Below are 57266 nucleotides of genomic sequence, written 5' to 3' on the forward strand. Positions count from 1 at the left end.
GCCGGTGCCCAAGGTCGTCATCGCCGATACGGCTTAGCATGTGCACGCGGTAGTCGGCTGGCAGCATCTGACGCACATGCACAGCGGTATTGACGGGGGCACCGCCCAACACGGCCTGATGCTCGAAAACATCGAAGAGCGCCTCGCCAACCGTCAGAACAACGCATGGATCTGGGTTATGGTCCATGCATTGAACTTAACACCAAGGACCTGGAACACAAGCAGACCATGTACAGCAGCAACGGCTTTATCCGCTCGGACATCGGTGACGTCGACGTCGTTTACCACGATGGGGTTTTCCACCTGTTCCACCTGGTGCTGCCCAACCACGACGTCATCGCCCACGCCATCAGCAGCGACGGCATGCAGTGGCGGCGGGTTCCCAATGCTATGTTCGTCGGCGACCCGGGCTGCTGGGACGACGACATGCTCTGGACCATGCACGTCACAAAAGACCCGGCCTCGGAAGAAGGCTGGCGGATGCTCTACACGGGCCTCCAGCGCAAAGAAGCCGGCCGCGTCCAGCGCATCGGCGCTGCCAAGTCGGACGACCTGATGAACTGGCAGCGCGTCGATTGCGAAACCCACGAGCCCCGACCCGGCAAGAACGAATACCCGCTGGCCGCACCCGGCAAATGGTACGAGTCGAGCCCGGACGAGGGCCGACAATGGGTCAGCTTCCGCGACCCGTTCCTGTTCGAACACGAAGGCCAGCGACGACTGCTCTTCTCCGCCCGCACCAACCAGGGACCGCTCATCCGACGAGGCTGCGTCGGACAGGCTCGCGAAGTCGCTCCCGATGTCTTCGAGTTCGGCCCGCCCCTCTACCAGCCCGGCCTCTATGACGACGTCGAAGTCCCGGGGCTCTACAAAGTCGGAGACCGATTCTTCCTGCTCGGCTCGATCCGCGAAGACGTGAAAGTCCACTACTGGTACGCCGACACGCCAAACGGTCCCTTCGAGAACTATGCCGACAACGTGCTGCTGCCCAAGGGCAACTACGCAGCCCGCTGCTGCCACGACGGCCGCGGCTGGCTGATCTTCAATTTCTTCTCGATCGGCAGTCCCGACGACGGCCGGAAGAACTTCCTACCACCCCCCAAACGTCTGGACGTCAACCCACAGGGACGCCTGTGTCTGCGCTCCTACGAACACTTCGACAACCTCGAAGTCAAACCCGCCGAGCCCACCGATCCGGGGCAGTACCGCCGGCTGTTCGGCAATACCTATGGCCGCGTCGAGCTGATCGAAGGTGGCGTCCAGCTGTCCTGCCAAAGCGGCTACGAAGCCTTCGTCGTCAAATCAACCCACCGCGACTTCCGCCTGCGCTGCCGCATCCAGCTCGACGGCGCCGGCAAGTGCGGTCTGGTCCTCCGTATCGACGAGGAAGCCAACGGCTACTTCCTCAGTCTCGATCTGTTCAAAGGCGTCGCCCAGATCCGCGCTTGGGGAGCCAGCGCGCTCGCGCAGGGTGAATCGGCCTTCGAGTATCGCCAGCTCCAGGCCGGCTACTTCGTCCCCAGCCCAGGCGAGCCCGCCGAACTGGAGGTCATCGCCTACGGCCAATACCTCGAGTGCTCACTCAATGGCTACGTCCTCCTGACACTCGTCGACGAACGCTACGCCGAAGGCGCTGTGGGTTTCTACGCAGAAAGCGCCTCGCTCCGCGTCCAGGAGATGCGCATCGCGGAACTCCACGAGCCAGAATCCGAACTGTTCTAAGGCCGCCTGAGCCTCCACAGCCAGGGCTGCGAGGCTTGGGGATACCGCTAAAATAGAGCTATGCGGAAGACACAAAGAAGTATCGCTATGGCGATGTTGGTCACGTTCTCGGTGGTTTCCAGCGGCTGTATCGCAGCCGGAGCCCTGACAGCGGCGTCCATCGCCTCCATCGCTGGCGCCTCTCTGACAGCCGCCGACAAGGGCTTTGCCTACTGGCGCGGAAGCAAACTCCACTACATCGACGAATCCGACATCACCACGATGCGCTGGGCCGTCGAGAACACCTTCGAGCGACTCGACCTCGGCGTCAAAAAGACCAAACACCGCCCCGAGGAAGAAACCTACTACTGGGTGGTCGTCGACCAGGAAGGCGATGAGATCGCCGAGATCACGCTGACGCCCATCACCTCGCGGATGATACGCGTCACCTTGGATGTCGGCTTCTTTGGCGACAAACCCTCAGCACGGCTCGTGGCCGATCGGATTCACCTCAACAAACAGCAGGCGTCGACGGATATGCCCGGCGGCGTCGTTTCAGGAGGCAACGGATGATGCGCGGCTCAAACCAGCTCCTGGCCTGTCTCCTGGGCGCCCTGATCGCCTTCGCAACAGGCTGTGGTTCGGGTGAATCGTCCGACAGCGCTGCGCCCGAAGGCAAGCAGCGACTCGTCTTCATCGCCAATCAGGAACACAACAGCCGCGACCCCCAGCGGATCACCTGGACCCAGGACATACGCCTGGCCGACTGCCTCTTCGAGCCCCTGGTGGTCGCCGACTACGTCAGCATGCAACTGAACCCCGGCACCGCCGAACGCTGGGAAGTCAGCGAAGACGGGCTCACCTACACGTTCCACATCCGCGAGAACGCCCGCTGGAGCAACGGCGATCCGGTCACCTCTCACGACTTTACCTACGCCTGGCAGCGAGCCATGCTCCCCGACTTCGCCGCCGGGTACGCCCAGTTGATGTTCGTCATCCGAGGCGCCGCCGACTTCTTCGATTACCGCTCCGCCCAGATCGCCGATTACATCCAACGCGATACCGAAGGCCAGATCGTGCCTTCGGCCGAAGAACTCTGGGCAGACGCCCAAACGCACTTCGAGCAGACCGTCGGCATCGAGACCCCCGACGACCGCACGCTCGTGGTCCACCTGGCCAAACCAACGCCCTACTTCCTCGACCTCGCCGCCTTTGCCACCTTCATGCCCGTACACCGCGAAAGCGTCGCGGCCGAAACCCGCATCGTCGAAGCCACCGGCCAGCTGACCATGGACACCGGCTACTGGTCGGACCCCGACCGACTGATCGTCAACGGCCCTTACGTGCTGGAGGAATCCGTCTTCCGCCAGCGAAACGACCTGCGGCCCAACCCGATGTACTGGGACGCCGGCTCCGTGCGCAACAGCGGCATCCGCGAACGCATCATCACCGACCCGAGCGCGGCCTTGCTCACCTACCAGACCGGCGAGGTGCACTACTGGCCCCGCGTCCCAACCGGCTCGCGGATCGCCGCAGACCTCGCTGCCAAGCCAGACCGAGGCGACGTCCACGCGCAACCGATGGCCGGCACCTTCTTCCTGAATCTCAACTGCCAGCCCCAGCTCTGGGATGGCCGCGAGAACCCGCTGGCCGATGAGCGCGTCCGACAAGCCCTCTCCATGGCGATCGATCGGAGCCTCATCGTCCGCAACGTCACGCAGATGGGAGAACCCGTCGCCTCCACATTCATCCCGCCCGGCGTTGTCGCCGGCTACAACCCGCCCGCCGAAGCCGGCTTCGGCTTCGACCCGCAGGCAGCCGCCGCCCTGCTCGCAGAAGCCGGCTATCCAAACGGTCAGGGCCTCACCGGCCTGGAGATCCTCTACCGCACAGACTCTGGCGAGGACGGCATCGCTCAGGTCATCCGCCGCATGTGGGAAGACCACCTGGGCCTGTCCGTCCGCCTCACCGGACTCGAAAACCGCGTCGTCGTCGAGCGGGTCGTTAACCGCGAGTTCACCATCGCCCGCGGCTCCTGGTATGGGGATTACCCCGACCCGACAACCTGGCTCGACCGCCTGCGCAAGCCCGTCGGCAAGTCCGGCAACAACGCCAGCGGCTGGGATCACCCCCCCTTCGATGCCCTCATGAACCGCGCCGCGCTGGAATTGGACCCCACAGCCCGGCTCGCCCTCCTCCGAGACGCCGAGGCCATGATGATCGAGGCCCAGCCGATCCTCGTGCTCTTCCACTATGTCAGCCTGAATCTCTACGATCCGGGACGGCTGGACGGCATCCAAAACAACCCCTGGTTCCGCGAAAGGCTCCACCTTGTCGCTGTCAACCCCTGATCGCGAGTTTTTCGCAATCTTGAGTGGCACACACCGCTTCCATCAGTACTTTGTAGATACGACCATTTGTAAGGTCATGGGCTTCGGGGATTTGGGAGATCCTCTTGCTTAACCCACCGCGCCTGGTTGGCCCGCTACTCAGCCTCTGTCTGGCAGCCACGGCGGGTGCGGTGAGCATCCGTCACGACCAGTCCGAGGTGGGCTACGCAGCCCTCGCCAACGATACAGCCTTCGATCCGGTCGGCCAGATGTACGGCTTCGTCGCCGGCCAGGGCACGCTCGCCTGCTCCGGCACGCTGATCAACAACCAGTGGGTGCTGACCGCCGCACACTGCATCGATGGCGTCGATTTCGAGGGGGGCGGGCTCCACCAGCTCCGCATGGTCATCGATGGACAACTCCGCTACGTCAAGCAGTGGATCCCCCATCCCGGCTGGGCAGACACCGAAGGCGATTTCGTCGGCGGCTTCGATATCGGCCTCATGCAGCTCTCGACTCCGCTCGAAGATGTCACCCCAGCGACCCTCCTCGAAGAACGCACCCAACCTGGAGAACAAGCCGTCTTTGTCGGCTTCGGCGTGCCCGGCAACGGCATCGAAGGAGCATTCTCAGCCGGCGAACTGGGCACCAAGCGGGCGGCCACAAACGCCCTCGACGCTCTGGGAGCCGAAGGCTTTCCCTTCCCGCCCGGACACATCCTCGTCAACGGCTGGTCCGCCAACATCGTCGCCGCCGACTTCGACGAACCCGGCAACACGGACGCTTCCAGCACCGGCGACACCAACCCCCTGCCACTCGAAGGCGCCGTGACCGGCGGCGACTCAGGCGGCGGCCTGTTCGTCGAACGCAATGGCACCTACCAGTTGGCCGGCGTCACCTCCTTCTCCGCCAGCTTCGACGGCGAGCCGGACGGCAGCTACAGCGACCTCTCGGGCTTCACCCGCATCTGGCCGCACCTCGACTGGATCGGCTACACGATCTTCACCGAAACCGAAGCACTCGGCGATTACACGCTCGATGGTCTCATCGACGCCAACGACATCGACTTCCTCTACGAGGACTTTCGCGACCCCTTCCTCGACCGCAAAGGCATCGGCACAATCGCCAATATCGACGCCGTACGAGGAACCATCGGCGACCCACGCTACGACCTCACCGGCGACAACCAGGCCAACCTCATGGATATCGTCGAACTGGTCACCAACATCCTCGCCACCGATTTCGGCGACGCCGACCTGGATGGCGACGTCGACCTCATCGACCTCTCAACACTCGCCGACAACTTCGGCACCGACGATGCCGGCTGGGCTGGCGGAGATTTTGACGGCTCCGGCTTCGTCGATCTGGCCGACCTCTCGCTGCTCGCACAACGATTCGGCAGCGGCTCGTTGCTCGCCATCCCCGAACCAGCCTCGCTGGTCATAGCAACCACCCCGCTCCTCCTGCAACGCCGACAAACCCGGCATAACGAATGAACCACCGCCTGGACGGTCAGGCCAGATGTCGCTCGGCAGGACCCGTGTAGATCTGCCGCGGGCGGTAGATCTTGCTGTCGCGGTCCCGGACTTCCTTCCAGTGAGCAATCCAGCCGGGCATACGGCCGATCGCAAACATTACGGTGAACATGTTCACCGGAATACCGATCGCACGCATGATGATGCCGGAATAGAAATCAACATTCGGGTACAGATTCCGCGAGACAAAATAGTTGTCGGCCAGCGCCGTTTCTTCGAGCTTGCGCGCCAGGTCGAGCAGCGGGTCATTAATACCCAGCTTGTTCAATACCTTGTCCGCAGAGGCCTTGAGAATCTTAGCGCGGGGATCGAAGTTCTTGTACACCGGGTGCCCGAATCCGAACAACCGGTATTCTTTCCGCTTCACCCCTTCGATGAACGCTTCGACGTTCGTCTTGGAAGCATGGATCTCCTGAAGCTGGTTCATGATCGCGACGTTCGCGCCACCATGAAGCGGGCCCCACAAAGCACACACACCCGCAGCACAACTGGCGAACAGATTCGCTTGAGAGGAACCAACAAGCCTGACCGTCGAAGTCGAGCAGTTCTGCTCGTGATCGGCGTGAAGGATGAAAATCAGATTGAGTGCGTCCACCACCTCCTGCTCAGGCACGTGGGGCTTCTTCGGCACCGAGAACATCATGTGCAGGAAGTTCGCGCAGTAGCTGAGCTTCGGGTCCGGGTACATGATCGGATGCCCGATCGAGGTCTTGTAAGCCGCCGCCGCCATGGTCCGCACCTTGGACAGAAGCTTCGCCGAGGTCAGCTCAAAACTCTTCTCATCGTGCTCCGCTGTCACCTCCGCCTGATAGCAGGACACCGTGTTGATCATCGCCGACAACACCGCCATCGGATGCGCGTTCGATGGGAAGCCGTCGAAAGACTGACGCATGCCCTCGTGCAGCATCTGGTGCTCGGTCAGCAGTCCCCGAAAGCGTGCCAGTCTCTCAGGGCTGGGCACCTCGCCCTCGATCAGCAGCAAGGAGGTCTCCACAAAACTCAGCTTCTCAGCGATCTCCTCGATCGGATAGCCGCGGTACCGCAGAACCCCCTTCTCGGGATTGATGAAGGTGATGTTCGACTCGCAGGCTCCCGTGTTGCGATAGCCCTCATCCAGCGTGATCGCCCCCGTTTGCGAACGCAGCCTGGTGGTGTCGATCCCGACCTCGCCCTCGGTGCCGATGGTCACCGGTGCGTTGTAGGTCTTCCCGCCCACTTCGATGTGTGCGGTCTGCTGAGCGTCGGTCTGCGTCGTCATGGTCTTCCTCTTTGAGCCCCTGAATCCCGTCGTGCTTCGTATGGAACAGTGTACGGGGGCAATCTGACGGCTGCCAGATTCCAACAACACCCGCCCCGTCAGGGTTTGCACATCAGGACATGCTCGATCCCCGCCTCCATGAACACAGCCCCCTCTCGCCGCCACCCGAGACCGGCATACCAGCCCTCGAGTTGAACCTGCGCGTGCAGCGTGGCCGGCTGCCCCGCTAGCCGCCGATCAATCTCGCTCATCAGCCGACGGCCAAGACCCCGGCCGCGCTGGGCCCCGGCAACACACACCCGGCAGACCTTGGCAGGTCGCTCTGACGTGCCCGGCAGTACCCGTGCCGTCGCCATGCAGTGGTCACCCTCATAGATCAGATGGAAGACCGCAGCGGGGTCGTAATCATCGACTTCGGGTTCAGCGGTGATCCGCTGCTCAACCACAAAGACCTCACACCGCAGCCGATAGGCATCGTGCAGTTCGCGAGGTGTCAACGCCTCAAACGGCTTCACGATCGAACGCAGAGTCATATAGGTGGCTCCGCGATGGCTCTAGCTTCTGTTGAAGGTCAGCCCCGCGGCTGCCACCCCGACTTGAAGCTCTCGATGGCCGAGCTGAACTCCTCGCCCAGACCCTTCTTGAACGTGTTCTCCTCGACCAGACGGTCGCGAAGCGCCTTGCCCGGGCCCATAAAGTGCCGGACCAGGTCTTCCGCAAAATGCGGGACCTGCTCGTTGGTCAGATCGTCGAGGAAGCCCTTCGAGCCGGCAAAGATCTGGATGACCTGATCGATGACATCGATGGGCTGGTACTGCGGCTGCTTCAGCAGCTCCACCATCCGCGCCCCGCGATCCAGCTGCCGCTGGGTCGCCTTGTCGAGATCCGTGCCGAGTTGCGCAAACGCCTCAAGCTCACGGTACGACGCAAGGTCCAGACGCAGCGAACCCGCCACTTCCTTCATAGCCTTGATCTGAGCGTTACCACCCACACGAGACACGGAGATACCCACGTTCACCGCCGGCCGAACACCCGCGAAAAACAGCTCCGGCTCCAGGTAGATCTGACCATCGGTGATCGAGATCACGTTGGTCGGGATGTACGCCGAAACGTCGCCCTCCTGCGTCTCGATGATCGGCAGCGCCGTCAGCGAACCGCCGCCATTCTCATCGCTGAGCTTGGTCGCACGCTCCAGCAGCCGAGAGTGGAGATAGAACACGTCACCCGGATAAGCCTCACGACCAGGCGGGCGCCGCAGCAGCAGCGACAGCTGCCGGTAGGCATTCGCCTGCTTCGAAAGGTCGTCGTACACGCACAAAGCGTGCTCGCCCTTCCACATGAAGTACTCGCCCATCGCACAACCGGTATACGGCGCGATGTACTGCATCGGAGCCGGGTCAGACGCCGCCGCCGAAACCACCACGGAGTATTCAAGAGCACCGTTCTCACGAAGGGCATCAACGACTGCGGCCACCGTCGACTCCTTCTGCCCCACCGCCACATACACGCAGTAAACCGGCCCGTCTTTCGCGCCTTCCTGATGGGTCGACTTCTGATTGATGATGGCGTCGACCGCCACCGCCGTCTTGCCGGTCTTGCGGTCGCCGATGATCAGCTCACGCTGGCCACGACCCACGGGAATCATCGCATCCACCGCCTTGACACCGAACTGCATCGGCTGCGTCACGGGCTGACGGGCGGCAATGCCCGGCGCGATGATGTCGACCTTCCGCATCTCGACGTTCTGAAGCGGACCCTTGCCATCGATCGGCTCACCCAGACCATTGACCACACGCCCCAGCAGACCCGGGCCAACCGGCACGGAGAGCAGTTCACCGGTCGAACGAACCGTCATCCCCTCCTTGATCTTCAGGTAGTCCCCGAAGATGACCGCACCGACAATGTCCTGCTCAAGGTTGAGGGCCTGCCCCCGAACCGAGGTGCCGTCACCAAGGTCGAACTCGAGCATCTCCGCGGCCTGAACCTGCGAGAGGCCGTAGATACGGGCGATCCCGTCGCCGACTTCCACAACCTGCCCAACCTGTGAGACCTCAAGCTCGGTGGCGTAACGCTCGACTTCCTGCTTGATAACGCTGGTGATCTCGTCGGTATTGATCTTCATCTCTTGATTGCTTTCCTGGTGGCTCTACACCTACGCGGTCTGACGCGCCTGAACGCGTCCGGCATCCATCATCCGGTGTGACATTTTTCGTAGTCGGGTCGCAACGCTCGCATCGATCTGCTGATCGCCGATCCGCGTCACCATCCCCCCAATCAGCGAAGGATCCACCTTCGTGGTCAAAGCGATCTGCTTGCCAAGCGCCTCGCCCAACTTCTGCTCAAGCAACTGACGGGACTGGTCATCCGGCTCGACAGCCAGCGTCACAGTCACATCTTCAATTCCCATGCTCGCCCGGTACTGCTGACTCAGCGAAGCGATCACACCCCGCAGATCCGAAAGCCGATCCTTCCGGTTCAGCACCTGGATGAACCGGTAAACCAGATCGTGCACGTGAGGCTTGAGCACACGCTCAATCACACCCGCTCGCTCCGGTGCTCCCAACGCATGACCATCCAGAAGCCTGCCAAGACCCTCACGATCGGCCAGCAGCCCTTGCAGCGACTGCATCTGCTCGACCACGCCCGCGGCTTCCCCCGCGGCCTCGGCCATCTCCAGAAGAGACTGCGCATAGACCCGGGCTACGGCGTCGATTGTTACGTCGGTGGTCTGTGCCACGTACAAGTCTCTCCAAACCCACGGCGGCAAGGCCGTGCGTCATGCTTCAGTTACGCTGCGCCTGATCCTTGAGCCGGGTCAACGACTCATCGATGAGCTGACGCTGATCATCAGCGGAAATCTCACGCTGAAGGATCTTGCCCGCCACCTGAGTGGCAAGCTCCGCGGTCCGATCATAGATCTCGGCTACAGCCTGCTCTTTCGCCGAACGGATGTCCGCCTCGGCACGGGCCTTCACCTGCGCCAGTTCGGCATCGGCAGAAGCCTTAATCTCTGCGGCAGCCCGCTGAGCTTCCGACCGGCTCTCATCGATGATCCGCTGAGCCTCACGGTTGGCCTCGGCCAGTTGCTGCTTCAGCTCGTCGGCCTTGAGCGCCGCTTCCTTCGCCGCGCTCTCGGCACTCAGAAGATCATCACGCATCTTCTGCTCACGAGCCTTCAGCCCGTTGAGCACCTGCGGCCAGACCACCTTGTAAAGGAAGGTAAACAGCAGCAGGAAGACGATCAGGTTCCAGACCGCTGAACCAGTATCGACGTTCAACAGAAAAGGCGTCTCGCCCTTCGCGTCGTCCGACTCACTGGCGGCCTGAACAACCGAAGGCATCCACATAATGGAAGCCGTAGCCGCCAGCCCCAGGCCGATGATCCGGTTCGCAACAGCGTTCATAAGGACTCCGTCAGATCGATCGCTTCAGGATCAAACAAAGGACAGAACGAGGGTGAGCACCAGCGCGATGACCGTCACACCTTCGATCAGAGCGGCCGAAACAATCATGTTGGTGAAAATGTCACCCTTGGCCTCAGGCTGACGAGCAATCGACTCGACCGCACTGCCACCAATCCGACCAATACCGATCGCCGCACCGATGATCGCGAGGCCCATGCCAATGGCCTGCCCCATGGTCGAAAGGCCACTTCCGGCTTCCTGAGCCAGCATAAGAATCTGTTCCAGCATCTTCGAATCGCTCCTTTGTCTACGGACGGCCCCGAGTTTCCAGATCGGCGGCCTTCAGGGTTTGAGTGCTTAAGGGGTCAGTGCCTGGGTCGCCGCCCGGGTCTCACTCCGCGAGAGCTCGTGCTCATGTTCGAGCGGGTCCTCGTGGTGATCGTGATCCGTGACTGCGGTCATGGCAATAAACAAGGTCGTCAGGTAAGTGAAGATGAACGCCTGCAGGAACGCGATGAAGAGCTCCAGCAGCGACAGCGCAAAATTCAGGAACACCACCCCGATCCCGACGCCGTACCCCACCGTCGCGTCGTAATCCTGAGCGAAAATAAAAATCATCCCGACCAGCGCCGCCAGCACGAGGTGCCCGGCCAACATCGTCCCGAACAAACGAACGGCCAGCACGACACTCTTGATGAGCAGACCGAGCCACTCGAGGAAGAACAGCGGGATACCCACGATCAGCATCTTCGGGTCGTTCCAGCCGAGCGGGTTGAAGTGAGCCAGAAAATGCTTGAGGCCCGTCTCACGGATCCCGATGTACAAAATCGCGATGAACGAACAGAGCGCCAGCGGGGCGTTCAGCGACAGGTTGCTCGTCGCCGTACCACCAAACTTGCCCCAGAAGTAAGGGTCCTCGGCACCCACCAGCAAAGCCACCGACTTGGCGAAGTACCCAATCGGAACCATCCCCAGCACATTGCAGGTCAGGATGAAGAAAAACACCGTCCAGATGTACGGGATGTACTTCTCGGTCAGATGCTTGAGATTCGGCCGCGCCACATTCTCAAGAATGAACTCGCACATCGTCTCGAACAACTGCGTGATCGAGCCCTTCGTCACGTAGCTCTCGGCATCAGTCCCGCTCCGACGCATCCGCCCGGCGAACCAGTAGGCCACCAGAGCCACCAGCACGGCCGCAAACGTGCCCATCAGCAGGTGGTTGGTGATCGTGAAACCACCGATCTCAAAAATGTCCTTCGGCAGAACACTCTCAAGTGGATTGGATGCCGCAAGCAGCGTCGTAACCATCATCGCCGTCGCAATCTCCGTGGAGTGGATCACCGCTCGCTGGGAACGGGCCGAGTAAGGTACAACAAGTACGCCTCGGCTGCCATCAGCACCAGATAGGCCGCCAAGGCCGTGAGAATCAGCGGCAAACGCGGCAAAGCCGTCACCTCGAGAATCACCGCCACCCCCGTCACCGAAACCAGCAGACGAACGGTCGTCGCGAGTATCGGGGCCATCATCGGCACGCCCGACCCCGGTTTCACACGGTCCGGCAAAGCAATCAGCACCCAGGCCAGAGCCGCCGCAACCCCACAAACCACCCACCCGCTCAGCAGGCTAGGCAGCCAGCCGGGCTGTCCCGCCAGATAACCAATCAGAGCCGACACCCCCGCCCCCAGCGTCGTCGTCAGCGACAGATAGAAAACCCCATGCTCGAGCCCAACAGCCAGCGGGGGCGGAGCCGAAGCGCTGCCAGACTCGCTTGCTTGTTCTGAAGGGGGCTGTGTCATGACCGGTCCTGCTCGCTTCGACGGTTGTCCCGCTGCACCCTGACGACGAGCTTGGTCAGGCTCAGCCCGCCGGAAATCACACCAATCGCCACACCCGCCAGCAAGCCCCAGGGCGTCGTGCCCCAGGCGTGATCAACATACAAACCAATAACAATCGGAACGACCACGCCTCCGGCCAGTTCCATGCCGAAGGCCGCGTAACGCGTGGCTGCAGACCCAGAGCCCGTAGAAAGGGGCATCGCCGGGCTCCTGAAAGCCGTTTAGCCGAGAGCAGCAGCGCCGCTGATGATCTCGGTCAGCTCGGTCGTGATCTGCGTCTGCCGGGCGCGGTTGTACATCCGCTTCAGGCTCTTGCCCATCTTCCCAGCAGCATCCGTCGCCGACTTCATCGCCACCATACGCGCCAGCTGCTCGCTCACCACCGCCTCGTTCAGCCGCTGGAACAACGCCGTGCGCACCGTCACCGGCAGCAACTCGGCAAGCAGCTCCTCCGGGTCGGGCGAATACTCGTAGATCGCCGATGGCCCCGCCGCCGCATCCGCAGCCGCTTCCTCACCCGCATCGACACTTGTGATCGGCAGCAACTGCGAGATCTGAGGCGTCTGCCGCGACATCGTCTCAAAACGCATCGACGCCACCAGAATCCGGTCAAACGCCCCCGCCTCGTAACGCTCCATGTAGTCGTTGGCCAGCGCTTCCACCGTCAGATACTCAGGCGTATCCCCGATCTGATCGTGAAATGACGCCACATCGATCTGGTTGAACTTGCAGTAAGCCTGACCCTTCTTCCCGATCAGCTCCACCTCGATCGGCTTGGTCGCCGCCCGCAGGTACTGCTGGGCCGTCCGCAGAACGTTGGCGTTATATCCGCCGCAAAGCCCACGGTTGGAAGTCACGATCAGAAGCAGCTCACGACCGGCCGGAGCACTCGGCTCAGCCAGCAGCGGATGCGTAATCTCCCCCGACGTCGCCACACTCGCGGCCAGCTGGCCAACCATGGCCTCGATCCGCTGGGTGTACGCCTTGGCCTCGGTCGCACGACGCTGCATCGCCTGGAAGCGCGCCGTCGCGATCATCTGCATCGTCTTGGTGATCCGCTGGATGTTGCGGACCGCCTTCATACGCGATTTGAGTTCTCTGCTGTTTGCCATGGGCTGGGGAGGATAGCAGGCCAGCGAGCAACGGCCAAAGCCGAACCGACAGGCCGGCGGCCAACATCAACCCGATCCGGGACCTCAGCGACCCCGACGACGAAGGCGCGAACCGAGCCGAGCCACCGGCTTGCCCTTGGGCACAACCCCGCCCGGGAACATCACCGCCAGCTGCTCAGGACTCAGCGCATTCGGATCAACCGGCCCACGATCCGCCTTCTCAGGCGTCCGATTGGCCTGATCCCGCTCCGCCTGAACACCCGCAGGAATCGGCCCCGGCTTGAAGCCCTCGTAGCTGATCGGCTCAATCAACGCCCCCGACAGCTTCTCGATGTCCGTCAGGCGCTGACCCTCTTCAGGCGTCACAAAGCTCCACGCCCGACCCCGCCGACCGGCCCGCGCCGTCCGCCCGATCCGGTGAATATACACCTCGGGGTCCTCAGGCAGGTCATAATTCACCACATCCGTGATGTGATCGATATCCAACCCCCGAGCCGCCAGGTCCGACGCGATCAGCACATCCACCTGCTTCTGCCGAAGCGAATTCATCACCTTGGTCCGCTTCGACTGATGCAGATCCCCATGAATCTCCCGTACCGCCACCCCCTTCTCACGCAGATACTGCGTGACCTTGTGCACCGTCGCCTTGGTCTTGCAGAAAACCACCGTCGTTTCCGGTTTTTCCTGCCGGATCATGTAAAGCAGCAGCGTCCGCTTGTCCCACGGCTCCACCGAGAAGTACTTCTGGTCGACCATGCTCACGGTCAGCGAACTGCCGACCGTCACGATCTTCTCAGCGTCCTCCTTCATGAACCGCCGGCCAAGCCGCTCAATGTCCTCGCTGATCGTCGCCGAAACAAAAATCGTCTGACGCTCATCAGGGCACTGCTTCAGGATCTGCCGGATGTCATCACGAAAGCCGATGTCCAGCATCCGATCGACCTCATCCAGCACCGCAAACCGGATCCGGTCAAAACGCAGCTGCCGCCGGCCATGCAGGTCCATGATCCGCCCGGGCGTCCCCACGATGATGTGACCCCCAGCCTCCATCGACTGCTGCTGCTTACGCATCGACTCCCCGCCGATGATGCAGGACACCTTGATCGGCGTGTCCTCCGCCAGCTTCTCGATCTCACCCGCCACCTGCACCGCCAGCTCCCGCGTCGGCGCCAGCACCAGCGCCTGCATCGGAATCTCAGGATCAGCCTTCTCGATCACAGGCAACGCAAACGCAGCCGTCTTCCCGCTGCCCGTCTTCGCCTGACCCATCACGTCCTTGCCCTTGAGAATGGGCGGGATCAGCTGCGCCTGGATCAACGTCGGATGCTCAAAACCCTTACGGCTGAGCGCAGCCAGGATCTCGTCACTGAGACCGAGGTCCGCAAAACGTACCGATTCATCAAACAAATCACTCATAAGTATCTGACTACACCAGAGTTGCTGCCAATGGGAAGGCTGCAACGGGGAGCACGCCTCTGCGAACATCGTAGCGGTTTCACCCGCCGTGGTACAAGAAGGCCGTGCCCGACGACCCTCACCAGCCAACACCCGACCCCCCAACGCTCGCTCCCACCCAGAGCCGGATCCAGGTCGATCGCGCCGCCCTCCGCGCCAACCTCAAGGCCTTCCGCGACCGGCTGGCCCCCAACGGCCGCATCGCCGCCGTCGTCAAGAAAGACGCCTACGGACTCGGCATCGACCAGGTCGTCCCCACGCTGCTCGACCAAGGCGTCGAAGCCCTCGCCGTCTACTCGGCCGACGAAGCCGAAGCCCTCCTGACCACAGCCCCCGACATCCCCATCATCACCCTCGGACCCATCGACCGCCTGCCAGCCGACTCGGCGCTCCGCCACGCCGCCCAACAAGGACGCCTCGAACCAACCCTCCACACACTCGAACAACTGTCCGATCTGGAGCAGGCCGCCAAAGCCGTCGGCCGCAAACTCCGCGTCCACATCTACCTCGACACCGGCATGAGCCGATCCGGCTTCGACGCCCAGGGGTTCAAAACCGCCGTCACCCGGGTCCTCGCCAGCCTCTCGGTCGGACTCGCCGGACTCCACACCCACCTCGCCACCGCCGATGGCGACCCATCTTTCGCGCGGCAACAACTCGATGCCTACCTCCGTGCCTGCGACCACCTCGCCGCCACCACCCCCCTGCCTGAGACCACCCTGCGCCACGTCGCCAATTCTTACGCCAGCCTCCGCGACACCGCCTACCACCTCGACATGATCCGCCCCGGCCTCGGCCTCTGCGGCTGCGGGTACGACGACCTCATCGACCAACCCCGCCTCACCACCACCGACCCGCTCACCCCCGTCGTCCGCTGGCTCACACCCATCCACCACGTCGCCACCTACCCCGCCAACACCCCCGTCGGCTACGGCTCCACCTGGACCACCCCCTCCCCCCGCACACTCGCCGTCGTCCCCATCGGCTACGGCGACGGCTACCCCGTCGCCCTCTCCAACAAAGCCTCCATGCGCGTCCGCCTGCCCGACGGCCAACACCTCGACGCCCCCGTCCGCGGCCGCGTCAACATGGACCAGGTCGTCATCGACATCACCGACTTCACCGGCAATCCCAAACACCTGCTTGGTGCCACCGTCGAAGCCATCTCCGCCGACAAAAACGCCCCCAACACCGTACCCCGCTTGGCCAAACTCGCCGGCACCCACAGCTACGAGATCCTCTGCCGCCTCTCACCAGTCATCCCCCGACTCGCCATCAACTAACCAGCCACCGGCTCGGTGTAGTGCCTCAGAAAAGCCGCGATTCGCTTATCAATACTCGGCCAGATCCGACGGCTGATCATGAAGTGATTCGCCCACGGCACCCGCAGCGTCTCCACATGCCCATGCTTCTTCAGCCCGACAAGCTTCTGGCTGTGATACGCCGCCGGCAGCGCGCTATCCAACCCACCCTCAATCATCAGAAGCGGCGCACAAAGATCCCCAATCACCTTCGATGGATCCGCAGACGCCAACTCGAAACCAACCTCCTCCGCCACCTGTTCAAAAGCCGCCCGCGCCACCTCCGCACCGATCGCCGGGATCCGCCGACGAAACGTCTCGATCGCCATCGGCAGATCCGCATAAGGCGCAATCGTCACCACCGCCACCACCCGCGGGTCACGCACCGCATGACGAATCGAAACCGCACCCCCCATCGAAAAACCCCACAAGCAGTACCGATCCCCAAGCCAACCCCGCCGCTCCGCCTCCGCCACCACCACGCTCACATCATCCGTCTCCACCGCCCCGATCGTCGAGGCCGCCCGCGTCGACCGGCCATGCCCCCTCTGATCCAACAGCAGCACGTCATGCCCCTGCCGCGCCATCGCCCGCGCATGCGGCAGGTGCATCTCCTTCAATTCCATCCACCCATGCAGCAACAACACCGGCGGCCGCTTGGGAACACCCTCAACCGCCGGCACCCGCATCAGCTGCGTCTTCACCCCATCCGCAAGTTCCACCACAGCCACCTCCGCCCCACGACGACGCGCGAACCAGTGCGCAGGCGTGCTGAACAACTGCCTTCCCGGATAGGACGGCCCATAAATCGCCATGCGCGCAACCTGACGCACAAAAAACAAAGCCGTCGGATTCACACGCTCTCGCGACATCGCCCTAGCTTAGGCCGATTGCCCCCCCAAGCCTCACACCCGCCGCTCCAGCAACTCCAGCGCCGCATGCACGTAAGCCGGATTCCCCTCCTCCTTCAACCGCAGCGGAACCACCATCGCCGTCAGCGCCCGATACGCCTCCGCCCACTCCGACCACTGCTCATCCACCTCAAAACCCTTGCTCCGCAGCTCCTTCGCCAGCTGATTGCACAGCTTCCTCCCACCCAGATGATCGGGAGCAGCCCAGTACAGATGCTCAAAGTAGATCGCATCCCGCAACCAGTGACCCGGATGCACCCTCGCGTAATCAAACAGCAACGCCGGCCCCTCCGGCGCCGGCTGCCTCGTCATCGCATTGCCCAGATGAAGATCGCCATGACACCACCCCGCCGCCGGCCGCTCCGCCCAGGTCGCCCCCCACGTCTCAACCTGCTTCCGTGAAGCCTTCAACGCAGCCTTCCACCGATCCGCCTCGGGAATCGCCCCATCCCTGACCTTCTTCCGAGCCCGCTCCAGCAGATCAAGCCAGTCACGCTCCGGCTCAACCTGCGACGCCGCTACCTCGATGTCATAAGTCGCCACATAAAAACGCGCCGCCGATTCAATCAGCAGATCAAACTCCGCCCCACCCCACGAACTCCCCAGCGGCCCGTGCTCCAGCCGCTCCATAATGACCCACGCCAGGTCGTAACCACCCACCATGTCACCGTCGGCATACAAACGCGGCGCAATATCGCTGTACCGCTGCAGCCGACGCATCCACAACCGCTCACGAGGCGGCACCGGCAGCTTCACCACCACCGGCACGGGATCACAGTCAGGCTCCACCCAATTCGCATAACCCGTGAGAGCACCGCCCCGCTGCCAGTCAGTCCGGAACCACGCAAGATCCCGCAGCCGATGCTCACACTGATCGATAAGTCGCTGACCAAGCTCAGAACCCAGGGGCCGCCAGTCCATCCCGCTCACGCCAGCCGGGTTCTGCGCCGCTTCTGCGGCCAGACGCGCCTGCTCGTTGTCCGAGGCATCCGGCGACTCAGTCATCAACCGCCACCCTAAGCCCACCCCCACGCTCTCGCAAGACCCCACTGCAGGAAGTCCAGCACCCGGCCGTGTACGATCGCATCAACCGAAGCTAACCCCCCCAGGACCCCACCATGCGCGACCCCCGCCTCACCAAACTCGCCGAAGTCATGGTCCATTACTCGACAGAGGTCCAGCCAGGCCAGATCGTCCGCATATCAGGCGATCCCGTCGGCCTCCCGCTCATCGAAGCCATCTACGAGCAATGCCTCAAAGCCGGCGCCCACCCCTACGTCAAACTCGCACCCGGTTCCATAGACGACCTCTTCTTCGCCCACGCCTCCGAAGTACAGCTCGGCTACGTCAGCCCGCTCGCCCTCCACGAAATCGAAACCATCGACGTCTCCATCGGCCTCTGGGCCGACACCAACACACGCTCCAAGAGCCGCGTCGATCCCAAACGCCTCGGCAAAGCCTCCTCCGCACGCAAACCCGTCTTCGAAAAGTTCCTCACCCGCGCCGCCGCCCACGACAAACCCGCGGACTACCCAGGCGTCAAGCCCCTCCGCTGGGTCGGCACCCAGTACCCCACGCTCGCCTCCGCCCAGGACGCCGAGATGTCCCTCACCGAATACGAAGACTTCGTCTTCTCCGCCGGCCACCTCGACGCCCCCAGCCCCGCCGAAGTCTGGAAGCAGATCAAGACCCGCCAGCAAAAACTCGCCGACTACCTCACCGGCAAGAAACACCTCCACTTCCAGGCCGCCAACGGCACCGACCTCCACGTCGATGTCGATGGCATGACCTGGGTCAACTGCTGCGGCGAATCCAACTTCCCCGACGGCGAGGTTTTCACCGGACCCAACCTCAAAGCCGCAGACGGCGGCGTCAACGGCGTCGTCCGCTACTCCTTCCCCGCCGTCTACAACGGCCGAGCCTGCGAAGGCGTCGAACTCACCTTCGAGCGCGGCCGCGTCGTCAAAGCCACCGCCGATAAAGGCGAGGCCTACCTCCTCGCCATGCTCGACCAGGACGACGGCGCCCGTAACCTCGGCGAAATCGCCATCGGCACCAACTACTCGATCACCGAGTTCTCCCGAAACACTCTCTTCGACGAGAAAATCGGCGGCACCTTCCACGCCGCCGTCGGCGAGGGCTACCCCGAAACCGGCAACACCAACAAATCCGGCCTCCACTGGGACATGGTCTGCGACCTCCGCTCACCCGAAAACGGTGGCGTCGAATCCGCAGGCGGCACCATCACCGTCGACGGCGAAGTCATCTCCAAAGACGGCCGCTTCGTCTTCGACGGCTGGCCCGCACCGAACTGAATCAAAATTGCCCAGAGTCACAACCCGGAACGATTGATTTGCAACCTGTAAAACCTTGTGGCTAAATATCTAAGCAAACAATCATCGCATGGGAGAGACCTCAGTGTTCAATCAGCAGACCCTCGCAGTCACCGCAGCCGCCGCACTGGCCGCCACCACGAGCCTCCACGCAGCCACGCTGCTCGGCCCCACCCCCTACCTCTCCTTTGCGGACAGCCCCTTCAATGGATCAGGCCTCCAGATCTTCCTCGAAGACTTCGAAGACCAGCTCTTCAACGCACCCGGCGTCACCGCGGTCAGCAACGCAGGCGGAACCCTCGCCGTCGACGGCGGAACCATCAACACCGACTCCGTCGACGGCGATGACGGCGTGATCGACGGCTTCGGTCGCGACGGCTTCGCACTCTCTGAAGCCAGCAACAACATCGGCACCGACAACCTCGGATACACCTTCACTTTCGATGCAGCCGCACTCGGCGGCCTGCCCACCCACGCCGGCATCGTCTGGACCGACGGCAGCCAAAGCGCCTCCACCCAAGTCGAGTTCTTTGGCCCCGGCGACGTCTCACTAGGCGTCATCGGCCCCATCAAGATCAGCGACAACTCCTTCGCCGGCGGAACCGCCGAAGACCACTTCTTCGGAGCCATCAACGCAGCCGGCATCGAGAGCTTCACCATCCGCTCACCCGGCGGGTTCAACAACCTCACCGTCGACCACCTGCAATATAACATCGTCCCCGAACCAGCAGCCCTCGCTGTACTGACCCTCGCAGGCCTGCCGCTAATCAGACGCCGCTAAAGCAGTAGAGAACTAGCCCTTCCCCTGCAGCTTCGCCAGGATGCTCACATCCTCAAGCGTCGTCATGTCCTGCGTGATCTCCTTGCCCGCCGCAATGTCACGCAGCAACCGACGCATGATCTTGCCCGACCGTGTCTTCGGCAGCGCATCCGTAAACCGCACCAGATCAGGCTTCGAGATCGGACCCAACTCCTTCGCCACGTGATCCCGGATCTCCTTGATCAGATCCTCAGACCCGTCCACACCACTCCGAAGCGTCACAAAGCTCGCAATCCCGGTGCCCTTGATCTCGTGCGGGAAACCCACCACCGCCGCCTCCGCCACCGCCGGATGCGACACCAGCGCCGACTCCACCTCCATCGTCCCGAGGTTGTGTCCCGCCACGACGATCACGTCGTCGATCCGGCCCATGATCCAGAAGTTGCCATCCTCATCCTTCCGCGCACCATCACCCGCCGTATAAAACCCCTCCACCTTGGTCCAGTAGGTGTCGATGAACCGCTGCCGATCACCATAGATGCCGCGAAGCATCGACGGCCACGGCTTCCGGATCACCAGAATCCCGCCGGCATTCGTCGGCATCTCCTCACCCTCCGAGTTCACCACCGCCGCATCGATCCCGAAGAACGGCCGCGTACACGAACCCGGTACCGTCGTCGTCGCGCCCGGCATAGGCGTCAGCATGTGACCACCGGTCTCCGTCTGCCACCACGTATCCACGATCGGACACTTCTCCGCGCCCACCACGTCGCGGTACCACATCCACGCCTCGGGGTTGATCGGCTCGCCCACCGTGCCCAACACCTTCAGCGATGACAGATCGTGCTTGTCCACATGCTCCCGGCCCCACTTCATGAAGGCACGGATCGCCGTCGGCGCCGTGTAGAACTTCGTCACCTTGTGACGCTCGATGATGTCCCAGAAACGATCCTTGTCCGGCGCATCCGGAGCCCCCTCGTACATCAGCGTCGGCACACGGTTCGGCAGCAGCCCGTAGATGATGTACGAGTGCCCGGTGATCCAACCAATGTCAGCCGTGCACCAGTAGACATCAGGCGACTCGGCCTCCGCCGTGGCCGGCTTCAGATCAAACGTCGTCCGCGCCGTCGCCGCCGTGTAAACCATGTAACCGCCGGTCGTGTGCATGATCCCCTTCGGCTTGCCGGTCGAACCCGACGTGTACAGGATGAACAGCAGGTCCTCCGCATCCATCTCCTCCGCAGGGCACACCGCATCAGCCTCTTTCTCGAGGTCATGCCACCAGTGATCCCGACCATCCACCATCGTCACGTCGTTCTTGCAACGCTCAAGCACAACAACCTTCTCGACCAGGTCCGTCATCGTCAGCGCTTCATCGACGTTGGCCTTGAGCGGAACCGGCTTGCCCCTCCGCCAGCCGCCATCGGCCGTCACGATGATCTTCGACTTCCCATCCTCCACACGATCACGGATCGCCGAAGCACTGAAACCACCAAAGATGATCGAGTGCGGAGCACCGATCCGCGCGCAGGCCAGCATCGCGATCGCCAGCTCGGGCACCATGGGCATGTAAAGCGTCACCACATCGCCCTTCTTCACGCCCAGATTCTTCAGCACATTCGCGAAACGGCTCACTTCCCCCAGCAGCTGCTTATAGGTGATCTGACGAATCTCCGGCTCGCCACCAGGCGTCGGCTCGCCCTCCCAGATGATCGCCGTCCGATCGCCCAGCCCCGCCTCAACCTGCCGATCGATGCAGTTGTAGCTCACGTTCGTCTTGGCACCCACAAACCACTTGGCGTCAGGAAGATCCCACTCCAGCACCCGATCCCACTTCTCAAACCAGTGAAGATCAGCCGCCTCCTCAGCCCAGAATTTTTCAGGATTCTCAACCGACGCCTTGTGCTGAGCCTCGTAGTCCTCAAGGCTCTTGACATGCGCCTGCGACGCAAACGCCGCAGGGGGCGGAAACTTCCGCTCCTCGTGCATGACCGATTCCATGGATTCCGCTTCGCCCGACGAGCCCGTCTGAGCCATCACAACGCTCCTCAATGATCAGCGTGTTCAAATCCGATCCGTCTGAAACAACCGCCCAACAGGATAACGCACCGCCGGGCCAAACAGGCAGCAGGTTAAAAATCCCGAAGAAAGCTGGCAAACCACGCAACTGGATGCTCAGACCACCGCAACGCCATCCCCGACTTCGCTCGGGTCTCGCAGCAACTCAGTCGATTCATGAATAAAACGAGCGAGCAACGCCGCACGGCTGCTCACATCGAACAAACGATAAAGCCGCTTCACATAATTGTGCACCGTATGCGGGCTGATCCCCAGACGCTCCGCAACCCGCTTCTCCGAATCCCCCTCCAACAGATAACGAAGGGTCTGACGCTGACGCTTGGTCAGCTGCGCCACCAGCCGGGGATCCACCCGCTGAACCTTCGGCTCCTCCCACTGAGACTCCGGATCAAAAATCGGCAGACAACCCAACGCGGCCTCCAGCAGCAGCCGATCCGCATCGGCAAACGCGCGCCGACCCACAGACCGACCCACACGAATCAGCACACGCGCACGATCACGCCCACGATGAAGGCCATAAAGCACCGACTCCATCGACCCGGGATACTCGGTCAGCCCGAGGTGCTCAAGAATCGCATGCTGCTCAGCCACCACCACGCGCCCCAGCATCCCCTCCAGCACCTCAACCGCGCGCTCATCAGCGAACTCATGCACCATCGAGCCCGGATGGCCGGGGTGAGCCGAGTCATCAGCCTGACCATTACCCCAGGCGGCCAGCACCCGCTCCTCGTCGTAATCATCGACGATGTGGCGACAACGATCCTTGATGACATACCCGCTCGTATGGGTCGTCGATTCGATCCACAAAGCCGAAATCCAGTCGGCATGCAGACACGCACAAAGCCCCGACAACGCCCTGTCCACGACCGGCCCCCCGGTCGCCATCAACTGACCCACCTCCACACAAACCTGTCCGAAAGTACGCCACATAAGCCCGAGACCTCTCCGAGATCCGCTCGAATGACCCGACAAACACGCTGTTTTGCGGATAGGCAAGGCTACTCGGATCAGCTCGAGATGTCGCTAACCTGTTGCGGGCAGTAGGCTTGCCCGCTTTAGGCGGGTTCGAAGAAGCCCGCCTGACCGGGTTGACCCCGGGGCCCGGGACGGCTCCAATGCCGGAAATCGGCCCGAAAACCCGCTCTTTGAACCCTCAAAGTTGACCCTTTATGACTGATTCCGTCCAAAAAAGCCCGGAAAACGCCGCCAAACCGCAGTATCAGCGGGTGCTCCTGAAGCTCTCCGGGGAGTCGCTGTGCAAGCCCGGGGCCTCCGGGATCGACCCCGAGGAGCTGTCGCTGATCGGCTCGGAGATCGTCAAGGCCGCCAAAGTCGGCACTCAGCTGGCCGTGGTGGTCGGGGGCGGAAACATGATCCGCGGGGCCTCGCTGGCGACCGAGGGCCAGATCGATCAGGCCACCGCCGACCAGATGGGCATGCTCGGGACCGTCATCAACGCCCTGGCCCTCAAGGAGGCTCTTGAACGGCTCGGGCAGCCGGCTCGTGTGCTGAGTGCCATCAATCTTTCGTCCGTCGCAGAGACCTTCATCCGTGCGCGCGCGATCCGGCACCTCGAAAAAGGCCGGGTGGTCATTTTCGCGGCGGGGACGGGCAACCCGTTTTTCACGACCGACTCGGCGGCGGCGCTGCGGGCCGCGGAGATCGGGGCCGACCTCGTGCTCAAGGCCACCAAGGTCGATGGCGTCTACGACAAGGACCCGGTCAAGCACGCCGACGCCAAACGGTACGAGAAGCTGACGTTCGATCAGGCGATCGACGAGCGGCTGGCCGTGATGGACCTGGCTGCGTTCACGATGTGCCAGCAGAACAGCATCCCGATCACGGTGTTCGACATGAAGACCCCGGGCAACATCGCCGCGGTGGTCTCGGGCGAGAGCCGGGGGACGCTGGTGACGCCCTGAGCTGCGACGATGGATGGCTCCGGATCCGCCGGGAGCACGCTAGACTGGGCGGCTCGCCCGGATGTTTGAAAGGATGTTCCGATGGACCTCGATGAAATCCAGATGCACGCCGAAGAGACGATGGATAAATCGCTCGATTACATGCGCAACGAGCTGAAGGGGGTCCGCACCGGCCGGGCGTCGACCGGGCTGGTCGAGTTCGTGAAGGTTCAGGTCTACGGATCGGAGACCGATCTGCGGAGCGTGGCGCTGATCAGCACACCCGAGCCGACGCAGATCCTGGTCAAGCCGTACGACGGCTCGACCGTTCAGGAGATCGCCAAGGGCATCGGTGCGGCCGGGCTGGGGCTGAACCCGGTGGTGGACGGCAAGCAGATCCGGATCACGATCCCGCCGCTGTCGGGCGACCGGCGCAAGCAGCTGGCGGCCTCGGTGAAACAGATGGGCGAGCAGGCCAAGGTCGCGATGCGCAACGCCCGGCGGGACGCCAACAAGCACATCGATCAGCTCGCCAAAGACAAGACCCAGCACATCAGCGAAGACGAGATCGAGAGCGCCAAGGAGGACATCCAGGCCCTGCTCAAGAAGCACGAGACGACGGTCGAGGAAGAAATCGCCAAGAAGACCAAAGAAGTCCAGGAAGTCTGACCCCCCCCACCCCCCACTCCCCCAGCCCCCCGCAACCCCCCTTCCCGATCCCGGCGTTCCCTCTGCCTATTCGCCACCGCGATCAGCCCGCTGGTTTCCCGCCAGATGGCCTCCTGATTCTCCAGATTCACGGGTGAGATGAGGCCGTGCTCCGGGGGGTGATCGACCCTACGATGTGGGCATGATCCGCTCGAATCCGCAACTTGGTGATGAACTGAAGATGGACGCTGTGATCGCCGGCGAGCACCGGCTGTCGCGGGAGGACGCCCTGCGGCTGTATCACGAGGCGTCGCTTCATGATCTGGGGCAGTGGGCCAGTGCGGTCTGCGATCGGATCCACGGGCCGATGACTCAGCCGGACGGCTCGCGCGGGCTGCGGACGTATGTGATCGATCGGAACATCAACTACACAAATGTGTGCTCGGCTCATTGCACGTTCTGCGCGTTCCGCAGAGATGAGGGGGACGAGGACAGCTATATCCTGACGACGGAGCAGCTTCACGAGAAGATTCGGGAGCTGGTGGACATCGGCGGGACGCAGATCCTGATGCAGGGTGGGATGCACCCCGGGCTGAATCTGGCCTGGTACGAGGAGCTGCTGCACGGGATCAAGGCGGAGTTTCCGCAGGTGCATGTGCACGGGTTTTCGCCGCCTGAGGTGGTGGAGTTCGTGGCGGTGCTGGAGCTGGAGGGCTATCCGACCACCGATCCGAAGAAGAGCCATGAGTTGTCGGATGAGGTCTGGCAGGCCAAGTTGGAAGCGGTGCTGCGTCGTCTAATGGACGCGGGTCTGGACTCGCTGCCGGGTGGGGGCGGGGAGATCTTTGCGCCGCATGTTCGTCGGCGGATCGGGTTGGGCAAGGCGACGGATACGCAGTGGCTAGATGTGATGTCGTGTGCTCATCGGCTGGGGATGAAGACCTCGGCGACGATGATGTTCGGGCACATCGAGGGCGTGGCGGATCGGATCGATCACATGGCTCGGGTGCGGGAGCGTCAGGACCTGGCGCTGGCGGGGAACTGGCCGGGGCATTACTTGAGTTTCATCGCGTGGCCGTTCCAGCGGGAGAACACGCCCCTGGGTCGGGTGCCGGATTACGACCGGGAGGCGGGCGAGCCGTTCCCGGGGGACGTGCTGGCCGATCTGGTTTACAGCGGGGAGCTCGACCCGAACGACAAGAAGGCGTGCGACGCGGCGGTACCTGAGGCGGGGAAGGTGGTGCGGATGGCGGGGGCTTCGGAGTACCTGCGTATGCAGGCGATCAGCCGGTTGTTCCTGGACAACATCCATTCGATCGGGTCGTCGTGGGTGACGATGGGGCCCAAGATCGGGCAGCTTGCTTTGTATTACGGGGCGAACGACATGGGCTCGGTGATGATGGAGGAGAACGTGGTGTCGGCGGCGGGCACGACGTATTGCCTGACGGAGCCTTACCTGTGCCATCTGATCCGGACGGCGGGGTTCACGCCGGCGCAGCGTGACAACACATATCGGATCCTCAAGACGCATCCGGGTGAAGATGGGCAGGCACCGGACCAGCTGGTGACGGACTGGTCGACGCAGCGTGAATCGAAGCTGCATGTGGAGTCGGAGGGATCGCCTCAGCCGGCGAGCCCGCAGACGCCTGTGACGCTGACGATCGGGGATGTCTGAGAACTGTCGGGCCTAGCGGCTTTCGATCAAGCTGGGCAGAAAATGCTGGCCAGTTCGAGCGGAATGGCTAGATTGGGTGTCTGAGGGATTTCTTCCAGGAGGTATGAAAGATGTCGAAGGCGTTGACGACCCAGTTTGCTCTGTTTGCTGCGTTGGCTTTGAGTTCGTCAGCGATGGCGTTGGAGGTGCCCAAGGAGGGCTCGTTTATCGTGCTGCTGGGTAATCAGGGCGGTTCCGAGCCTTGGGGCGCTGAACTCATCTTGAATGTGGAGGATGCGGTCGCGGCGAGCGTGACGCTGCCGGACGGGTCGCTGGTCCCGCTGACGGCTGAGGGGGATGGTGAGTTTTTTGCGGAGTCTGATCCTGAGGCGCTGCTTGCTGATCTGCTCGATGGGACGGGTGTGCCGGGCAGTGACACGTGGTCGATCAGCGTGGTTTATCCGGGGTCGGTGACGGGGACCTACAGCTTTCAGGCGCAGCTACAGTCGTCGGTGATGGCTTCGGACCTGCCGGATCCCGGGTTGATCCTGAGCCCGCCTGATGGGGCGTTTCTCACGGAGGGACCGGCGTCGCTGATCTGGAACGAGCCGGCGGATGCGGCGTTGGCCGATCTGGTGCTTGCCCGGGTGGAGGGCTTTGTTCCGGATGCCGGGTTTGCGGATGTGCTGGACGCGAACACGTTGGATGGCTCGCTGGTGCTGAACCCCGGTTCGAATCTGGAGAGTGTGGCGATCCCGGGTCCGCTGGCTCCCGGGTTCTATGACGCGGCGGTGGAGTACATCCGTTTTCTGGATCCGGTGGACATCGGGTTGTCGGCGATCAGCAACCTGAGCGGTCCGGCGGTTGATTGGGTGCTGCCGCCTGAGGCGAGCGGGGTGGCGTGGCCGGCGGGCGCGCCGCTGGTGGCGGGGATTGGGTCTGCGGAGCATCAGTTCGAGATTTTGGAGGTGATCCTGCTGGGTGACTTCGATGATTCCGGCGATCTGACTTCTGCCGATCTGGAAATGCTATATGACGCGGTGCGGTTCGGGACGTTTGACAACGCGTTTGATCTGGATGGCAGTTCGTTTTTTGATGCGGGGGATATCGCGTTCTGGCTAAACCTGTTCGGCACGACGCCGGGCGATGCGAACCTGGATCTGAATGTGGACCTGATCGATCTGTCGACGCTGGCCACGAACTTTGGCGGTGCGGCGACGGCGTATGCGCAGGCGGACTTCAACGCGGATGGGGTGGTCGATCTGATTGATCTGTCGACGCTGGCGACGAACTTCGGGTTTTCGGGGAGTGTGCCGGAGCCGGCTAGCGGGTTGGTGTTGCTCGGGGCCGGAGCCTTGCTGCGGCGGCGAGGGTGAGGAGGGGCAGCGCAGCGGGCTCGGGGACGAGCGGGCTGCTGTTGTCGAAACCGAAGTGGGTGGCGAGGATGGAGAGGTCGATGAGGTCGACGGTGCCGGAGCCGTCGAAGTCGCCTTGGGCGTAGTCTCCGGGGCCGCCAAAGTGGGTGGCGAGGTTGCTGAGGTCGATGAGGTCGATGCGGCGGTCGAGGTTGGTGTCGCCAGGCTGGGTCCATTTGACCCAGTTCAGCCAGAGGTTGAGGTCGTCTGCGTCGACGGTGCCGGAGTCGTCGAGGTCTGCGGATTCGTCGCCGGTGCCGAATCGAGCTGTGATGTAGGCGAGGTCGGCGTGGTCAAGGGTGTCGGATTGGTCGAAGTCACCAGGTAGGTAGCTGAGGTCGTAGACAGACACGCCCTCCGCATTGCTGATGATCAAATCATTCACCCGAAAATCCATGTCACCGATACCTAGTACAGGGAGCCATGCCAGCAGCTAGCCGTCTTCGCGATCAAAGAGGTATATTCCTACTGGCCCGAGTAAGGTAGGGGTACGATACCCAGGCACAGCAAACTGCGACCGGGGGTCGTAGAGGGTACTACCCATCACAGCTACATATTTTTCACCTATAGCTACTGAGCGGCCATAATAACCTGTCGTTGACGTGCCGGACATCTGGTGTATATCATCGGGGAAAGGATATAAATCAGCTATTAAATCACCATTATCGTTATCAAAAAGATATGCACGGCCGAATTCTGAAGCCACCGAACGATTGCCGTTTATGGCAACACGCGACCCTAGGTACAGATCTTCGTTGGAGTACTGCGTTGCAGGTTGCCACTTAAATTGTCTTTCCATAGTAGTTATATCGTACAAATAGACAGATCCTCTACTAGTGAAGTGTCTATCTTGATTTAAATCGATACCTGCTACAAGCATCTGATTACCGTCTATATCAAGACCCCATCCAAATCTCTGCTCAGCGGGGACTAACTCACCGGCACAGCCACGGCACTGCTTTGGGACGAGCTCGGACGGCCTAACTATCTGTGACGGCGCATCATTCTCAAGATTAATTATATGCAATACACCGGATTCCTCCTCGTGGTCTGAACCGACTACTAAGAGGTTACCGTCTATACTTATATGTTCACCAATCGCACTGTAGAATTTATTGCTGAACGCTTGGCTGCCTGTATTTATCCAGCTGCCATTAGCTACATCAAACCCATAGAAAAATACTTCTTGATGTGCCGAAATCGCAACTCCACTTTCTCCTATCGCGACCTGCTGCCCGTAGCGTGAAGTAGATTCACCAGTTGGCGGCATAAAAATTTGAAGCACTTCAGCTGTTTGATAATTGAATAATATTGCCAGTTGTGGTGTAGGAGCATCGGGGTTATAAGCGTCAGAGCCACCTACTAGTAGGTAATCTCCGTACCAATCGAGGCTATAGCCGTATCCAGATTGAACTGCCACTGCTTCGGGTGGCAGAAACTGCTTTACAGGAGAAAGCCAATCAGCATCTGCAACTCCAGAGCCCAACACACATATCCCCCAAAATGCACAAATCGCAGAGCCTGCACGCATGAGACCGCTCCTCCGGACCGTGGCGGTCCAGAAGATAGGTTACTCCGATATGTGGTTGACTCCAAGGGAGAGTTGCGGTTTGGTGGGTTTATTCGCGGATTTCGACGGTGCTGTCGCCGCTGGCGAGCATGAAGTAGAGGAGTTCGATGTCTTCGTCGCGGAGGCGGACGCAGCCCATGGAGGCCTGGGAGCCGATGGAGTCGGGTTCGATGGTGCCGTGGATGCCATAGCCGCGTTGGCCGGCGGTCTGGGCGTCCATGCCTTCGAGGGCGATCCAGTAGTTGCCGATGGGGTTGGCGGGGTCGTCGCGGCTGTAGTACTCGCCGGTTCGGGGGTTGCGCCAGTCGGGGTTGATGACTTTGCGGCCGGGCTCGACGAGCCACATGCCGTCGGGGGTGGAGTCGTTTTCGCCGAGGCCGACGGGGAAGGAGATGACGTGGACGGGTTCGCCCTGGGGGTCGCGGCCGAAGACGTCCATAACGTACTGGCTGCGGACGACGCGGACGTGGAGGGGTCCGCGGAGGACTTTGAGGTATTGGCCGGCGCGGATGCGGTTGGCTTCGATGCCGTTGATGCGTTCGATGAGCTGGTAGGGGATGTCGTAGCGGGGGCCGATGCGCGAGAGGAAGTCGCCCGGCTGGATGCGGTAGCGTTCGGCGAGGTCGTCGCCTGGTGTGACGCGGTCGGTGAAGACGAGTTCGGCGTTGATGTCGGCGAGTTGTCCGCGGAGGACGTCGGCGATGGGCTTGGCGGGGACTTCTTCGGTGTAGAGCGCTCGGCTGAGTACGCGGCGGGCTTCGAGGAGGTTGTTGGCTTCCATCAGCTCGGCGGCCTGGGCGATGGCGGGCTCGGTCTGGGGGTCGATCTGGGGCTGCCAGGGGGCGGAGGCTTCGGGGACGGAGGCAATGAGGGGCTCGCCGTCGGTGGCGACGAGCGTGGTGATCTGGGTGTTCGACGACGGGGCGGGCGGTTCGGTTGGCTCGGGCTCAGGGATGACGACGGGTCGTCCGTCGAGGCGGAGGGTGTTAACCGGGGGTGAGGGCGGGGTGGTTTGGGTGGTGGTATCGGGTGTGGCGGAGGCGTCGGCCTGTTGGGGGGTGTCGTCGGTGCCGAATCCGGTGAGGGCGTAGATGAGGATGCCGACAACGGCGAGGAGGAGGATCAGGACGAGCCAGGAGCGTTTGGCCCCGCGGCGTCGGCGGCCGGAGACGCGGTAGAGCCTGTCCATCCCCGGGCGTGGTGATTGTGATCCCAAAACCATGGTGCGACCTCCATGCTCGCTGACCGGGGTGTTTCCGGGTTAGCGGTGTTCCTTGCCCGCTATTCCTGATTCGGCGAATTGGGGCTTCCTACGCCATCCGCCGGGTGGTCTGTCTCTGACAGCGTAGCACCCTGATCGGGGTTTTCGGAGAGGTTTTGGGCTTGTCGGTCGGCGATCCAGGCGAGAAATCGGCTGATGCGCTGCTCGTGGCCGCGTTGGGTGGGGGTGTAGTAGGTTTTGTCGACGCCGAGGTATTGCTGAGCGACGTGGCCGTCGGGGTCGTTGTGGGCGTACCGATAACCAACCCCCCTGCCGAGCTGTTTGGCGACGGCGTAGTGGCCGTCTTTGAGGTGTTTGGGGACGGGCTGGGTGCGTTGGTGTTTGGCGTCGGACATGGCGGACCAGATGGCGACGGCGGAGGCGTTGGATTTGGGGGCGGTGGCCATGTAGATGGCGGCCTGTCCGAGGGTGAGCTGGCACTCGGGCATGCCGATGCGGTGGGTGATGTCGTAGGCGGCGGCGGCGACCTGGATGGCCTGGGGGTCGGCGTTGCCGATGTCTTCGGAGGCGAGGATGGCGATGCGTCGAGCGATGAACATGGGGTCTTCGCCGGCGGTGAGCATGCGTGCGAGCCAGTAGATGGCGGCGTCGGGGTCGGAGCCGCGCATGGCTTTGATGAAGGCGGAGATGGTGTCGTAGTGCTCGTCGCCGGTGCCGTCGTAGACGACGGCTTTCTGCTGGATGGATTGTTCGGCGAGGGCGAGGTCGATGACGAGGGGTTGGCCGTTGGGTTCGGGCTTTTCGCTGAGGACGGCGACTTCGAGGGCGGTGAGGGCTCGGCGGCCGTCGCCATCGCTGGCCATGGCCCAGTGTTCGACGGCTTCGGGTGTGAGTTCGATGGGGAGTTGGCCGAAGCCGCGGTCGGTGTCTTGGAGGGCTCGGGTGAGGAGGGTTTGGATCTCGGCTTCGTCGAGGGGCTGGAACTCGAACACGTGGGAGCGGCTGACGAGGGGTGCGTTGACGGCGAAGAAGGGGTTTTCGGTGGTGGCGCCGATGAGGGTGATGATGCCTGACTCGACGTCGCCTAGGAGGACGTCCTGCTGGGCGCGGTTGAAGCGGTGGATCTCGTCGAGGAAGAGGATGGTGCGCTGTTCGTGGAGTTCGAGGTGGCTGCGGGCGCGGTCGAGGATTTCGCGGACCTGTTTGACGCCGATGGTCGTGGCGTTGGCCTGCTCGAAGCGGCGGGCGGTGTGGGCGGCGAGGAGGGTGGCGAGGCTGGTCTTGCCGGTGCCGGGCGGGCCGCAGAAGAGGGCGGAGGCGAGGCGGTCGGCTTCGAGGAGGCGTCGGAGGAGTTTGCCCGGTCCGAGGAAGTGCTGCTGTCCGACGAACTCGTCGAGGTTTCGGGGGCGCATGCGGGCTGCGAGGGGTTGGGCGGCCTGGCGTCTTCTAGCGCGTCTATCTGACCAGAGATCGTTAGGCATACTCGTATCCGGAGCGATCTTCACTCAAAACCTTCAAATCATTCGAGAGTTAGCCTGCGACCGGGTTAACCGGACGAGTTGGCCGTTTTATCCAAAGTTGCCGTCATCCACTGCATCGCTCGTAACTGAGGACCGATTCGTGTGCTGTCGAACGGTTCGTTCTCAGTTTACGCACAGGGACAGGCAATGCTCAGCATGATGAAACGGCTCAGTCTCAGCTTCAAGATCATCGCGGCGGCGACGGCGATCATGGTCAGCATTCTGGCGATCAACTACCTGCTCATTGTGATGAGCTACCGTGATGCGGCGGAGGATGCCCTGGTTGAGAAGGCGGCGGCTTTCACGGCGGCGGCGGATGCGGCGAAGAATCATGCCTCGCTGCTGTCTGACCAGGAGGTTTTCAACCGTGAAGAGCTTTCGGCAGAGTTGCAGCGTGATCTCGCATCGGGCGGGGACTATTCAGAATCACGGGCGTTCAACACGATTCCAGTGGTTGCCGGGTGGAAGGCGGCGCAGGAGGCTGCTGCCAAGGAGGACATCGAGTTCCATGTGAAGGCTTTTAATGCGAGGAACTCTAGCAATGAGCCTTCGGCGGGTAGTTTTGAGCACGAGCTTCTGGCTGATCTGACCGAGGGTTATGTATCGGTGGATCAGCGGACGATTCATCGGATCGATGAGGCGACCAACACGCTGCACTACCTGCGGGCGATCGAGCTGACGCAGGACTGCATGAGTTGCCATGGCGATCCGGCGACGTCGAGGACGGGGGATGGGAAGGACCCGCTGGGTTTTGCCATGGAGGACTGGCAGGTCGGCGACATGCATGGTGCTTATCACGTGGTGATGCCGCTGGAGCCGGTGGAGGCGAATGTGAACGCCTTTGTGGGGAGGGGGCTTCTGTTTACGGTTCCGTTGCTTGTGGGTGCATGTCTTGCGCTGGCTTTGCTGCTGCGATACACCTTTGCCAGGCCGGTCCTGGGTCTGGTTGAGCGCTTGGAAGACATTGCGGAGGGTGATGGCGATCTGACCAAGCGTGTGGATGAGAACCGTGGCGACGAGCTTGGCAGGCTTGGCAAGTCCTTCAACAAGTTCGTTCAGAAGATTCACGATCTGGTTGCCTCGGTGCAGGGTGCTTCTCAGGAGGTTGCGGCGGCATCGACGGAGATCGCGGCTTCATCGGAGGAGATCTCGCAGGGACTGCTCGGTCAGCAGAAGCAGGTGACGCAGATTTCGGCGGCGGCGGAGCAGATGTCGGTTTCCGTGGCGGCGGTGGCCGATCATGCGTCGGACGGTCTCGCCAAGGTTCAGCAGGCCGACACCAATGCATCGGAGGGTGTCTCGGTGGTTGAGCAGACCATTGAGGACATGCGTGAGATCGCAGAAGCGGTGAAATCGGCGGGAAGTTGTATTGAGGATCTTGGCAGACGGAGCGAGCAGATTGGTGAGATTGTGGAGGTCATCAATGACATTGCTGATCAGACCAATCTGCTGGCACTGAACGCGGCCATCGAGGCGGCTCGAGCCGGCGAGCATGGCCGAGGTTTTGCGGTGGTGGCTGACGAGGTTCGAAAACTTGCTGACAGGACCACCAAGGCGACCGAAGAGATTGCGCAGTCGATCGACGCCATTCAACAGGGCACTGGTGAGGCTGTGGAGCGGATGCAGACGGGCAGCCAGCGGGTTGACCAGGGGGTTGAGAGGGCGAGCACCGCGGGCAGGAGTCTGACGGCCATTGCCTCCGGCTCGCGGGAGGTGGAGCAGATCGTGTCATCGATTGCGACTTCGAGCAAGGAACAGGCCTCGGCGTCCCAGAGTGTGACGGAGTCGATCAGTTGTATGACGGCCGTGATCTCTGAGTCTGCTGAGGGCTCGAAGCAGGCTGCGGAGGCCGTGACGCTTCTCTCTATGAAGGCTGAGCAGCTGAATGCTCTGATTGAGCGTTTCAAGCTGGCGGCTCAGGACCGGCGTCACAATGAGGGTCCGGTGCCCAAGCACATTCAGGACCAGCGTCTGGACATTGTGGGCCCGAGTGAGGCCTTGCATCAACGGGTGGCTCATGAGTAGCCATTGAGGCAACTGAGGACCTTGTGTGCGGGGCGTTACGCGCGTCGAAGAACGTTCGTAACGTTCCAGGCGTGCAAGCATCCAAACAAGTCAGCACGTTGCAGATGTGCCAGACCTGCTCCGGAGGCAAGGAAACCGGTATTTTGCCGGTTGCCGGTGAATACGGGTTAGCTTATCGCACGATCTTCCTCCCTGATTGGCCGCCTCTTTGGCGGTCCTCCGAGTCTCTCAGGGAGTCCCATCGATGCTTCAATGGTTTCGTGATCTCAAGCTGAGCGTTCGCATTCTCGCGATGACCGTGGCCATTTTGTTGACCGTGGTTGCGGTGAACTACGCGTTGGTCGCGGTGAAGTACCAGGCTTCGGCTCAGCAGGCGATGGTTGAGAAGGCGGCTGCCTTTACGGCGGTGGCGGATGCGGCGAAGAATCACACGTCGGTGATGGCGGCGGAGGGGGCGTTCGATCGTGAGGCGTTGCGGGCCGAGTTGGAAGCGGACATCGCGGCGGGCAAGTCGTACACGGAGACCAAGGTGTTCAACACGATTCCGGTGGTGGCGGGGTGGAAGGCGGCTGAGGAGGCTGCGAGCAAGGAGGGGATCGAGTTCCGGGTGACGGCTTTCGAGGCGCGGAATCCTGAGAACCAGCCGGACCCCGGTACGTTTGAGTACGAGATCTTTGCGGATCTGGAGAGCGGGTTTGCGGCGGAGGGGCAGGAGGCGATCTATCGCATCGATGAGGCGACGAATCAGTTGCACTACCTGCGTGCGATCAGGCTGACGCGGGACTGTATGACTTGTCACGGCGACCCGGCGACGTCGAAGACGGGGGATGGGAAGGTCCCGCTTGGGTTTACGATGGAGAACTGGAAGGTCGGCGACATGCATGGTGCCTTCCATGTGGTGATGCCGATGGCGCCGGTGGATGAGCAGGTGGCCGGGTTTATTGGGTCCGGTATGCTGTTCACAGTTCCGATGGCGATTGGGGCGGCGCTCCTGATCTACTTTGTGCTGCGGTACAGCCTGGCACTGCCGATCGCGGGTCTGGTGCGGGGTTTCACGCGGATCGCTGATGGTGATCTGACCCAGCGGGTAGATGTGCGATCGAAGGATGAGATCGGGGTGTTGGGGAGCACGTTCAATGCGTTTGCGGAACGGCTGCAGGAGCTGATCGGCAACGTACGTCGTGCGAGCACGGAGGTGGCGGCGAGTGCGACGGAGATCGCGGCTTCGTCCGATGAGATCGCGGTGGGTGTGAAGGATCAATCGAGTCAGGTGGAGCGGATCAGCGCGGCTGTGGAGGAGGTGTCGGCGAGTGCGACGGAGGTCGCTGAGAAGTCGGTGGATGCGGCTCGTAACGCTGAAGCGTCGGGCAGTGCGGCGGCCAAGGGCGGGGAGGTGGTGGATCAGAGTATCGAGCAGATGATTCAGATCTCCGAGGCGGTAAGCACGTCGGCCAGGAGTGTTGCGTCGCTGGGTGAGCGGAGTCAGCAGATCGGTGAGGTGGTGAATGTGATCAATGACATCGCGGACCAGACCAACCTGCTCGCGCTGAATGCGGCGATCGAGGCGGCCCGTGCGGGTGAGCACGGTCGCGGGTTCGCGGTGGTGGCTGATGAGGTTCGCAAGCTCGCGGATCGGACCACGAAGGCGACGGAGGAGATCGCGCAGTCGATCGCGGCGATCCAGAGCGAGACCGGTGAGGCGGTTGCCCGGATGAATCAGGGCACCGAGCAGGTGGAGGCCGGGAGCCAGACGGTCAGTCAGGCGGGCGACAGCCTGCGGACGATCGTGTCGTCGGCGAAGGAGGTGGCGATGATGATCCAGTCGATCGCGGCGGCGGCGGAGCAGCAGTCTTCGGCGAGCCGTGAGGTGAGTCAGAACATCGATGGGATCGCGGCGGTGTGCCAGCAGACCAGCGAGGGCACGAGCCAGCCGGCGGAGGCGGCGACCCAGCTTTCGACCCGTTCCGAGCAGCTTCTGGAGCTTGTGAGCCGGTTCAAGATTGAATAGGGGGTTGGTGGGAGCCCTACTTCGGTCATGGACTGAGCTACACTAGCGTGATGCCTGCCTTGATCTGCGAGTGGGACATCCGGGGTCTGAATTGTCTGGTCGTCGGTGCCGGTGCGACCGGGCTGCGCCGGGCCCGGACGCTGATCGAGCACGGGGCGGCTGTGACGCTGATTGCCCCGGAGGCTGGGGCTACGGACATCCCGACGGGGTGTGTGTTCCATCGGCGGCAGGCGAGCCCGACGGACCTGCCGAACCGGCAACTGCTGGTGCTGGCGACGAACGACCCCGGGTTCAATCAGCGTCTGGCCGAGCGGGCGAGGCAGCTGGGTATTCCGACGAATCGGGCGGACGACGCGGATGCCGGGGACCTGCGGTTTCTGGCGACGCGGAGCCGAGGTCCGGTGACGCTGGCTGTGAGCACGGGGGGTGCTTCGGCGTCTGCGGCGACGGTGCTGGCGGAGCAGGCGGTGTCGTCGATCGAGGATCACTGGATCGGGCTGCTGAGTGAGGCGGCGAGGCGGCGAGAGATGATTCAGAAGGAGTTACCTGCGGGGCCGGGTCGGCAGGCTTTGCTGCGGTCCCTGGTGGATGATGCGGCGCAGGCGGCGGCTCAGGAGGGGTTGGCGGCTCTGGCAGCTCATCACGATCGGTTGATCGAGCGGGCGTTTGAGGCTCATCGTGGGGAGGGTGCATCGTGAGTGAGGTGTTGATGACGCCTGGTCTGATTGGGTTGACGCTTCTGGCGCTCGTGACGTGGGCGGTGGAGTTGCGTCACTACTTCCGGCCGGTTGAGCGGACGCCGAGTCGGTTGTTCGGGTGGTTGACGGTGGTGCTGATCGGGCTGTTGGTGCTGATGCGCTGGCTCGATGCGGAGGGATGGCAGCCGCTTCACAGTCATCTGGATGGCTTGTTGTTGATCGGCTTGATGCTGGGTGCGTCGCAGTTGTATCTGCGATCGAAGCCGCGGCTGGGTCGGATCGGGCTGGTGATCTGGCCGGTGCTGGCGTTTCTGCTGGCGTGGGCGTTGTGTGCTTCGGCGTGGACGTATCGGCCGTTCAAGTTGGACTCGCTGGAGCATGTCTGGCGTGTGGTTCACCTGGGTGGGGTGTATGCGGGGACGCTTTTCGCGGTGCTGGCGGCGATTTTTGGTGGGTTGTATCTGTTCGTGTATCGGGCGGTGAAGCGTCACGATCTGGCGAGTCCGCAGCCGGGACTGCCGAGTCTGGAGTGGACGGAGTCGGCGGTGATTCGGTTTACGACGCTTGGCTTTGTGACGCTGACAATCGGTTTGATTTCGGGTGTTGTGGTGGTGGCTGATACGCCTGGCCGGCTGGGTTCGGAGTGGTGGTTGTCGCCTAAGGTGGTCTTGGCGACGGCTTCGTGGCTGGCTTTTGCGCTGGCGATGAACGTACGGACTTTGAGTCTGTTTCGCGGGCCGAGGGCGGCGTGGCTGGCGATCACGGGGCTGGTGTTGCTGCTGGGCGTGCATGGACTGGTGACGTCGTGGCCGGATCCGAAACCCGTTGAAGAGACGGTCGTGCCAGTGGAGCAGTCGCGGGAGGCTCGGCCATGAGCCTTGGCGTGCTGACGCTTGATTACCGTCAGGCCGGTGTGGATCGGCGGGAGGGGATTGCGCGGCGGATCGCGCGGACGGAGTCGCCACTGACTGAAATTCGGGCGGCCGGGGGCTTGCAGGAGTGTGCGCTGATCTCGACCTGCAACCGGGTGGAGGTGTATGGGGTGGGTCATGGCCGTTTTGATGCTGAGGCGGTTGCGCGGTGGCTTGAGCCCGATCGCGAGCCTGAGGGCTGGCAGCGGCTTGAGGGGCGTGAGGCGATTGCTCATCTGATGCGGGTGGCTTCGGGGATCGAGTCGATGGTGCTGGGTGAGCCTCAGATTCTGGGTCAGGTTCGTTGTGCTTATCACGACGCGAGGGAGGCGGGGACGGCGGGGACGATTCTGCATGCGGCGTTTCAGCGGGCGCTGGCTGTCGGCAAGATGGCGAGGCAGTCGACGGGGATTGGGGAGGGGCGTGTGTCGGTGGCGAGCATTGCGGTGGCTCATGTGCGTGGGGTGTTCGACCATCTGGCGGGGAAGACGATCCTGAGCGTGGGTGCTGGGCATATGTGCAAGGCGATGCTGCGGAGTCTGGAGACGGATCGGCCGGCGCGGGTGCTGATTACGAATCGGTCGGCCGAGCGGGCGCGGCTGCTGGCTGAGTCGCTGGGGCCGACGGCGGAGGCGTGGCCATGGGATCGGATTGACGAGGCGTTGTCGGCTGCGGATGTGGTGTTGTGCGGGACGGGTTCGAGTGAGCCGGTGCTTGATCCCGAGCGGTGCAAGGCGGCGATGCAGAAGCGGCGGCAGCGTCCACAGGTGATTGTGGATGTGGCGGTGCCGCGAGACGTGGACCCTGCGGTTGCGGATCTGCCGAACGTGTTTCTGGCGAATGTGGATCAGCTTCAGACGGCGGCGGCGAAGACGCTTGGGCAGCGTGCGGACAGTGTGTCGGATTGCGAGAAGCTGATTGCGAGCGAGGCGGATGCGCTGCTGCAGACCCTGGCTCGGCAGGAGGCTGGGCAGGTGATTCGGCGGCTGCGTCAGCGGATTCACAAGCTGGCGCAGGCCGAGCTTGATCGGACGCGGCAGCGGATTCAGGCGAGTCTCAACAGCCATGCGGACGATGCGGAGACGATTCTTGAGGAGCACACGAGGCGGCTGCTGAACAAGATCCTGCACCTGCCGGTTTCGCGGTTGGGAACGTCGGATCGTGTGAATCTGCTGAGTCAGATCGAGATGCTGGAGGATGCGTTTCAGTTGGACGAGGGCGATGCGGCGAGAGGCTCTGTGCCTGGGGAGGGCGCGGGGGTGTCGGAGCCCGAGGGGTCGTTGTCGTTAGAGTCCACGGCTGAGCGGCGGGCTCGTTAGAGTGCGTGGGTGTCCGGCGTGACTTCCCCCAATCAGGCAACAGGTACGAAGCCCGCGACGGCTGTGGCGGCGCTATTGGGGACCACGGCCCTGTCGGCCTGGATTGCGACGCAGCAGAACCTGCTGCCTGTGGATGTGCTGGCGTCGATCCAGCATCTGCTGGTGTTGCTGACGAGTGGGTTCTGGGTGGTGCTGATCTGGATCGCTGGTTATGGGCTGGGTGTGGAGGGGGCGCGGGCGCTCGATCCAGATCGGAAAGGTCATCCGGATGCTTTGACAGCGTCGGTGGTGGGGGTTGGTGCGATCTTTCTCGGGCACTGGGTCAACAGCATCACGATCGGGATGGCGGGCTGGGTGGTGTGGCTGCTGGTTGGCCCGCTGGTGCTGCTGGGCTGCTGGCATATCTACCGGGCGAGGCCCTGGGAGACCGGTGTTGAGCTTCGTGGGCCGATGTGGTCGGTGGCACTTGTGGGTTTACCGCTTGGTGTCTTGTTGACGGCGGCGGCGTGCCCGCCCGGGTCGGTGTGGCGGATTGAGGCGTTTGGTTACGACGTGTTGTCGTATCACCTTCAGTTGCCACGAGAGTGGGCCGAGGCGAGCAGCCTGGAGGGGTTCGAGCACAACGTTTACAGCTTCTTCCCAAGTCTCATCGAGGCGGGGTACAGCCTGCTGTATGTGCTGGCCGGTCGCGACACGATCGCGATGATCGAGACGAGCCAGCTGCTTCATGCTTCGTTCACGGTCGCGGCGGCGCTGGCGGTCGGGCGGATGGCGAGGCGTCGTTCTGCTGTGACTGGTTGGGTGGTGGCGGCGGCTTTTCTGGCGATGCCGTGGTCGCTGATCACGGGGTCGATGGCGTACAACGAGATGGCTGTGCTGGCTTTTGCGGCGGTGGCGTTGGATCGCGTGACTCGGGAGAGGGCGTTGTCGCTGGAGGACGCGGTGCTGATTGGCTTCTTGCTGGGGCTGGCGACGGCGAGCAAGCTGACGGCGGGTCCGATGCTTGCTGTTCCGATCGTGGCGATTGCTTTATGCAAGGTGTGGTCTGGGGGCGGGAAGCAACCCGTGCGTCAAACGCTGCGGGTGGCGGTGGCTATCACGTTGGCGGGGACGGTGGTGCTGACGCCTTATTTGGCGCGCAACGGATTACAGACGGGTAATCCTGTGTTTCCGTTTGCGGCGTCGGTGTTGGGGTCTGGGCACTGGACGGGGGAGGAGATCGATCGGTGGGATCGGGCCCATCTGGACGGTTCGACGGATGAGTCGATTCTTGTCGCGTTTGATCGTCAGTGGCTGCGGAACACGGGGTATGGCGCGGTTGGTGGGCGGCCGGTGGCGATCGAGACGCGGAACATCGCGCGTTTCACCCACGAGGGCGGGTTTCCGTTGCTGTGGCCGGTGACGCTGGCTGGGGTGGTTCTCGGTTTGCGAGCCAGATCGACACGGCCGCTGGCGTTTGCGCTGGTCGCGATGCTTGGCTGGCAGATTTTCTTCTGGGTAACGAAGACTCATCTGCAGAGTCGGTTTCTGATTCCGACGTTGCTGCCAGGGTTGCTGTTGGCGGGGCTGGCGGTTGAGGCGTTGGTTGGATGGCTTGGGAGCAGGCGGTGGCTGGCGGCGGGGGTGCTGAGTGTGTGGGTGCTGGTGCTGGCAGGGATCGGGTTTGGTGCGTTTTGGCGGCAGACGTTGCCGATTCGGGTAGAGGGGCAGGCGCAGGCGGTGCCGGCGCCGCCGGTGCTGTTGGTGGGGTCGCTGGCAAGTGCCGGTTTTACCGAGCATCCGATCAACAACCTGCCGCCTGAGAGCAGGACGTATCTGATCGCGGACAACTCGAGGCTGCTGTATCTGAGTCGTCCGTTTGTTTATAACTCGGCGTTTGATCGATCTCGGCTGGGGGATTGGATTCGTGAGGCTGATGGGGTATTGGCGGGGACGCATGAGCGGTTGCGGGCTGAGGGGATCACGCATCTGTGGGTGCACTGGGGCGAGCTTGATCGGCTGCACAGCACCTATGGTTTTGATGGTGATGTGACCGCGTCGTTTCTTCGGCGGCTGACTTCGGGTTGGCCGGTGGTGGAGGATCTGGGGGTGGCTACGCTTTACCGGGTCCCTTCGATTGAGACATCCAACGAATGAAGTCAACCATGAAGACGAACTTTGGCAGCCATCTTTCCATAGCGGGCGGGATGCATCTGGCGGCTGAGCAGGCGCGTGAGCTTGGCATGTCGTGCGTGCAGGTTTTCACGAAGAATCAGCGGCAATGGAAGACCAAGCCGCTGACGGATGAGACGATCGAGGCGTGGAAGCAGGCGGTGGCGGACGCCGGGCTGACAAGCACGGTGAGTCATGACAGCTACCTGATCAACCTGGCTTCGAACAAAGAGGAGACGGTCGAGAAATCGATCGGGCTGCTGATTCAGGAGATCGAGAACTGTGATGCGCTGGGTATTCCACATCTCGTGATGCATCCGGGGGCGCACCTGGGGGATGGGGAGGAGGTTGGTCTGCAGCGGATCGCGGACGGGCTTGATCGTGTGCATCGGCAGCTGCCCGATGCGGAGACGGTGACCTGTCTGGAAGTGACCGCGGGCCAGGGCACGAACCTCGGGTACAAGCTTGAGCATCTGGCGGAGATCATCGACCGGGTTGAGGAGGCCGAGCGTCTGGCGGTTTGTCTGGATACGGCGCATCTGATCGCAGCGGGTTACGACCTGACTTCGGGGGAGGGCATGCGATCAGTGATCGATGAGATCGAGCGGGTGCTGACGCTGGCTCGGGTGAAGGTGATCCACGTGAATGATTCCAAGGTAGAGCGTGGGAAGCGGGTGGATCGGCATGAGCACATTGCGCATGGGCATGTGTCGCCGGAGGCGTTTGGCGTGCTGCTGGCCGATCCGGTGCTGGGCGGGCTGCCGATGATTCTGGAAACGCCTAAGGCCGAGGCGGAGGATGGGCGGCCCTGGGATCTGCACAACATGGAGACCCTCGCGCGGCTGCGTGACGAGGCGCTGAAGGGGCCAAAAAAAGTTTGACGGCCGGGGGAGTGGATGGCAGGCTTTAGACAGGTCCAGAGGGCATCGGACCTTTGCGAAAGGAGTGGCTCGACAAGCAGACGTTTTGACATTGTGATCAGGCCGTGCGTGCAGCCACTTATGATTCCGCTATCGTTCCATACGATCCATTTTGTACGCCCGGCCCTTTTTTATGCGCTGATTCAGCGATCACGGAAACGCAGCCACCATGGTCGATGCCCAACCCAGTCCTGACGACACGCCGTCACTGACCGTTCTCGATCACCCGATTGCTGATGATGCGATCAGGCAGCTGCGTGACCACCGGACCGAGCCGCCGACGTTTAGGGAGGCGATGCATCGGCTGACGATGCTGCTGGCTGTCGAGGCGCTGCGTGGAGCGCCGAGGCGGATGATGTCTGTGCAGACCCCGCTGGAAGTGACCGAGGCGAGCACGCTTGAGCGTCGTGTTCTGATTGCTCCGATCCTGCGTGCGGGTCTTGGGATGGTGGATCCGATTCTGCGATTGACGCCTGATGCGGTGGTGGGTTGTCTGGGTTTTTACCGGGATGAGCAGTCGCTGGAGGCGGTTCCGTATTACGAGAAGCTGCCGACGGCTCAGGACGACTGGCTGACGCTGGTGGTGGATCCGATGCTGGCGACGGGCGGGACGGCGGTGGCGGCTTTGGATCTGCTGGTGAGTCAGGGCTTCACGCATCTGCATCTGCTGAGTGCGATCGCGGCACCGGAGGGCGTGGCGACAGTGCATGCGAGCCACCCGGGGGTTCCGATTTTTACAGGGTCTCTTGATCGGCAGCTCAACGATCAGGGTTACATCCTGCCGGGTCTGGGGGACGCGGGCGATCGTCAGCTCGGGACGCTGTGAATCTGTCTCGGTTGTGGCTGTTGAAGCAAAAACAAAAAAAAGAAGAAGCGAAGACGGCGTAGAGAATGCGGGGGTCGTCCAGACCGATGCTCGAACCCCAGATGCAAAGGGGGAGCGTCGCCGGATCATCCGGGCCTTCCGCTCGGAGGCGGCCTGGCCGTCGCGCCCGATCCTGCCCCCATGGGGTTCTTAAGGGTTCGAGGCATGTGGGTCTGAAACGAGTTCGACCCCAGCAATCTCCAAGTCGTCTTCACTTGTGCGTGCATTATATCGCCCAACGGGCGTGCGCCGCCTGAATATCACAGAAAGAAAACAGAACGCGGCGGCGCGTGGTGACAATCCTCAGGGTCTTCCCCTCTTGACACGGGCGTCCTGAGCGATCTGCAGGTTATCCCGGAGGTGCTCGATCTTCAGTGATCCGAGAGTGAGTGAGTCGACGGCTGGGTGCTGCAGGATGAATCGGATGGCTGAGGCCGGGTCGAGACGTCCTGAGGCCAGTCCTTTTTTAATGAGGACGCCGAGGCCGCGATCGTGGGCCTGCTGGATGACGTCACTCATGGATGGGTCGTCGGCGTGGTACTCGACCATTAGCACGTCTGCCCAATCCATCGCGCGTTCGAAGCCTTCGATGGTTTTTCCGGAGAGGCCGACGGCGTGCACGTCGCCACGCTGCTTCAGGTCGTCGAGTGCTTTGGGTGCGCCTGATGATTCGAGGATCTCACGGTCGCGGCCGTCGGAGTGGATGAGGACGAGGTCGAGCCGGTCTGTCTTGAGGCGTTGGAGGCTGCGCTCGACGGAGGCGGTGACGGCATTGTATGAAAAGTCGTAAGTGGATTGGCCGGCTTCGAAATTCTCGCCGACCTTGGTCGAGAGTATGAACTCGTCGCGGCGGTGCTGGAGCGCGCGGCCGATGCGTTCTTCGCTGAGGCCATAGGCGGGCGCGGTGTCGATGTGGTTGATGCCCAGGTCGAGCACGCTGCTTAAGAGTGTGGCGGAGGCTTCTTCGGTTGGGAGGGCGTAGCCGTGCTGGTATTTGATGCTCTGGTTGCGGCCGATCTTGAAGGCGCCGAAGCCGACGGGTGTGACTTCGAGCCCGGTGCTGCCAAGCGGTCTGCGTGTTAGAGCCGGGTCCATGGCACGTCCTCATCCCAGGGGGCGCAAGCGACGTCAGGTCGTTGCCAGTCGGCCAGCGCAGAGGCCAGTTCGGCCTGCATGTCGGCGGAGCGTTGTTTGTCGTTGTCGGTTGGATCGATGGCTTCGAGCACCATCGCGGCGAGGTAGGGGGCGAGGACCAGTTTCGTGGGGAAGGCGGTGAGGACGTTGCCGTCGCGGCGGAGGGTGGATGAATCGGGCTTGCGGCCGAAGCGGTTGGAGGCTTCTGCGCGGTCGACGCGGTAGGCGCTCCATGTGATATCCGACAGGTCGATGCCGGGGAGGACGGCTTCGATCTCGCGTTTGCCGTGTGTGAGGAGCTGGTTGATATCCATGTCGACGCCGTCTTCCGAGACCTGCCCGCCAACCTGCCAGACGGTCTGGCCGTCGCGGGCCTTGCCGGAGGTGATGGTGGCCCGTGTGTGGGCGCCGTCGACGCAGTGGCCGTAGAGGTCGGGGAGATCGCCACGCATCATGAGCATGTGGAGCGGGCGTTTCTGGGTGACCTCGTTGGCGAGGCCCATGGCCTGGCGGAGGCTGGCGTTGCCACGGCCGGCGGTCAGCAGGATGTGGCGGGGCTGGATGGCTAAATGATGTCCTGCCGGGTCGGTGAGTTCGACGCGCGTGATGTGCTCGCCATCCATCGCGACTTGCGGTAGCCCTTTGGCGCGGATGATGGCGCCGGCGTGCGGCTGGCTGAGGTTGGCGACCATCGAGACCGGATCGATGACCCATTCGTCAACGCGGAAGACTTCGCCAGGGCACTGCGAGAGGACTCGGGGGCGTTCGCCCGGGGCGAGCTTGATTGGTTTGGTTGCGAGTCCGGCGCGGGCACCGACCATGCCGGCGATCGAACTGAGGGCGCTGGTTCGCCAGAGGTAACAGTGCTCGGTGAGGACGGTTGTCTGCGCGAGCGAGGGCTGTGCTTCGGCGCGGAGCGATCGGTGCCAGAGGGCGGGCGCGTCGCGGTGTGCTCGTGCGGAGTCGTTCATCGCGCCGGAGAGGGTGTATTTGATGCCGCCGTGGAGGATGCCCTGGGCGCTGACGGTCTGGCCTTCGCCGAGCCGGTTTGATTCGACGAGCAGGGCAGCGACCCCGTGATCGCGGAGGGTGGCCAGCGTCCAGAGACCTGCCACCCCCCCGCCGAAGATGAGGACATCGACAGGCAGTGTTTCAGCCATGTGCCAGCCGCCGATTCACTCGCTGTCCCGCTCTCGGACGGGGACGGATGGGATGACGATGGACATGCCGGCGCGGATGGCGTTGGGGTCGGAGCCGATGGACCCGCGATTGGCGTTGAAGATGGTGCGCCACTGCGAGGCGGTGCCGTAGTAGCGGACGGAGATGGAGGAGAGGCTTTCGCCTGGACGGATGACGTGGCGCTGCACGGGTTCGGGTGCCCGGAGGCCTTCTTCGTCTTCGGTGAGGATCGGTTCGCCGTCTTCGTCGAGCTCGGGCAGGAGGATGGCTTGTCCGATGGGCAGGCGGATCGGGTCGACGGTGGGATTGGCTCTGGCGATGAGTACCCAGTGCCGGCTCTCGCCGTAGACGCGTTCGGAGATCGTGGAGAAGGTATCGCCTTCCTGGACGGTGTAGGTGCGTGGTCCGGGTTCGGCGGCCTGTTCCCGCAGGCGGAGGACGCGAGTGGGTTCGCGGTCGGGGTTGGTGGCGGCGCGTTGGGCTGGCGTGGCTTGGTCGGGACCGTTGGTGGCGGTTTCAGAGGCGGGTTCGGTATCGGTCGGGGAGGCGTCTTCGGTAGTGGCCGACTCCTCGGCGGGGTCCGTGGTGACGGGGGTGATGATGAGCGGACGGGAGGAGCGTTCGGCTGGATCCGGGCGGTCTTCGGTTTGCTCGCCGCCGGCCTGCGACTCGACGGGGATGAGAGGCCCGCGTCTGGGTGGCGGGGTTGTAGCGGTTGCGGGCTGGGTCTCGTTGGGCGCTGGTTTCAGGCTGGTGTCATTTGTCAGGCTCAGTTGCTGATCGGGGGCTGTTTCGGCCGTATCGACAGGCACCATCAATCGATAGCCGATCGCGACGGTGCAGAGGAGCACCGCGAGGACAACGAGGAGGTAATAAGGGGCTTTCATGATGCTTAGAACCCTTCAGGCAAGCCTCCCACTAGTGTACGCCAAGCGGTGCGTGGTCGTGGCTGTCGGGCGCATCAATTTTCATGATCCAACCCATCGTCGTGACTGGCCTTAGAATGCTTGACACCCGATTCAGGGCCAGCTAACGTCGCGCTCGATACAAGACTGGCCTATCCAGGAGAGCGGTCGATGACCACCAAGGACTCGAGACTCGTCATCAGCGAGCAGAACGACATCACCAAGATCGAGTTCCTCGACCGGAACATTCTCGAGGAGGCGAACATTCAGCAGATTGGCGAGGAGATCTCGCTGCTGATCGAGAAGTCGACCAACCCGAAGATTCTGATCAGCTTTGAGCGGGTTGAGCATCTTTCCTCGGCAGCCCTTGGCACGCTGATCACGATCAACAACAAGATCCGGAAGAAGGCCGGTCAGCTGCGGCTGGCGAATATCGATCCGCAGATCTACGAGGTGTTTGTGATTACCAAGCTGAACAAGCTGTTCCAGATCCACGACAGCACTGACAAAGCGATCGCCAGCTTCAAGTAAGCCGTTGTCCACGGAGGCCGGGCTACGATGCGTGGTGAGGTCGAGCCCATGTCCGATCAGATCAAAATTCCCAGTCGGCTGTCTGAGGTTGCCGGTGTCCAGGACCGGATTCTCAGCGCGGCAGGGCCGTTTCATTACTCGGAGAAGGCTCTTTTTGCCCTGAAGCTCTGTCTCGATGAGGCGGTGACGAATGCCATTCGGCATGGGAATGGGTCGGACCCGAGTAAGCAGGTGACGATCGATTACGCCATCAGCGAGGAGCAGATCCGGGTGACGATCTGCGATGAGGGGCCGGGATTCGACCCGGGCGGTGTCCCGGACCCAACGCTTGACGAGAACCTGGAGCGGCCGTGTGGTCGGGGTGTGATGCTGATGGCGGCCTACATGACTGAGGTGACCTACAACGATCGGGGCAACTGCGTGACTCTGGTCAAATCCAAAGACTGCACCCTGCCCAGCCGGAACGACTAGTGCTGGCTCGATTGCCCCCCTGCGGTACACTGTTCATATGACCCAGTCCGTTCCAGACCCACCCGCTCTGAAGGCCGAAGCGACCCCGCAGGCCGAAGACGATCCCGACCCGTCTTCTACCTCTTCCAGTCCGTCGGGGGCGGGCGCGTCGTCGTCGGACTGGCTGGCTCTGGCGTGCGAGCACGGGGCTGCGTCAGCGCATGCCGAGTGGCTCGGCCGGCAGATCAGGGCGGCTGGGGACGAGATCGGGCCTGAGATTGAGAGTCTGAGTGTGGTGCTCGTCGGCGATGAGAAGATGAGCGCCCTGCACGACCAGTATTTGCAGGACCCTTCGACCACGGACGTGCTGACCTTTGATCTGCGTGAAGACACGGGACAGCCGATCGAGGGCGAGCTGGTGATCTGCGTGGATGAAGCCGAGCGGCAGGCGGGGGAGCTAGGGCACGGTGTTGAGAAGGAGTTGCTCCTGTATGCCGTGCACGGTCTTTTGCACCTGGCTGACTACGACGACCATGACCCGGACGAGGCTCAGCGGATGCACGCTGAGGAAGACCGGATTCTCACGGCGATCGGTGTGGGGGCTGTTTACGATCGAGATCACCACGCGTAGCGAAGAATGCTCGCGGACGAGAGATACTGAACTTGCAACTGTCGATCGGCATCATGATTCTGGCCACGCTGCTCGCGACGTACGTGTCGGCGTGCAACGTGGCGTTGAAGACCTTCTCGCGTCGGCGGCTTGAGGAGAAGCTTGAGGAGCAGGGTCGTCAGGCGGCCATGAAGACGCTGGTGCGTCGGCTTCCGAAGCTGCAGGTGATGACGGGTCTGCTGCGGACGGGTTTCAGTCTGCTGGTGCTGCTGGCGGTGCTGGATCTGCTTGAGTACGCGTACGATGGCTGGGTTGCCTTTACGCTTGCGTTTGTGGTGTCGGCTTCGATTCTGTCGATTTTTTCGATTGCGATCGGCACGAGTTGGGGGCGGTACACACCTGAGGGATTGATCAGTGCTTCGCTGCCTTTGCTCAACGCGGTGTATCTGCCGCTGGCTCCGATCCTGCGGTCGCTGCATGCGTTGGACCCGCTTGTCCGGCGGGTGTCGGGGGTGGACCTGAATCAGACCGATGACACGCTGTCGGAGGATGTGCTGTCGGTGGTTGAGGACCACGAGCATGCGGATACGGTTGATGAGCGTCAGAAGAACATGCTCGAAGCGGTGTTTGATCTGCCGAATACGACGGCGGAAGAGATCATGACGCCACGCACGGATGTCAAGGGTATTGATTCGACCGATGCTTCCAGCCTGACCGATGTGCGGGATGCGATCGGCGACATCGGTTACTCGCGGATTCCGGTGTATGAGGAGAATCTGGACAAGATCATCGGGCTGCTCTATGCGCGTGATCTCATTCAGTTCCTTGGCGACGGCGAGGATTTCAACCTGCGCAAGATCATCCGGGAGCCGTATCTCGTGCCTGAGAGCAAGTCGGTAGCGGACCTGCTGAACGAGTTCCAGAAGAACAATCAGCACATGGCGATCGTTCTGGATGAGTACGGCGGGACGGCGGGTCTTGTCACGATCGAGGACATTCTCGAAGAGATTGTGGGTGAGATCCGGGACGAGTACGAGGAAGACGCGGAGCCCGATCCGACGATCTATCCGGTCAACGAGCACACGGCCGATGTGGATGCGCGTGTTTCGATCGATGAGGTCAATGACGAACTCGAGCTCGAACTTCCTGAGGATGACGACTTTGACACGCTGGGCGGTTTTGTGCTGAGTCAGTTCGGACGCATCCCGCAGACGAACGACCGATTCGATTACGAGGGCGTCCGCTACACGGTGACCGAGGCGGAGAAAACCCGGGTGGTGCGGGTCCGGGTCGAGAAGCTGACGGATGACGCACCGATTCAGGACAGCGCCTAGGCCTCATCCGACCAACCGGTTGTGAGCCCTGGCGGCATCGTTTTTGGCATCGGTCCCGGTACACTCTCTGGCATGATTCAGCCGCAGTTCTACAACACGCTGACCCATCGTCTTGAGACGTTCGAGCCGATCGAGCCCGGCAGGGTCACGATGTACAACTGCGGGCCGACGGTCTACGACTATGCGCAGATTGGTAATTTCCGGGCGTTTCTGTTTGCGGATCTGCTGAGACGGTCGCTGGAGCTGTTCGGGTATGAGGTCCGGCAGGTGATGAACATCACGGATGTCGGGCACATGACCGATGACCGGCACGCCGATGGCGGCGGCGAGGACAAGATGGCGCTGGCGTCTCAGCGGTTGAAGGCTTCGAAGAAGCAAGGGCGGGCGGAGGTGGCGGATCCGAACGATCCCTATCAGGTGGCTCGGTATTTCGAGCAGGCGTTTTTAGAGGATGCGAAGACCCTGCGGCTGAAGATCGCGGATGACCCTGCGGAGCAGCGGCCGCGGGCGACCGATCATGTGACGGCTTCGATGATCCCGATGATTCAAAAGCTGATCGAGACAGGGCACGCGTATACGGCTGAGGATGGCGCTGTCTATTTTGATGTCCAGTCGTTCCCGGATTACGGGCAGCTGTCGGGCAACACGCTGGAACAGTTGCGGGGCGGTGCGGGCGGGCGTGTGGAAGAGACGCATCAGCAGGCCAAGAAGCACCCGGCTGACTTTCTGCTGTGGAAGCCGGATGCGCATCACCTGATGAAGTGGCCGTCACCCTGGGGCACCGGGTATCCGGGCTGGCATATTGAGTGTTCGGCGATGGCGAAGGCGACGCTGCGCCGGGAGACGATCGATATTCACACGGGTGGCGAGGACAACATCTTCCCGCATCACGAGTGCGAGATTGCGCAGTCGCGTGGGGCTTCGGGCAGGGATCGGTTTGCGAATTACTGGCTTCACACGCGTTTTCTGCTGGTGGATGGGCAGAAGATGTCGAAGTCGCTGGGCAACTTCTACACGCTCCGGGATCTGACGGAGGATCGCGGGATCGACCCGGCGGTGGTGCGTCTGGAGCTGATGCGTGGCCACTACCGGAAGAACACGGACTTTCGGCTGAAGGGGCTGGAGGAATCGGCGTCGGCGATCCGGAAGCTGCGTGATGCGGCGACGCGTTTCGGGCTGACGGCGGAGACGACGCCGGCACCGGTGGATCATCCGAGGCTCAAGCCGTTCGTGGACGCGCTGGCGGATGACCTGAATCTGGCGGGGGCTCTCGCGGCGGCGTTCGAGTTCATCGCAGAGCCCACTGAGGATCCGGGGGAGGCAGCGGCGGTGCTGGCAGCGATGGATGCGGTGCTGGGGGTGATCGTTTGCGAGGCGTCGGCCAGCGATGAGGGGGATGGTGAGGTCCGGCGGCTTTGCGAGAGCATCGACGCGGCGCGGGCGAGCAAGGACTTTGCGGCGGCGGATGCGGCGCGTGCCGAGCTGCAGGCGATGGGGTATCTCGTGCAGACGACGAAGGACGGTACGACCGCGGAGAAGAAGCTGGCTTAAGCCCGTCTATGGGTCAGTAGCCAGAACCCAGCAGATCGATGGTACCGCTCGGCCAGCCGGGCTTGTTGGGGTAGACGACGGCGAGTTCGCCAGGGTTGAAGCTGGGCATGCGGTCGCCTGGCTGTGCCAGTGAGTTGATGACCGGGTTGTTGACGACCATGGCCCCGAGGCCTTCGTAGAAGCCCTGGTTTTTATGCTCGGTCTGGAAGAGGCTGAAGCTGAATACGTCATGGTCGACCCGTTCCATGGCCGCCTGGACCACCGCCCTGCCTAGGCCCTGGCCCCTGCGGTTTTCTTCGACAACGACGCCTGACAGCGCGAGGATGGAGAGTTTGCCGGCCTGGGTGCCGATGATGCGCTCGAAGGTTCTGGCCAGGGCGATCACGGTGCCCTGCTCGATGACCATGTGGAGCATGGGCCGTTTTTTCGCGGGGCCGTCGTAGGCGGCACCCTCGGCGATGACGCGTTGGGACTCGGCTGTAGGGTCGAGCGGCGGGTTGCTGGGCCAGGTGCGCAGGCAGAGGGCTGTGCCTTGCCTGGCCAGCTCGGAGTCTGTCTCTGCGACGGGCACTGTGGTGACGACGGCAGGCAAGGGGCTATCCGTTCTCGGCTTCCCATTCGTCGAACTCGCCGCGCTCGGAGGCTTCGGCGACGTACTTGGCGAACTCGCTGGTCTGATAGCTGATGAAGACGAAGGCGTGGTGAAGGGTCAGCCACTCGATGTCCGTCGGGTCCTTGTCGAGGTCTTTGCGCAGTCGATCCAGTTCCGCTAGCAGGGGCTCGTGTTTCATGCCGGCAGTCTAGGCGAGTCGGTGCGTGGCTTCACAGGGTTGGATCAGGTGACTTCACCGCCCATGCCGGAGCCGAGTTTGAAGGCGGAGGTGACGGCGAGGCCGAAGAAGAGGAGGTCCATGACGCCGAAGGTGGAGAAGAAGCCGATGCTTCGTGCTTCCTGCAAGACAGAGGCTTCGAGTTCATCGGCCTGCATGTTGGCAAACACCATCATAAGATCGACGATGCCCTGCCGGGCTTGCTTGCGTTCGGGCTCGGGCATGTATTCCCATCGGGCTGAGGCTTCGTCCCAGACGCCTGCGGGGAAATCAGCCTGCGACTCGAACTCTTCGGGTTCTGACCCGCCTGGCCAGGCGAGTTCGATTCCCTCGGCGCGGCATTCTTCGACGACCTCAGCGGCAAGCACGGTGATCATGTAGTCGTCGTCGTTGGCGTAGGTCCAGGCTTCCTTTTACATCTGGACCATGAATCCGCCATTGGCTTCCATGGTTGCGAGTTCGTCCTGGAGGTAGATCTCGACGACCGCGTATTTCCCGCCTGCGATGGAGATGGCCGTGACGACCATGGCCAGCAGGCCGGTGACGGCGTTGGCTGAACCGCCAGCGGCGTAGGCCGTGACCCCGCCAACGAGCAGACCGATGAGCCAGGCGATGATGGCGGCCTCGTAGCCGGTGGCGTAGGCGATGCCTCCCCACATGGCGGCACCCGCAACCCCTGCCAGAACCATTGCGATCAAGCCTCTCAACATCACTGAGCCCCTTCAGGAAGACGAACCATCGATTCGGATCAACAGGCACACAAAAGACAATGAAGACCTAATTTAGCCGGATGCGCAGCGGATCGCAAGGCTTTTTGTCGAAAAGGCCTGAGATCTCTTAAAAATCTTGTCGGGCGGGGCTTCAGGCCGCGACGGCTTCGGTGATCTTCTTGGCGGCTTCGGTCAGGTCGCCGCCGATCTGCATGGTCGGGATGTCGGCCTTGGCCTGTTCGAGGATCTCGCGGGCCGGCTCGACGTTGGTGCCTTCGAGGCGGACGACGAGGGGGACCTTGAAGCCGACTTCCTTGGCGGCGACGACGATGGCCTTGGCGATGGTGTCGCACTTGGCGATGCCGCCGAAGATGTTCACGAGCACGCCGTTGACCTTGGGGTCTTTGAGGATGATGCGGAAGGCCTCGGTGACGGCTTCTTCGGAGGCCGAGCCGCCGACGTCGAGGAAGTTGGCGGGCTCGCCGCCGTGGAGCTTGATGATGTCCATGGTGGCCATGGCCAGGCCGGCGCCGTTGACCAGGCAGCCGATGGTGCCATCGAGCTTGATGTAGGAGAGGCCGAAGCGAGCGGCGTGGGCCTCATCGGCGTTGACCTCGGCGGGGTCTTCGTAGCCTTTGATTTCTTCCTGCCGCATAAGGGCGTTCTCGTCGAAGTTGAGCTTGGCATCGATGGCGTAGACCATGCCGTCGGGGTGCTCGTCGGTGGCTTTGGTGACGACGAGCGGGTTGATCTCGGCGAGGGAGCAGTCGCTTTTGAGGAACAGCTCGGAGAGTTGGTGCATGATCTTGCCGGCCATGCGGACCTGCTGGCCCTTGAATCCGAGGCGGTAGGCGATCTTGCGAGCCTGGTAGGGAGCGAGTCCGGCGATCGGGCTGATGGGCTCGCGGATGATGGCGTCGGGGCTCTCCTCGGCGACCTGCTCGATGTCCATGCCGCCTTCGGAGGAGGCGATGAGCATGGGGGTGCCGCTTTTGCGGTCGACAGCGATGGCGAGGTAGTACTCCTTGTCGATATCGACGCCGGCTGCGACCAGGAGTTTGGTTACGGGGACGCCCTCGGGTGGGGTCTGGGGGGTGATGAGGGGCTTGCTGAGGATGGTTGCGGCGGCTTTGCGGGCCTCATCGGCGCTGCGGACGAGCTTGACCCCGCCACCCTTGCCCCTGCCGCCGGCGTGGACCTGGGCCTTGACGACGCAGAGGCCGGCGCCATGGCGGGCTGCCAGGGACTCGTAGGCCTTGGCGGCGTCCATCGGATTGGTGACCAAGACCGCTGGCGGCACCGCGACCCCGTACTTCTGGAGCAGTTCCCGGGCCTGATACTCGTGAATGTTCATCGCCGATTGCCTTCCATCAGACTGTTTATCTCAAGCAAAGCCGTCCCGGCCAAAGCCAAGCGGACGCGAATCTTAGCCGCTTTGGACGCGACCGACACAGGGCCGACTGGAACTCTGGTCAGCCCGTGCCCATAATGAAGGCGTGAGTCGATCCACCAGCCATCCGAGCCCGCAGGCCGTTTCCGGGATCCTTGCGCTGATCCTGCTGGCGCCGTGCGCTCTGGCAGTGGCGGTGCCTGTGGCCAGTGGTTCTTCGATCGATGCTCGGCAGTTGGCCTGCTTTTTTCCACTGAGCCTGCAACGGGCCCACGCGACGCACGCCAACCCGGGACAGGAGCCCTACCCTGCCCGTACGATCCCGGCTGCGAACATCGCTCATCTTGATTCGTCGGCCACGCCTCTCTCGCAGGTCTTATCGGACCGCGAAGACCTGATCAGTCTGCCGCCGCCCGCACAGAACGCCTGAGACGCCGCCGGCCCCGAAACGCAGGCTCTTCAAGCCTTTCCGCGTTCGGTCAGACACCCCTGACAACCGATGAAATACAAGCCGTCTCTGCCGAGTACGGCGATCACACCCGCCTTTCCGCCGGACCCAGCGATGGGGTCCGCTAACGATGCAATCGAGGTCACACATGGTCACCAAGGCCGTCAGCAAGGTCTTCAGCAAACTCTTCGGATCGCGCAACGAGCGCATGGTCAAGAGCTACCACCGCAGGGTCGAACAGGTCAACACCCACGAGGAGGCGGTCCGGCAGCTCACGGACGACCAGCTCCGTGACAAGACCGCAGAGTTCCGTCAGCGGGTCAAGGACGGCACGCCGCTGAGCAGTTTTCTGCCCGAGGTGATGGCTGTTGCTCGCGAGGCAATGGACCGGGCGGTGGGTCTGCGTAAGACGCTGGATCCCGAAGCCGGGTTTGACGCATCGAGGCTTCCTGAGCACCTGCAGGCCCTGCACCGCGAGCTGGTGGAGAAGGCTTCGGCCCTCGAGCCCGATCCGGTGCTGGGCGGCGACCCGGCACCGGGGTATCTACAGGTGGATGTGCCCAACGAGTACTACAACGCCGTGCGAGAGCTCTATCCCGAGTCGCGGCCGCCTTTCCGGGCTCGGCCGTTCGACGTTCAGATCATCGGCGGCATTGTGCTGTCTGAGGGTCGGGTTGCTGAGATGAAAACCGGTGAGGGCAAAACCATCGTCGCGCCGCTTGCCTGCTACGCGGCGTGTATCGAGGGGCTTCGGTGCCACGTCATCACGGTCAACGATTACCTGGTTCAGCGTGACCGCGACTGGGTGTTTCCGTTTTATTACCGGCTGGGGCTATCGGTGGGTGCGATTCACCCGCAGCACATGATGCCCCCGCCGGTGAAGGCGCAGGCTTACCAGTGTGATGTGGTTTACGGGACCAACTCCGAGTTCGGTTTTGATTACCTGCGTGACAACATGAAGATGTCGACGCAGGAGCAGGTGCAGAAGCGTCGCGACTTCTGCATCGTGGACGAGGTGGACTCGATTCTGATCGATGAGGCGCGGACGCCGCTGATTATCTCGGGTCCTGCGCACGACCAGCAGCCGCGATATGCGCTGGCCGATCAACTCGCGCGGCATCTGATTGCCTGCCAGAAGGAATGGACCGCGGCGGATGACAAGGTTCAGGAGGCGATGAAGCGGGTGAAGGGGTACGAGGGTGATATCCGCAACAGCCGGGACAAGACCAAGGCGGCGGAGATGAAGAACGAGATGAAGGAGCTGTCGAAGCAGATCCCGATTCTGGAGGCCGAGCGCGATCAGCACACGCAGTACTTCGAGGTGAACCGTGAGCGCAAAGCGGTTTACCTCACCCACGAGGGGACCGAGGAAGCGCAGAAGCAGGCGAACATCGGTTCGTTCTATGTCGGCAACAACATGGACCTGCCGCATCTGCTGGAGAACGCGCTGCGGGCGCACGTCATCTACGAGCGTGACAAGGAGTATGTCGTCCAGGGCAGCGATGTGGTGATCGTCGATGAGTTCACGGGTCGTCTGATGGTCGGCCGGCAGTGGTCGGACGGGCTGCATCAGGCGGTCGAGACCAAGGAAGGCGTGACGGTCAAGCAGGAAACGCAGACGATGGCGACGGTGACGCTGCAGAACTTCTTCAAGCTCTACAACCGGCTGGCGGGGATGACCGGTACGGCGATCACCGAGGCGACCGAGTTCCGTGAGATCTACGAGCTCGAAGTGGTCTGCATTCCGACCAACCGGCCGATCGCGCGAAAGGATCGGGAGGACCTGATCTTCCTCTCAGCGAAGGACAAGTGGGAAGCGATCCTCGATGAGATCAAGCGCGTGCACGACACCGGGCGGCCGGTGCTGGTGGGCACGACCTCGGTTGAGAAGTCGGAGATGCTGTCGAAGCTGCTGACGCAGCGACACGGGATCAAGCACGAGGTGCTCAACGCCAAGCAGCACGAGCGCGAGGCGCACATTGTGGAGTCGGCGGGCACGCTCGGTGCCGTAATGATCGCGACCAACATGGCCGGGCGAGGGACGGACATCAAGCTCCGGCCGATTCCCCGGGAAGACCTGATCCAGCACTGGAAGAAGCGCAACCTGCTTCCGAAGCAGGCTCAATCGGACATGTCGGACGATGAGCTGATCCGTCTGGCTTACCGGCACCTCGCGGCGACCGAGCTGGGGCTGAAGAAGCGGGACGTTGAAGAACTCCCGGATGACGAATTGAAGCTGCAGTTGCTCCGCCACTGGTGTCTTCAGTACACGCCTCTCGAGGAGAAGCAGGTCAATCGTCTGGACGCCGAGGGCTGTCTTGCCGAGCTCGATCTCGGGCCCGACCTGCTGCGGCATCGGCTGGAGATCTGGGATCACGCCGAGAACATGGGCGGTCTGCACATCGTCGGGACCGAGCGCCACGAGGCGCGGCGGATCGACAACCAGCTTCGCGGTCGTGCCGGACGGCAGGGCGACAAGGGTTCTTCGCGTTTCTTCATCAGCCTCGAAGACGATCTGATGAAGCTCTTCGCCGGGAAGACGACGATGGCCGCCCTCTCCAAGCTCGGGATGAAGGAAGGCGACGCGATCGAGCACTCGTGGGTCACCAAGTCCGTCGAGCGTGCTCAGCGGAAGGTCGAGGAGCGCAACTATCAGATCCGCAAGCAGCTGCTCGAGTTCGACGAGCTGATGGAGCACCAGCGGAACACGTTCTACGACCTGCGTCAGCGCGTGCTCGAAGGCCAGGAGATCCGGGAGCTGATCTTCGAGTACTTCGAGGATGCGATCGACGATGCGATCGGGCTGTATCTGGACCCCGAGTATCGTCGGGGTCAGATCGCCGAGTGGTGCCGGCAGAATCTGGAGTTCAGCCTCGACCCGGCGCGGATCCATCTCGATTCCCAGAAAGACCTTGAAGAAGCGATCCGCAAGGGGGCCATCGACGAATCCGAGAGCACCATCACGGTGACGGTGGGCGAGTACATCGCCGACGAGACCGACCCTTCGACGTGGGACGCCAAGGGCTTGTCGGCCTGGGCCATGAGCCGGTTCTCGGTGAATCTGCCGATCTCGCGGATCGACAGCATGACGGCCGACGACGTTCGCGAGACGCTGCGCGAGGCCGCCGCTGAGCAGGTGGACAAGCGTGATCTGACCGAGCTGAGCGTCTACCTCAACCCGAAGTATGGTCACGAGCAGCTCATTCAGTGGGCCAAGAACAAGTTCGAGATCACGCTGGAGGTCGACAACCTGTTCGAGAAGGAAACCGAGGATGTGCTCGAGCACATCCTGGAGAAGGCCAAGCACGCCTACGCGGAGCGCGAGATCGTCTATCCGGTCGAGTTCCACC

General features: G+C 62.5%; 53 protein-coding genes and 1 pseudogene (2 of these 54 cut by a window edge). 26 read left to right on the top strand and 28 right to left on the bottom strand.

The window, feature by feature from the left end; translation table 11 throughout:
• Positions 1-187, bottom strand: partial view of a carbohydrate kinase family protein gene (locus ACQZAB_RS02520; RefSeq protein ID WP_428386800.1) — the 5' end (the start) only. 734 nt of this gene lie to the left of the window's left edge; 187 of the gene's 921 nt are visible here — the first part of the coding sequence; it begins with the start codon at positions 185-187; the stop codon falls past the left edge of the window.
• Between the two features lie 41 nt (positions 188-228).
• Between ACQZAB_RS02520 and ACQZAB_RS02525 the strand changes: the two genes are divergently transcribed.
• The 4 genes from ACQZAB_RS02525 to ACQZAB_RS02540 all read left to right on the top strand — a co-directional run bounded on the left by ACQZAB_RS02525 (position 229) and on the right by ACQZAB_RS02540 (position 5527).
• Entirely contained in the window at positions 229-1722 is a 1494-nt protein-coding gene (locus ACQZAB_RS02525) for a glycosyl hydrolase (RefSeq protein WP_428386801.1), read from the top strand.
• A gap of 87 nt (positions 1723-1809) precedes the next feature.
• Complete coding sequence (locus ACQZAB_RS02530) at positions 1810-2274, top strand: DUF3568 family protein (RefSeq protein WP_428386803.1); 465 nt, start codon at positions 1810-1812, stop codon at positions 2272-2274.
• A complete protein-coding gene (locus ACQZAB_RS02535; RefSeq protein WP_428386805.1) occupies positions 2271-4052 on the top strand; it encodes a peptide ABC transporter substrate-binding protein in 1782 nt (593 codons plus the stop codon). The genes ACQZAB_RS02530 and ACQZAB_RS02535 overlap by 4 nt, the downstream gene beginning before the upstream one ends.
• 104 nt (positions 4053-4156) lie before the next feature.
• Positions 4157-5527, top strand: coding sequence for a trypsin-like serine protease (locus ACQZAB_RS02540; protein WP_428386807.1), 1371 nt, complete (start codon positions 4157-4159; stop codon positions 5525-5527).
• A gap of 16 nt (positions 5528-5543) precedes the next feature.
• Here ACQZAB_RS02540 and ACQZAB_RS02545 read toward each other — a convergent pair whose 3' ends face one another.
• The 11 genes from ACQZAB_RS02545 to ACQZAB_RS02595 all read right to left on the bottom strand — a co-directional run bounded on the left by ACQZAB_RS02545 (position 5544) and on the right by ACQZAB_RS02595 (position 14594).
• The gene (locus ACQZAB_RS02545; RefSeq protein WP_428386808.1) at positions 5544-6824 is read right to left on the bottom strand and encodes a citrate synthase; all 1281 of its coding nucleotides are present in this window, start codon (positions 6822-6824) and stop codon (positions 5544-5546) included.
• Positions 6825-6922: 98 nt separating this feature from the next.
• A complete protein-coding gene (locus ACQZAB_RS02550) occupies positions 6923-7357 on the bottom strand; it encodes a GNAT family N-acetyltransferase (RefSeq protein ID WP_428386810.1) in 435 nt (144 codons plus the stop codon).
• Between the two features lie 38 nt (positions 7358-7395).
• Positions 7396-8946 (bottom strand): F0F1 ATP synthase subunit alpha, encoded by a 1551-nt coding sequence (gene atpA, locus ACQZAB_RS02555; protein WP_428386812.1) that lies wholly within the window; start codon positions 8944-8946, stop codon positions 7396-7398.
• Between the two features lie 30 nt (positions 8947-8976).
• Positions 8977-9561, bottom strand: a complete 585-nt coding sequence (atpH, locus tag ACQZAB_RS02560; protein ID WP_428386814.1) for an ATP synthase F1 subunit delta — start codon at positions 9559-9561, stop codon at positions 8977-8979.
• A gap of 46 nt (positions 9562-9607) precedes the next feature.
• Positions 9608-10228 carry a F0F1 ATP synthase subunit B gene (atpF, locus tag ACQZAB_RS02565; protein WP_428386816.1) on the bottom strand — a complete coding sequence of 207 codons (621 nt, stop codon included), beginning with the start codon at positions 10226-10228 and terminating at the stop codon, positions 9608-9610.
• Positions 10229-10258: 30 nt separating this feature from the next.
• Complete coding sequence (gene atpE, locus ACQZAB_RS02570; protein WP_428386818.1) at positions 10259-10516, bottom strand: ATP synthase F0 subunit C; 258 nt, start codon at positions 10514-10516, stop codon at positions 10259-10261.
• A 69-nt stretch (positions 10517-10585) separates the two neighbouring features.
• Positions 10586-11572 (bottom strand): F0F1 ATP synthase subunit A, encoded by a 987-nt coding sequence (atpB, locus tag ACQZAB_RS02575; RefSeq protein ID WP_428386820.1) that lies wholly within the window; start codon positions 11570-11572, stop codon positions 10586-10588.
• Positions 11569-12027, bottom strand: coding sequence for a hypothetical protein (locus ACQZAB_RS02580; RefSeq protein ID WP_428386822.1), 459 nt, complete (start codon positions 12025-12027; stop codon positions 11569-11571). The genes atpB and ACQZAB_RS02580 overlap by 4 nt, the downstream gene beginning before the upstream one ends.
• Positions 12024-12266, bottom strand: coding sequence for an AtpZ/AtpI family protein (locus tag ACQZAB_RS02585; RefSeq protein WP_428386824.1), 243 nt, complete (start codon positions 12264-12266; stop codon positions 12024-12026). The genes ACQZAB_RS02580 and ACQZAB_RS02585 overlap by 4 nt, the downstream gene beginning before the upstream one ends.
• 21 nt (positions 12267-12287) lie before the next feature.
• Positions 12288-13178 carry an ATP synthase F1 subunit gamma gene (gene atpG, locus ACQZAB_RS02590; RefSeq protein ID WP_428386826.1) on the bottom strand — a complete coding sequence of 297 codons (891 nt, stop codon included), beginning with the start codon at positions 13176-13178 and terminating at the stop codon, positions 12288-12290.
• 84 nt (positions 13179-13262) lie between these two features.
• On the bottom strand, positions 13263-14594 hold the full coding sequence (locus tag ACQZAB_RS02595) for a DEAD/DEAH box helicase (protein WP_428386828.1): 1332 nt from the start codon (positions 14592-14594) through the stop codon (positions 13263-13265).
• 104 nt (positions 14595-14698) lie between these two features.
• Here ACQZAB_RS02595 and alr point away from each other — a divergent pair, with 104 nt between their 5' ends.
• Positions 14699-15916 carry an alanine racemase gene (gene alr, locus ACQZAB_RS02600; RefSeq protein WP_428386830.1) on the top strand — a complete coding sequence of 406 codons (1218 nt, stop codon included), beginning with the start codon at positions 14699-14701 and terminating at the stop codon, positions 15914-15916.
• On the opposite strand, the gene ACQZAB_RS02605 is transcribed toward alr, so the two are convergent.
• Both ACQZAB_RS02605 and ACQZAB_RS02610 read right to left on the bottom strand, forming a co-directional pair.
• Positions 15913-16806: an alpha/beta hydrolase gene (locus ACQZAB_RS02605; protein WP_428386832.1), complete on the bottom strand. Its 894-nt coding sequence runs from the start codon at positions 16804-16806 to the stop codon at positions 15913-15915. The genes alr and ACQZAB_RS02605 overlap by 4 nt on opposite strands.
• 33 nt (positions 16807-16839) lie before the next feature.
• A complete protein-coding gene (locus ACQZAB_RS02610) occupies positions 16840-17850 on the bottom strand; it encodes a phosphotransferase family protein (protein WP_428386834.1) in 1011 nt (336 codons plus the stop codon).
• 113 nt (positions 17851-17963) lie between these two features.
• Between ACQZAB_RS02610 and ACQZAB_RS02615 the strand changes: the two genes are divergently transcribed.
• Entirely contained in the window at positions 17964-19160 is a 1197-nt protein-coding gene (locus ACQZAB_RS02615; RefSeq protein WP_428386836.1) for an aminopeptidase, read from the top strand.
• 88 nt (positions 19161-19248) lie between these two features.
• On the top strand, positions 19249-19959 hold the full coding sequence (locus tag ACQZAB_RS02620) for a hypothetical protein (protein ID WP_428386838.1): 711 nt from the start codon (positions 19249-19251) through the stop codon (positions 19957-19959).
• A gap of 12 nt (positions 19960-19971) precedes the next feature.
• On the opposite strand, the gene acs is transcribed toward ACQZAB_RS02620, so the two are convergent.
• Positions 19972-21975 carry an acetate--CoA ligase gene (gene acs, locus ACQZAB_RS02625; protein ID WP_428386839.1) on the bottom strand — a complete coding sequence of 668 codons (2004 nt, stop codon included), beginning with the start codon at positions 21973-21975 and terminating at the stop codon, positions 19972-19974.
• Positions 21976-22113: 138 nt separating this feature from the next.
• A complete protein-coding gene (locus ACQZAB_RS02630; RefSeq protein ID WP_428386840.1) occupies positions 22114-22947 on the bottom strand; it encodes a response regulator transcription factor in 834 nt (277 codons plus the stop codon).
• Positions 22948-23186: 239 nt separating this feature from the next.
• Between ACQZAB_RS02630 and pyrH the strand changes: the two genes are divergently transcribed.
• From pyrH to ACQZAB_RS02650, 4 genes are all read left to right on the top strand, one after another.
• Positions 23187-23939, top strand: a complete 753-nt coding sequence (gene pyrH / locus ACQZAB_RS02635; protein ID WP_428386841.1) for a UMP kinase — start codon at positions 23187-23189, stop codon at positions 23937-23939.
• 81 nt (positions 23940-24020) lie between these two features.
• Positions 24021-24587, top strand: coding sequence for a ribosome recycling factor (gene frr, locus ACQZAB_RS02640; RefSeq protein WP_428386842.1), 567 nt, complete (start codon positions 24021-24023; stop codon positions 24585-24587).
• 181 nt (positions 24588-24768) lie between these two features.
• Positions 24769-26241 carry a radical SAM protein gene (locus ACQZAB_RS02645; RefSeq protein ID WP_428386843.1) on the top strand — a complete coding sequence of 491 codons (1473 nt, stop codon included), beginning with the start codon at positions 24769-24771 and terminating at the stop codon, positions 26239-26241.
• 110 nt (positions 26242-26351) lie between these two features.
• The gene (locus tag ACQZAB_RS02650; protein ID WP_428386844.1) at positions 26352-27596 is read left to right on the top strand and encodes a hypothetical protein; all 1245 of its coding nucleotides are present in this window, start codon (positions 26352-26354) and stop codon (positions 27594-27596) included.
• Here the strand turns inward: ACQZAB_RS02650 and ACQZAB_RS02655 are convergent.
• The 4 genes from ACQZAB_RS02655 to ACQZAB_RS02670 all read right to left on the bottom strand — a co-directional run bounded on the left by ACQZAB_RS02655 (position 27544) and on the right by ACQZAB_RS02670 (position 31908).
• Positions 27544-28020 (bottom strand): hypothetical protein, encoded by a 477-nt coding sequence (locus ACQZAB_RS02655; protein WP_428386845.1) that lies wholly within the window; start codon positions 28018-28020, stop codon positions 27544-27546. The two genes, ACQZAB_RS02650 and ACQZAB_RS02655, sit on opposite strands and share 53 nt — an antisense overlap.
• A 48-nt stretch (positions 28021-28068) precedes the next feature.
• Complete coding sequence (locus ACQZAB_RS02660) at positions 28069-29166, bottom strand: hypothetical protein (RefSeq protein WP_428386846.1); 1098 nt, start codon at positions 29164-29166, stop codon at positions 28069-28071.
• A gap of 88 nt (positions 29167-29254) precedes the next feature.
• Entirely contained in the window at positions 29255-30427 is a 1173-nt protein-coding gene (locus ACQZAB_RS02665) for a L,D-transpeptidase family protein (RefSeq protein WP_428386847.1), read from the bottom strand.
• Positions 30428-30486: 59 nt separating this feature from the next.
• Positions 30487-31908 carry a replication-associated recombination protein A gene (locus tag ACQZAB_RS02670; protein WP_428386849.1) on the bottom strand — a complete coding sequence of 474 codons (1422 nt, stop codon included), beginning with the start codon at positions 31906-31908 and terminating at the stop codon, positions 30487-30489.
• Between the two features lie 198 nt (positions 31909-32106).
• Between ACQZAB_RS02670 and ACQZAB_RS02675 the strand changes: the two genes are divergently transcribed.
• From ACQZAB_RS02675 to upp, 8 genes and pseudogenes are all read left to right on the top strand, one after another.
• A complete protein-coding gene (locus ACQZAB_RS02675) occupies positions 32107-33972 on the top strand; it encodes a methyl-accepting chemotaxis protein (protein ID WP_428386851.1) in 1866 nt (621 codons plus the stop codon).
• Between the two features lie 370 nt (positions 33973-34342).
• Positions 34343-35980 (top strand): annotated as a pseudogene (locus tag ACQZAB_RS02680) (methyl-accepting chemotaxis protein); the annotation flags it as partial.
• A gap of 50 nt (positions 35981-36030) precedes the next feature.
• The gene (locus ACQZAB_RS02685; protein WP_428386852.1) at positions 36031-36678 is read left to right on the top strand and encodes a precorrin-2 dehydrogenase/sirohydrochlorin ferrochelatase family protein; all 648 of its coding nucleotides are present in this window, start codon (positions 36031-36033) and stop codon (positions 36676-36678) included.
• Positions 36675-37553, top strand: coding sequence for a cytochrome c biogenesis protein CcsA (ccsA, locus tag ACQZAB_RS02690; protein WP_428386855.1), 879 nt, complete (start codon positions 36675-36677; stop codon positions 37551-37553). The genes ACQZAB_RS02685 and ccsA overlap by 4 nt, the downstream gene beginning before the upstream one ends.
• Entirely contained in the window at positions 37550-38908 is a 1359-nt protein-coding gene (hemA, locus tag ACQZAB_RS02695; RefSeq protein WP_428386857.1) for a glutamyl-tRNA reductase, read from the top strand. The genes ccsA and hemA overlap by 4 nt, the downstream gene beginning before the upstream one ends.
• Before the next feature lie 18 nt (positions 38909-38926).
• Positions 38927-41044, top strand: a complete 2118-nt coding sequence (locus ACQZAB_RS02700; protein ID WP_428386858.1) for a hypothetical protein — start codon at positions 38927-38929, stop codon at positions 41042-41044.
• An 8-nt stretch (positions 41045-41052) separates the two neighbouring features.
• Positions 41053-41940 carry a deoxyribonuclease IV gene (locus ACQZAB_RS02705; protein WP_428386859.1) on the top strand — a complete coding sequence of 296 codons (888 nt, stop codon included), beginning with the start codon at positions 41053-41055 and terminating at the stop codon, positions 41938-41940.
• Between the two features lie 208 nt (positions 41941-42148).
• Positions 42149-42805, top strand: a complete 657-nt coding sequence (gene upp / locus ACQZAB_RS02710) for a uracil phosphoribosyltransferase (RefSeq protein ID WP_428386861.1) — start codon at positions 42149-42151, stop codon at positions 42803-42805.
• Between the two features lie 342 nt (positions 42806-43147).
• Here upp and ACQZAB_RS02715 read toward each other — a convergent pair whose 3' ends face one another.
• Genes ACQZAB_RS02715 through ACQZAB_RS02725 form a run of 3 tightly spaced genes read right to left on the bottom strand, consistent with a single transcriptional unit; the run spans position 43148 to position 46044 of the window.
• Positions 43148-43939: an aldo/keto reductase gene (locus ACQZAB_RS02715; RefSeq protein WP_428386863.1), complete on the bottom strand. Its 792-nt coding sequence runs from the start codon at positions 43937-43939 to the stop codon at positions 43148-43150.
• On the bottom strand, positions 43924-45138 hold the full coding sequence (locus ACQZAB_RS02720) for an FAD-dependent oxidoreductase (RefSeq protein WP_428386865.1): 1215 nt from the start codon (positions 45136-45138) through the stop codon (positions 43924-43926). The genes ACQZAB_RS02715 and ACQZAB_RS02720 overlap by 16 nt, the downstream gene beginning before the upstream one ends.
• A 15-nt stretch (positions 45139-45153) precedes the next feature.
• Entirely contained in the window at positions 45154-46044 is an 891-nt protein-coding gene (locus ACQZAB_RS02725; protein WP_428386866.1) for a LysM peptidoglycan-binding domain-containing protein, read from the bottom strand.
• 189 nt (positions 46045-46233) lie between these two features.
• On the opposite strand from ACQZAB_RS02725, the gene ACQZAB_RS02730 reads away from it, so the two are divergent.
• From ACQZAB_RS02730 to cysS, 5 genes are all read left to right on the top strand, one after another.
• A complete protein-coding gene (locus ACQZAB_RS02730) occupies positions 46234-46593 on the top strand; it encodes an STAS domain-containing protein (protein ID WP_428386867.1) in 360 nt (119 codons plus the stop codon).
• A 27-nt stretch (positions 46594-46620) separates the two neighbouring features.
• Positions 46621-47064: an ATP-binding protein gene (locus tag ACQZAB_RS02735; RefSeq protein ID WP_428386869.1), complete on the top strand. Its 444-nt coding sequence runs from the start codon at positions 46621-46623 to the stop codon at positions 47062-47064.
• Between the two features lie 37 nt (positions 47065-47101).
• Complete coding sequence (ybeY, locus tag ACQZAB_RS02740; protein WP_428386871.1) at positions 47102-47674, top strand: rRNA maturation RNase YbeY; 573 nt, start codon at positions 47102-47104, stop codon at positions 47672-47674.
• Positions 47675-47706: 32 nt separating this feature from the next.
• Complete coding sequence (locus ACQZAB_RS02745) at positions 47707-48987, top strand: hemolysin family protein (protein WP_428386872.1); 1281 nt, start codon at positions 47707-47709, stop codon at positions 48985-48987.
• A gap of 72 nt (positions 48988-49059) precedes the next feature.
• Positions 49060-50538: a cysteine--tRNA ligase gene (gene cysS / locus ACQZAB_RS02750; protein ID WP_428386874.1), complete on the top strand. Its 1479-nt coding sequence runs from the start codon at positions 49060-49062 to the stop codon at positions 50536-50538.
• A 13-nt stretch (positions 50539-50551) separates the two neighbouring features.
• Here the strand turns inward: cysS and ACQZAB_RS02755 are convergent, their stop codons facing one another.
• The 5 genes from ACQZAB_RS02755 to sucC all read right to left on the bottom strand — a co-directional run bounded on the left by ACQZAB_RS02755 (position 50552) and on the right by sucC (position 53432).
• Positions 50552-51130, bottom strand: a complete 579-nt coding sequence (locus ACQZAB_RS02755; RefSeq protein ID WP_428386875.1) for a GNAT family N-acetyltransferase — start codon at positions 51128-51130, stop codon at positions 50552-50554.
• 4 nt (positions 51131-51134) lie between these two features.
• Entirely contained in the window at positions 51135-51329 is a 195-nt protein-coding gene (locus ACQZAB_RS02760; protein ID WP_428386877.1) for a hypothetical protein, read from the bottom strand.
• Between the two features lie 44 nt (positions 51330-51373).
• A complete protein-coding gene (locus ACQZAB_RS02765) occupies positions 51374-51745 on the bottom strand; it encodes a hypothetical protein (RefSeq protein ID WP_428386878.1) in 372 nt (123 codons plus the stop codon).
• Positions 51746-51781: 36 nt separating this feature from the next.
• A complete protein-coding gene (locus ACQZAB_RS02770; RefSeq protein WP_428386880.1) occupies positions 51782-52078 on the bottom strand; it encodes a hypothetical protein in 297 nt (98 codons plus the stop codon).
• 151 nt (positions 52079-52229) lie between these two features.
• Positions 52230-53432, bottom strand: a complete 1203-nt coding sequence (sucC, locus tag ACQZAB_RS02775) for an ADP-forming succinate--CoA ligase subunit beta (protein ID WP_428386881.1) — start codon at positions 53430-53432, stop codon at positions 52230-52232.
• Positions 53433-53574: 142 nt separating this feature from the next.
• On the opposite strand from sucC, the gene ACQZAB_RS02780 reads away from it, so the two are divergent.
• Together ACQZAB_RS02780 and secA are read left to right on the top strand one after the other, a co-directional pair.
• Positions 53575-53898, top strand: coding sequence for a hypothetical protein (locus ACQZAB_RS02780; RefSeq protein ID WP_428386882.1), 324 nt, complete (start codon positions 53575-53577; stop codon positions 53896-53898).
• Between the two features lie 166 nt (positions 53899-54064).
• Positions 54065-57266 carry the 5' portion of a preprotein translocase subunit SecA gene (secA, locus tag ACQZAB_RS02785; protein WP_428386884.1) on the top strand. 803 nt of this gene lie beyond the right edge of the window, so only the first 3202 of its 4005 coding nucleotides appear in the window; the start codon lies at positions 54065-54067; the stop codon falls past the right edge of the window.

The sequence above is a fragment of the Mucisphaera sp. genome, assembly GCF_965279675.1.
Classification (GTDB): domain Bacteria; phylum Planctomycetota; class Phycisphaerae; order Phycisphaerales; family Phycisphaeraceae; genus Mucisphaera.

Excerpts from the sequence above, each read along its gene's own strand:
- ACQZAB_RS02525 (WP_428386801.1), top strand. The coding sequence starts at position 229 with ATGTACAGCAGCAACGGCTTTATCCGCTCGGACATCGGTGACGTCGAC.
- ACQZAB_RS02530 (WP_428386803.1), top strand. The coding sequence starts at position 1,810 with ATGGCGATGTTGGTCACGTTCTCGGTGGTTTCCAGCGGCTGTATCGCA.
- ACQZAB_RS02535 (WP_428386805.1), top strand. The coding sequence starts at position 2,271 with ATGATGCGCGGCTCAAACCAGCTCCTGGCCTGTCTCCTGGGCGCCCTG.
- ACQZAB_RS02545 (WP_428386808.1), bottom strand. The coding sequence starts at position 6,824 with ATGACGACGCAGACCGACGCTCAGCAGACCGCACACATCGAAGTGGGC.
- ACQZAB_RS02550 (WP_428386810.1), bottom strand. The coding sequence starts at position 7,357 with ATGACTCTGCGTTCGATCGTGAAGCCGTTTGAGGCGTTGACACCTCGC.
- atpA (WP_428386812.1), bottom strand. The coding sequence starts at position 8,946 with ATGAAGATCAATACCGACGAGATCACCAGCGTTATCAAGCAGGAAGTC.
- atpF (WP_428386816.1), bottom strand. The coding sequence starts at position 10,228 with ATGAACGCTGTTGCGAACCGGATCATCGGCCTGGGGCTGGCGGCTACG.
- atpE (WP_428386818.1), bottom strand. The coding sequence starts at position 10,516 with ATGCTGGAACAGATTCTTATGCTGGCTCAGGAAGCCGGAAGTGGCCTT.
- ACQZAB_RS02580 (WP_428386822.1), bottom strand. The coding sequence starts at position 12,027 with ATGACACAGCCCCCTTCAGAACAAGCAAGCGAGTCTGGCAGCGCTTCG.
- ACQZAB_RS02585 (WP_428386824.1), bottom strand. The coding sequence starts at position 12,266 with ATGCCCCTTTCTACGGGCTCTGGGTCTGCAGCCACGCGTTACGCGGCC.
- atpG (WP_428386826.1), bottom strand. The coding sequence starts at position 13,178 with ATGGCAAACAGCAGAGAACTCAAATCGCGTATGAAGGCGGTCCGCAAC.
- ACQZAB_RS02595 (WP_428386828.1), bottom strand. The coding sequence starts at position 14,594 with ATGAGTGATTTGTTTGATGAATCGGTACGTTTTGCGGACCTCGGTCTC.
- ACQZAB_RS02605 (WP_428386832.1), bottom strand. The coding sequence starts at position 16,806 with ATGTCGCGAGAGCGTGTGAATCCGACGGCTTTGTTTTTTGTGCGTCAG.
- ACQZAB_RS02610 (WP_428386834.1), bottom strand. The coding sequence starts at position 17,850 with ATGACTGAGTCGCCGGATGCCTCGGACAACGAGCAGGCGCGTCTGGCC.
- ACQZAB_RS02615 (WP_428386836.1), top strand. The coding sequence starts at position 17,964 with ATGCGCGACCCCCGCCTCACCAAACTCGCCGAAGTCATGGTCCATTAC.
- ACQZAB_RS02620 (WP_428386838.1), top strand. The coding sequence starts at position 19,249 with ATGGGAGAGACCTCAGTGTTCAATCAGCAGACCCTCGCAGTCACCGCA.
- acs (WP_428386839.1), bottom strand. The coding sequence starts at position 21,975 with ATGGCTCAGACGGGCTCGTCGGGCGAAGCGGAATCCATGGAATCGGTC.
- ACQZAB_RS02630 (WP_428386840.1), bottom strand. The coding sequence starts at position 22,947 with ATGTGGCGTACTTTCGGACAGGTTTGTGTGGAGGTGGGTCAGTTGATG.
- pyrH (WP_428386841.1), top strand. The coding sequence starts at position 23,187 with ATGACTGATTCCGTCCAAAAAAGCCCGGAAAACGCCGCCAAACCGCAG.
- frr (WP_428386842.1), top strand. The coding sequence starts at position 24,021 with ATGGACCTCGATGAAATCCAGATGCACGCCGAAGAGACGATGGATAAA.
- ACQZAB_RS02645 (WP_428386843.1), top strand. The coding sequence starts at position 24,769 with ATGATCCGCTCGAATCCGCAACTTGGTGATGAACTGAAGATGGACGCT.
- ACQZAB_RS02650 (WP_428386844.1), top strand. The coding sequence starts at position 26,352 with ATGTCGAAGGCGTTGACGACCCAGTTTGCTCTGTTTGCTGCGTTGGCT.
- ACQZAB_RS02660 (WP_428386846.1), bottom strand. The coding sequence starts at position 29,166 with ATGCGTGCAGGCTCTGCGATTTGTGCATTTTGGGGGATATGTGTGTTG.
- ACQZAB_RS02665 (WP_428386847.1), bottom strand. The coding sequence starts at position 30,427 with ATGGTTTTGGGATCACAATCACCACGCCCGGGGATGGACAGGCTCTAC.
- ACQZAB_RS02670 (WP_428386849.1), bottom strand. The coding sequence starts at position 31,908 with ATGCCTAACGATCTCTGGTCAGATAGACGCGCTAGAAGACGCCAGGCC.
- ACQZAB_RS02675 (WP_428386851.1), top strand. The coding sequence starts at position 32,107 with ATGAAACGGCTCAGTCTCAGCTTCAAGATCATCGCGGCGGCGACGGCG.
- ACQZAB_RS02685 (WP_428386852.1), top strand. The coding sequence starts at position 36,031 with ATGCCTGCCTTGATCTGCGAGTGGGACATCCGGGGTCTGAATTGTCTG.
- hemA (WP_428386857.1), top strand. The coding sequence starts at position 37,550 with ATGAGCCTTGGCGTGCTGACGCTTGATTACCGTCAGGCCGGTGTGGAT.
- ACQZAB_RS02705 (WP_428386859.1), top strand. The coding sequence starts at position 41,053 with ATGAAGACGAACTTTGGCAGCCATCTTTCCATAGCGGGCGGGATGCAT.
- upp (WP_428386861.1), top strand. The coding sequence starts at position 42,149 with ATGGTCGATGCCCAACCCAGTCCTGACGACACGCCGTCACTGACCGTT.
- ACQZAB_RS02715 (WP_428386863.1), bottom strand. The coding sequence starts at position 43,939 with ATGGACCCGGCTCTAACACGCAGACCGCTTGGCAGCACCGGGCTCGAA.
- ACQZAB_RS02720 (WP_428386865.1), bottom strand. The coding sequence starts at position 45,138 with ATGGCTGAAACACTGCCTGTCGATGTCCTCATCTTCGGCGGGGGGGTG.
- ACQZAB_RS02725 (WP_428386866.1), bottom strand. The coding sequence starts at position 46,044 with ATGAAAGCCCCTTATTACCTCCTCGTTGTCCTCGCGGTGCTCCTCTGC.
- ACQZAB_RS02730 (WP_428386867.1), top strand. The coding sequence starts at position 46,234 with ATGACCACCAAGGACTCGAGACTCGTCATCAGCGAGCAGAACGACATC.
- ACQZAB_RS02735 (WP_428386869.1), top strand. The coding sequence starts at position 46,621 with ATGCGTGGTGAGGTCGAGCCCATGTCCGATCAGATCAAAATTCCCAGT.
- ybeY (WP_428386871.1), top strand. The coding sequence starts at position 47,102 with ATGACCCAGTCCGTTCCAGACCCACCCGCTCTGAAGGCCGAAGCGACC.
- cysS (WP_428386874.1), top strand. The coding sequence starts at position 49,060 with ATGATTCAGCCGCAGTTCTACAACACGCTGACCCATCGTCTTGAGACG.
- ACQZAB_RS02760 (WP_428386877.1), bottom strand. The coding sequence starts at position 51,329 with ATGAAACACGAGCCCCTGCTAGCGGAACTGGATCGACTGCGCAAAGAC.
- ACQZAB_RS02765 (WP_428386878.1), bottom strand. The coding sequence starts at position 51,745 with ATGATCACCGTGCTTGCCGCTGAGGTCGTCGAAGAATGCCGCGCCGAG.
- ACQZAB_RS02770 (WP_428386880.1), bottom strand. The coding sequence starts at position 52,078 with ATGTTGAGAGGCTTGATCGCAATGGTTCTGGCAGGGGTTGCGGGTGCC.
- sucC (WP_428386881.1), bottom strand. The coding sequence starts at position 53,432 with ATGAACATTCACGAGTATCAGGCCCGGGAACTGCTCCAGAAGTACGGG.